We start from the raw sequence: 47,492 nt of genomic DNA, 5'->3' as shown, positions 1-47,492 counted from the left end.
TTTCAGCCCGTCCGGCGTTTGAGGACGAGGCCCGTCCAGGGCCGAAGCGGGGGTCTGGGGGCGCAGCCCCCAGAGGCGGTCACCTTTTGGCCGACCGAGTCGGGTGGTGGGTGGGCAAGGTCCGGGGGTCTGGGGGCGGAGCCCCCAGGGGCGGTCACTTCTTGGCCTACCGAGTCGGGTGGTGGGGGCGTAGCCCTCAGGGTGTCTGTTGGGACCCCGGGGGGGGGAGTCGGCAACTGTGACATCTGCGACAGGGGGCTCTCGAACATCCGCTCACCAAGAGATAGCCTCCGGCCATGGCAAACGGGCAGTGGTATCCAGCGGAGTGGCCTGACCGTATCCGCGCCCTGACCGACGGCACCCTCACGCCGGTCAGCCCCAGGCGCGCGGCCACCGTCATGCTCCTGAAGGACACCGGCGCCGGTATCGCCGTGCACATGCTGCGCAGACGCGCCTCCATGGCGTTCGCGGGAGGCGCGTACGCGTATCCGGGCGGCGGGGTGGACCCCCGTGACGACGACCGGCACGTCCGCTGGGCCGGCCCCACGCGCGCGTGGTGGGCGGAGCGGCTCGGCGTGGACGAGACCGCCGCCCAGGCGATCGTCTGTGCGGCGGTGCGGGAGACGTACGAGGAGGCGGGCGTGCTGCTCGCCGGTCCTGCGCCGGACTCCGTGGTCGGGGACACCACCGGTGCGGACTGGGAGGCCGACCGGACCGCCCTGGTCGGCCGTGAGCTGTCCTTCGCCGAGTTCCTGGACCGCCGGGGGCTGGTACTCAGGTCCGACCTGCTGGGTGCCTGGACGCGCTGGATCACGCCCGAGTTCGAGGCCCGGCGTTACGACACCTGGTTCTTCGTCGCCGCCCTCCCGGAGGGCCAGCGCACCCGTAACGCCTCCACGGAGGCCGATCGCACGGTGTGGATCCGGCCCGGGGACGCGGCGGCCTCGTACGACAAGGGCGAACTGCTGATGATGCCGCCCACGATCGCGACGCTCCGCCAACTCGGCCCGTACGACAGTGCCCGCGCGGCGCTCGCCGCGGCGCCGGAACGTGACCTGACGCCCGTCCTGGCACAGGCCCGCCTCGACGAGGACGGGCAGATCGTGCTGTCCTGGCCGGGACACGACGAGTTCACCAAACGCATCCCGACCGGTGGAGCCCCCGCATGACGGACGCAGCAGCCCTTCCCGGCCGCCCCCGCGGCGGGGTCTTCTCGGGTCCCGCCACCCCGCGTGCCCTCAACGTCCTCGCGCCGAACCCCTCGCCGATGACCCTGGACGGCACGAACACCTGGATCGTGGCGGAGCCGGACTCCGAGCTCGCCGTGGTGATCGATCCGGGACCGCTGGACGACAGCCACCTGCGGAACGTCGTCGACATGGCCGAGAAGGCCGGCAAGCGCGTCGCCCTGACCCTGCTCACCCACGGTCACCCCGACCACGCGGCCGGCGCCGCCCGTTTCGCCGAGCTGACCGGCACCAAGGTGCGTGCCCTGGACCCGGCGCTGCGGCTGGGAGAGGAAGGCCTGGGCGCCGGGCAGGTGGTCCGCGTCGGGGGCCTGGAGCTGAGGGTCGTACCGACTCCCGGCCACACCGCGGACTCGCTGTGCTTCCATCTCCCGGCCGATCAGGCGGTCCTCACCGGTGACACCGTCCTGGGGCGCGGTACGACCGTCGTGGCGCACCCGGACGGCCGCCTCGGCGACTATCTGGACTCCCTGCGGCGGCTCAGGTCCCTGACGGTCGACGACGGGGTGCACACGGTGCTTCCGGGGCACGGCCCGGTGCTGGAGGACGCGCAGGGCGTCGTCGAGTTCTATCTCGCCCACCGCGCCCATCGCCTCGCCCAGGTCGAGACGGCCGTGGAGGACGGCTATCGGACGCCCTCCGAGGTGGTCGCCCATGTGTACGCCGACGTGGAGCGTTCCCTGTGGCCGGCCGCCGAGCTGTCGGTGCGGGCTCAGATGGAGTACCTGGAGGAGCACGGCCTGATCTAGTCGGGCGACCGCTTCAGTCCGGCCGCACGGCCTTCACGCCGTGCACGCGCGCGTACTCCTCGGCCAGCCAGGGACCCAGGTCGTCGACGTACGCCCGGAGGACGGCACGGTCACCCGTCGGCTCGTAGCCGAGGACGGCCGCCGACCGCATCTGTACGGCCCGCTGTGGGTAGTACGCGCCGAAGACCTCGGCCATCTCGTGGAGGTCGCTCGTCCAGCCGTTCCACCGGGGCATGACGAGCGTGAAGCCGGTGCGGACGAGGTGGCGCGACATGAACCGGACGAGGGGGCGGCGGGCCTCCTCCGAGTCGGCGGCGGAGATCCGGGCCCGCCAGCGGGGCAGGAAGAGGGCCAGGTCCCCGTTGGTCTCGCGGGCGAGCAGCGAGTCGGGGCGGTAGCGCGGCAGGTACTCGGCGAGGTCGTCGCCGAGCAGCGGGGTGCACAGGCAGGCCACGAACCAGCCGAGGTCGTACCGCTCCACGTCGCTCAGCAGCCGTCCCCGGCCGTACAGCAGCGTCCCGGCGCCGTCGATCTGTGGGAACTCCTTGTCGAGTGCCGCGTCGAGGGCGCGGGCGCCCTCTCGGTCCGTGTCCGTGGGCTCCTCGTGCAGGGCGACCAGCAGGTCCAGGTCGCTGCGCCCCACGCGCGCGGTGCCGCGCGGAAGCGACCCGTAGAGGTAGGCGCTGTGCAGCCGGGCACCGAAGAGGTCGAGCACGCGGTCGCGGGCGGCCGCGACGACGGGGCGGAAGTCCTGCGCGACCAGCCCGAGGGAGCCCTCGCGCGCGATGCAGCCCTGGGCGTCGAGCCCCTTGGCGGGAACGGTTTCGGCCATGGGGTCACTGTGCCGTGCTGGGGGCGTCCGAGCTCATTATTTATGCCGCGCGTCCGGTACCAGGAAGCCCTTTGGGGCGTCCCGAGCGGACGAAAAGGGTCCCGCCTCCAGGAGACGGGACCCGTGACGTACGGCGGGGGACGGTGTCAGCGTGAACGCTTGGCGAGCCGCTCCACGTCCAGCAGGATCACCGCTCGCGCCTCCAGGCGCAGCCACCCGCGGCCGGCGAAGTCGGCCAGCGCCTTGTTCACGGTCTCGCGGGACGCGCCGACCAACTGGGCCAGCTCCTCCTGCGTGAGGTCGTGGACGACGTGGATGCCCTCTTCGGACTGCACGCCGAAGCGGCGGGAGAGGTCGAGCAGCGCGCGGGCCACCCGGCCGGGGACGTCCGAGAAGACCAGGTCGGACATGGCGTCGTTGGTGCGGCGCAGCCGGCGGGCGACAGCGCGCAGGAGGGCGGTGGCCACCTCGGGGCGGACGTTCAGCCAGGGCTGGAGGTCGCCGTGGCCGAGGCCGAGCAGCTTGACCTCGGTCAGCGCGGTGGCGGTCGCCGTGCGCGGGCCCGGGTCGAACAGGGACAGTTCGCCGATGAGCTCGCCGGGGCCGACGACGGCCAGCATGTTCTCGCGGCCGTCGGGGGAGGTGCGGTGGAGCTTCACCTTGCCCTCGGTGACGACGTAGAGCCGGTCGCCCGGGTCGCCCTCGTGGAACAGGGAGTCGCCGCGGGCGAGCGTCACCTCACTCATGGAGGCGCGCAGTTCCGCGGACTGCTCGTCATCGAGCGCCGCGAAGAGCGGGTTGCGCCGCAGAACGTCGTCCACGAGTTCTCTCCTTGTCGACCTGCTCAGGGGATCTTGCTTCCCCGCTTACCAGGGGTCCGTGTTCCCCATTTTGCCGGACGTTCCAAACAGTGTGATCTGTCACAAGGATGCCGCACACGTGTCCTGAGGTAAGCGGCAGGGGTCCAATTGGGGGCTGATCTTCAGGGTCCGGGGCAGATGTCAGTGCCGGGCTCTAGGCTGGCCGGGTGTCCAAATCGCCGGTGAGAGCACAGGCCTAGGGGGCTGGGCGGGTGGTTGTACGTCGAGATTCCGCTGTGGGCGAACAGGGCCCCGCTGGCGGAAAGAAAACGGCAAAAGCGACAAAGAAGGTTGCGGTGAAAGAGGTGGCTCCGGCCGGTCCGGCGAAGAAGAGCGAGTCTCGAACGGCACTGGTGCGCCGGGCTCGCCGCATCAACCGCGAGCTCGCGGAGGTCTATCCGTACGCCCATCCGGAGCTGGACTTCGAGAACCCCTTCCAACTCGTCGTCGCCACCGTCCTGTCCGCCCAGACCACCGACCTCAGGGTCAACCAGACCACCCCCGCCCTCTTCGCCAAGTACCCCACGCCGGAGGACCTGGCCGCCGCCGATCCGGAGGAGGTCGAGGAGATCCTGCGGCCCACCGGTTTCTTCCGTGCCAAGACCAAGGCGGTCATAGGGCTTTCGAAGGCCCTCGCGGAACAGTTCGGCGGCGAGGTCCCCGGGCGGCTCGAGGACCTCGTCAAGCTGCCCGGCGTCGGCCGCAAGACCGCCTTCGTCGTCCTGGGCAACGCCTTCGGGCGGCCCGGCATCACCGTGGACACGCACTTCCAGCGGCTGGTGCGGCGCTGGAAGTGGACCGAGGAGACCGAGCCCGACAAGATCGAGGCCACCGTCGGCGGGCTCTTCCCCAAGAGCGAGTGGACGATGCTCTCGCACCACGTGATCTTCCACGGCCGCCGCATCTGCCACGCCCGCAAGCCCGCCTGCGGCGCCTGCCCCATCGCCCCGCTCTGCCCGGCGTACGGCGAGGGCGAGACGGACCCGGAGAAGGCGAAGAAGCTCCTCAAGTACGAGAAGGGCGGCTTCCCGGGCCAGCGCCTGAAGCCCCCGCAGGCATACCTGGACGCGGGCGGGAAACCCGCGCCGCCGCTGGGAGCGGGATGATCCGCCCCCGGACCCATTCCTGGGTACGTTCCCAGGAACGATCTCGGGCCCGTCGGGCGTTGGATCCAGCAGAACGACGGGGGTGGCGATGACGCGCGCGAGCAACACTCAGGGCGGTTCCGTGACGCTCAGCAAGGAGGGCCTGCCCGCCTGGCTCGATCCGGTGGTGCACGCGGTGGAGACGGTCGAGCCGTTGCAGCTCAGTCGCTTCCTGCCGCCGGAGAACGGCGCGGGGCGGCAGTCCGCCGTGCTCGTCCTCTTCGGTGAGGGCGACGGCGTGCGCGGGCCCGAGCTGCTGCTGATGGAGCGGGCGAGCTCACTGCGCTCCCACGCCGGACAGCCCTCCTTCCCCGGAGGCGCGCTCGATCCGGAGGACGGCGACCCGAAGGGCGACGGCCCGCTGCGGGCGGCCCTGCGCGAGGCCGAGGAGGAGACCGGGCTCGACCCGGCCGGCGTTCAGCTCTTCGGCGTGCTGCCCAAGCTGTACATCCCGGTCAGCCACTTCGTGGTGACCCCGGTGCTGGGCTGGTGGCGCGAGCCGAGCCCGGTGGGGGTCGTCGATCCGAACGAGACCGCGCGGGTCTTCACCGTGCCCGTGGCGGATCTCACTGACCCCGACAACCGCGCCACCACCGTTCACCCCAGCGGCCACCGAGGTCCGGCATTTCTGGTCGAATCGGCCCTGGTGTGGGGGTTCACGGCCGGAATCATCGACCGACTCCTCCACTACTCGGGCTGGGAACGGCCCTGGGACCGCGAGAAGCAAGTGCCCCTCGACTGGCGTGCATGACAGGGTGGCCTTCGTGAATGTGCTGGACATCCTGTTGCTGGTCGCCGCCGTGTGGTTCGCGATCGTCGGCTATCGCCAGGGCTTCGTCGTCGGCATCCTGTCGGTGATCGGCTTCCTGGGCGGCGGCCTCGTCGCCGTATACCTCCTCCCGGTCTTCTGGGACGCGGTGACCGACAACGCCGAGGTGAGCACCACCGCCGCCGTCGTCGCCGTGGTCGTCGTCATCATCTGCGCCTCCGTCGGCCAGGCCCTGACCACCCACCTCGGCAACAAGCTGCGCCGGTACATCACCTGGTCCCCGGCCCGCGCCCTGGACGCGACGGGCGGGGCGCTCGTCAACGTCGTGGCGATGCTCCTGGTCGCCTGGCTGATCGGCTCCGCGCTCGCGCAGACGACGATGCCGACCGTGGGCAAGGAAGTGCGCGGCTCCAAGCTGCTGCTGGGCGTGCAGGAGGTGCTGCCCGCCCAGGCCGACACCTGGTTCAAGGACTTCACCTCGGTCCTCGCACAGAACGGCTTCCCGCAGGTCTTCAGCCCGTTCTCGAACGAGCCGATCAAGGAGGTCCGGCCGCCGGACCCGGCCCTCGTGGACAGTCCCGTCGCCGCCCGCGCCCAGCGCTCCATCGTCAAGGTCATGGGCACCGCCCAGAGTTGCGGCAAGGTCCTCGAAGGCACCGGCTTCGTCTTCTCCGACCGCCGGGTGATGACCAACGCGCACGTGGTGGGCGGCGTCGACGAACCCACCGTCCAGATCGGCGGCGAGGGCAAGAAGTACGACGCGACCGTCGTCCTCTACGACTGGGAGCGCGACATCGCCGTACTCGACGTACCCGATCTGAAGGCGCCCGCGCTGCGGTTCACCTCCGAGGACGCGGCCAGCGGGGACAGCGCGATCGTCGCGGGCTTCCCGGAGAACGGGGCGTACGACGTCCGGTCCGCGCGCGTGCGCGGCCGCATCACGGCCAGCGGCGCGGACATCTACCACCGTGGCACCGTCCGCCGGGACGTCTACTCGCTGTACGCGACCGTCCGTCAGGGCAACTCAGGCGGCCCGCTGCTCACCCCCGAGGGGAAGGTGTACGGCGTGGTCTTCGCGAAGTCCCTCGACGACGCCGACACCGGGTACGCGCTCACCGCGGACGAGATCCAGGAGGACATCACCAAGGGGCGTACCGCGAACCAGCAGGTGGACAGCGACAGCTGCGCCCTCTGAGTCCGGGCTCGGGTGGAGGCCCGGACTTCGGTGGAAGCCCGGGGTTGGGTGAAGGAAGGGGCGTCAGCCCTTGGGATGACGCAGGCGTACCGAGACCCAGCGGGCCCGGCGACGCAGAATGATCGGAATGCCCACCCTCGGGTCAGCACCCGCCAATTGCGGTGCACCGCCTTGCTGGTGGGTGCCCAGGCCGCCGCCCGAGCGTCGCTTGCGTGCTACGTCACTGTAGTCGTGCGTCCAGCCCATACCCGGACGTCTGCCCCCGCCCCAAGGTCGATAACCGCCCCCAGGCCCCCCAATTGGCCTATGCGCCGGGCAAGTGGCCGTTCGTAGGACGCGTGTTCCGATCCGGATACCGGGCGCTCCGGCACGGTCACCGATCGGGTTCGGGATCCTTCAGCCAGTTGATGAGTTCGGTGGAGAAGGCGACCGGGTCCTCCTCGTGCGGGAAGTGCCCCAGACCGTCGAACAGCCGCCAGCGGTAGGGCGCTTCGACGTACTCGCCGGAGCCGGCCGCGCTGCGGGTGCGCATCACCGGGTCGAGTGACCCGTGCAGGTGGAGGGTCGGCACCCGCACCGGGCGCTTCATGCGCCGGTTGAACTGGATGCCGTCGGGGCGGGCCATCGACCGCACCATCCAGCGGTAGGGCTCGATCGAACAGTGCGCGGTCGAGGGGATGCAGATCGCGCGCCGGTACGCCTCCACCGCGTCGTCGTCCGGCAGGCGCGGGCCGGACCAGTCCCGGATGAGACGGGCGACCAGCGCGCCGTCGTCGGCGGTGAGCTGCCGCTCCGGGATCCAGGGGCGCTGGAACCCCCAGATGTAGGAGCCCGCGGTCGTCTGCTTGACGTCCGAGAGCATCGCCGAGCGCCAGCGCCTGGGGTGCGGCATGGAGGCGACCGCGAGCCGTCGTACGAGCTTCGGACGCATGGCGGCCGCCGTCCACGCCAGATAGCCGCCCAGGTCGTGGCCGACCAGCGCGGCGTCGGGCTCGCCGAGGGAACGGATCACGCCCGTGATGTCCAGGGCGAGGTTGGCGGGGTCGTAGCCGCGCGGGGTGCGGTCGCTGCCGCCGACGCCGCGCAGGTCCATGGCGACGGCCCGGAAGCCGGCGTCGGCGAGTGCGGGCAGCTGGTGCCGCCAGGTCCACCAGAACTGGGGGAACCCGTGCAGCAGCAGCACCAGCGGCCCGTCGCCCATCTCCGCGATGTGGAAGCGCGCGCCGTTGGCGGCGACCTCCCGGTGGGTCCAGGGGCCGTCCGGCCGTACGACCGAGGCGGGCTGGGCCGAGGAGGGGGCGGGATCCGTCATGAGGACGAGCGTGCCACAGCCTCGATGGCCTTGGCGTCCGGGAGCCCGTCCTCCAGGGCCGGACGCGGGTGCGGCTTGGCGTTCTGCAGGACGCCCGCCGACTCCTTCACCGAGGCGGCGACCTTCTGCGGGCCCTTGCCCTTCTTCGCCTTCTTCGCGAAGACGACGCCGATCAGCGCGAGCAGCCCCGCGATGAGGACGTTGGCCGCGAAGGACAGCAGGAAGCAGACCGCGAGGTTCCAGTCGCTCCAGGTCCGGATGCCGTACGCCAGCGCGAAGTTCAGCATCGGAAGCGAGAAGACCAGGACCGCCCCGGCCACCGTGAACGCGCCGCCGCTCGTCGCGCCGCGCTTCACGTCCCGCTTCAGCTGCGCCTTCGCCAGCGCGATCTCGTCGTGCACCAGCGCCGACATCTCGGTCGTCGCCGAGGCGAACAGCTGCCCGATGCTACGTTCGGCGCCGACCGGGCTGCCGTCGGGTGCGCTCATCGCGTTCTCCCTTTTCTGCCGTGTGCCTGACCGGGGCGGTGCATGTGTACGGTCCATGTGTACGGTCCTTTTGTACCGTCCCGTCAGATCATGCCGGACGGTCGTTCTCCTCGCCTGCCCCGCCCGCCACTTCGGCAAGCCCGCGTCGCTCGGCGTCCGCCCTTTCGGCGGCCATCCGCTCGGCGATCCGGCGGTGCTCGGCGGCCTTGCGGTCGTGGATGTCGGCCATCCGCAGGTGATACGCCGGGTCGTCTTCCTCGTAGACGTCCGGCACGCCCGAGAGGTCCTCGTCGCGCTCCTCGGTCTCCCACAGTCGGCGGTACTTGGCGTTCCGCATCTTCAGCAGCACGGTCGCCAGCAGCGCCGCGATCACGGACCCCGTCAGGACGGCGGTCTTGACCTGGTCCGTCAGTGCCGCGTCGCCGTCGAAGGCCAGCTCGCCGATGAGCAGCGAGACGGTGAATCCGATGCCGGCCAGCGTGGCCACCGCGAACACGTCGGCCCACTCGAGGTCGTCGCTGAGTGAGGCCCGGGTGAAGCGTGCCGTCAGCCAGGTCCCGCCGAAGATGCCGAGCGTCTTGCCGACGACGAGCCCGAGGACCACGCCGAGCGCCTCCGGTTCGGTGAACACCTCGCCCAGTGCGCCCCCGGAGACCGAGACGCCCGCGCTGAACAAGGCGAACAGCGGGACGGCCAGCCCCGCCGACAGCGGCCGTACGAGGTGCTCGACGCGCTCACCGGGGGAGTGCTCCTCGCCCTCGTGGGTCGTGCAGCGCAGCATCAGTCCCATCGCGACGCCCGCGATGGTGGCGTGGATGCCGCTGTTGTACATCAGTGCCCAGACCACGAGCGCGAGCGGCACGTACACGTACCAGCCGCGTACGCCCTTGCGCAGCAGCAGCCAGAAGACGGCGAGACCGACGACCGCGCCGCCCAGCGCCAGGAAGTCGATGTCGGCGGTGAAGAAGACCGCGATGATCAGGATCGCGAAGAGGTCGTCGACGACGGCGAGCGTCAGCAGGAAGGCGCGCAGGGCGCTCGGCAGGGAGGTGCCGATGACCGCGAGCACGGCGAGCGCGAAGGCGATGTCGGTGGCGGTGGGGACGGCCCAGCCGCTGAGCGAGCCGCCGCCCGTGACGTTGGTGAGTGTGTAGACGAGCGCCGGTACGGCCATGCCGCACAGCGCCGCGACGACGGGCAGCGCGGCCGCCCTGGGGTCGCGGAGGTCGCCCGCGACCAGTTCGCGCTTGAGCTCGATCCCGGCCACGAAGAAGAAGATCGCGAGGAGTCCGTCGGCGGCCCAGTGCGCGACCGAGAGGTCGAGACCGAGGGCCGCGGGGCCGAGGTGGAAGTGGCTGACGCTCTCGTAGCTGTCGTGCAGGGCCGGAATGTTCGCCCAGGCCAGCGCGGCGACCGCGGCGAGGAGGAGCAGGACACCGCCGACGGTCTCGGTGCGCAGCGCGTCCGTGACGAAGTTCCGCTCGGGCAGGGACAGACGTCCGAAGACTTTGCGGGTGGTGGTGCTGGGCGCGGGCACGGCGGGGACCTCCGGTCGGTGGGCAGGACGGAACACATGCCGACCAGACTTCCCGGCGCACCTATTTTGTTGAGCTTACCTTTTACTTAGCTTACCTAAAGTGCGCGGGGAGGGATCCGGTGATCCCCACGTTAGATGCGACGGGCACCCGGCGCGCTGGCGGCCGGGTGCCCGTCACCCGCGTCCTCAGTCCTCGCTGGGTGCCGCCGGCAGCTTCGACTGGATGAGATCCATGACGGTGGAGTCCGTCAGGGTCGTCACGTCACCGAGCTGGCGGTTCTCGGCGACGTCCCGCAGCAGACGTCGCATGATCTTTCCGGAGCGGGTCTTCGGCAGCTCGGCCACCGGCAGGACCCGCTTGGGCTTGGCGATCGGGCCGAGGGTGGCGCCGACGTGGTTGCGCAGGTCGGCCACGAGGTTCTCGTCCTCGGCGTTCGCGGTGCCGCGAAGGATGACGAAGGCGACGATCGCCTGGCCGGTCGTCTCGTCCGCCGCGCCGACGACGGCCGCCTCGGCGACCGACGGGTGCGAGACGAGCGCCGACTCCACCTCGGTGGTGGAGATGTTGTGGCCGGACACGAGCATCACGTCGTCCACCCGGCCCAGCAGCCAGATGTCGCCGTCGTCGTCCTTCTTGGCGCCGTCGCCGGCGAAGTACCTGCCCTCGAAGCGCGACCAGTACGTGTCGAGGAACCGCTGGTCGTCGCCCCAGATGGTGCGCAGCATCGACGGCCACGGCTCGGTGAGGACCAGGTAGCCACCGCCGCCGTCGGGCACCTCGTTCGCCTCGTCGTCCACGACGGTCGCGGCGATGCCGGGCAGCGGGGTCTGCGCGGAGCCGGGCTTGGTCTCGGTGACGCCGGGCAGCGGCGAGATCATCATCGCGCCGGTCTCCGTCTGCCACCAGGTGTCGACGACCGGCGTCCGGTCGGCACCGATGTGCTTGCGGTACCAGATCCACGCCTCGGGGTTGATCGGCTCCCCGACCGAGCCCAGCACCCGCAGGCTGCTGAGGTCGAACTTGGCGGGGATGTCGTCGCCCCACTTCATGAACGTACGGATGGCCGTCGGAGCCGTGTAGAGGATGGTGACGCCGTACTTCTGCACGATCTCCCAGAACCGGCCCTGGTGCGGCGTGTCCGGCGTGCCCTCGTACATCACCTGCGTGGCGCCGTTCGCGAGCGGGCCGTAGACGATGTAGGAGTGCCCGGTGACCCAGCCGACGTCGGCCGTGCACCAGTAGACGTCGGTCTCCGGCTTCAGGTCGAAGACGGCGTGGTGGGTGTACGCGGTCTGGGTGAGGTAGCCGCCGGAGGTGTGCAGGATGCCCTTCGGCTTACCCGTCGTACCGGACGTGTAGAGGATGAACAGCGGGTGCTCGGCGTCGAACGCCTCGGGGGCGTGCTCGGCGGACTGCCGGTCGACGATCTCGTGCCACCAGACGTCGCGGCTGTCGTTCCAGGCGACCTCCTGGCCGGTGCGCCGGACCACCAGCACGTGCTCGACGTTTCCGGCCCGGTCGGCCGCGTCGTCGACGGCCGGCTTCAGCGCGGACGGCTTGCCTCGCCGCCAGCCGCCGTCGGAGGTGATGACGACCTTGGCGTCGGCGTCCTGGATACGGGTCGCGAGCGCGTCCGCCGAGAAGCCGCCGAAGACCACGGAGTGCGCGGCGCCGATCCGGGCGCACGCGAGCATCGCGACCGCCGTCTCGGGGATCATCGGCATGTAGACGGCGACCCGGTCGCCCTTGCGAACTCCCAGTTCCAGCAGGGCGTTCGCGGCCTTGGAGACCTCGTCCTTGAGCTCGGCGTAGGTGACGGCGCGGCTGTCGCCCGGCTCGCCCTCGAAGTGGATGGCCACCCGGTCGCCGTTCCCGGCCTCGACGTGCCGGTCGACGCAGTTGTACGCCACGTTGAGCTTGCCGTCCTGGAACCACTTGGCGAACGGCGGGTTCGACCAGTCCAGCGTCTCGGTCGGCTCGGTGGCCCAGGTCAGCCGGCGGGCCTGCTCGGCCCAGAAGCCGAGCCTGTCAGCCTTGGCCTGCTCATACGCCGCCGCGGTGACGTTGGCGTTCGCCGCCAGGTCCGCGGGGGGTGCGAACCTGCGCTCCTCGCGTAGCAGGTTGGCCAGGCTTTCGTTGCTCACGACATCTCCCGTTCTCAGGGTTGTCCGTTGTGTCCCAAGCCACAGCTCATCAGACCCGAGGGCTCGGTGACAAGGGCCGACAGAAAATTGGTTTAGACCTGTGCGTGGGTTGGTGTACGTCTCATTCGGCGGCCGGGGGTCATCCGTATCCACGGACGCCGACCAGGGAGAGTTCAGCCCTTGTCACGCCTTTCACACTTCGGCCCGAGCGCGGTGGGGCGTGGCGGCGGCGGCCGGCGAGGAGTTCGTCGGTGCCGCGCCGACGCGGTGGCGCGGGGGCTCGGCGTGGCGTGCGGGAGGCGCGTCAGGAGGCCGCGTCGCGAGGGCGCGTCACGAGGTCGCGTCACGAGGCGCGTCAGGAGGCCGCGTCGCGAGGCGCGTCATGGGCAGGCGTTGATCCGCATGCCCGTGACGCGCCCCGGCAGCACCCTTGGCCGCACCCGGCAGCACCCTTGGCCGCACCCGGCGTCACGCCGGCCTGACCCGGCGTCACGCCGGGTCAGGCCGGTACGTCCGCCGCCCGCACGTGGTCGAACACCTCGTCGTCGTCCGTCCCGGCGAGCAGGTACGCCTGGGCCTCTCCCACGTGGAAGTACATCCCCTGCAGCTCCAGCGCACCGTCCTTCAGCGCCCGGGCCACCGACTCATGGGCGTGCAGGTGCTCCAACTGCTGGACCACGTTGGTCAGGCAGAGCTGCTCCACCGCGTCGGCGGGCGCCCGCCCGGCCAGCCGGGGCCACGGGCGGCTGCCGTCGGCCATCCGCTCCAGGCTCGGCAGCCCGTGGCGCAGCCACCGCTTGAGCGGCGTCCGGGCACCCCCGGGGTCGGAGTTGAGCAGTGCCTGCATGGCTCCGCACCCGGAGTGGCCGCACACCGTGATGGAGCGCACCTTCAGCACGTCCACCGCGTACTCGATCGCGGCCGCGACCGAGTCGTCCCCGCTCTCCTGGCCAGGCGGCGGGACGAGATTGCCGACATTGCGCACCACGAAGAGGTCGCCCGGACCACTGGAGGTGATCATCGAGGTGACGAGGCGGGAGTCGGCGCAGGTGAGGAAGAGCTGGGACGGCCGCTGGCCTTCGCGTGCCAGTCGGGCCAGCTCACCCCGGACGAGCGGTGCCGTGTGCCGTTGGAACGCGCTGATGCCGCGCGCCAGTTCATGCCCACTGGGCTCGGGCCCGCCCGCCTGTCCGGATGCGCCCGGTGAACCGGATGCGCCGGGTGAACCTGGCGTGGTGCGTGTACCCGGTGCGCCGGATGCGTTGGGGGCGTCGTCCGTGGTGTCGTCGTGGGGCGGCTCGGACCGGGGGAGCTCGCACTGGTGGTTGCGCCACGGCGTCCAGGGGCGGCAGCGGCAACCGGCCAGGGCGGAGCCGCCGGTCTGACCTGTCTGGCCCGGCTGTCGTGGTTCACCTGCCAGAGCGAGGTCGAGAGTGTGCCGGGCCGTCGGCTCGGTTGCGTCGTCCTCGTCGCGGAGATCGTCGGTGAATCCGGGCTCGCCGATCCGGAGCCCGGCGCGGCGGCCGGTGAGTTCGGCTGAGCCGCCCCGCGCGGTGTGGGTGTTCTGCCAGTCCTGCAGCGCCTCGTACGCCGCGTGGTCCATGAACGACCCGTCCAACTCCACGACGGCGTGGGTGCCTTGGGGCACGAGGTGCAGGGCTCGGCTGAGCCGGGGCACCGCGAGGAACGTCAGCTGACCTCGTACGTGGACGTGATGGACTCCTTCCCTCTCTTCGTGCGTGATGCGGGTGCGGGTGAGGCGGTGCAGGGCGACGGCGACGGCGACGGCGATCCCGAGCGCCACGCCCTCCAGGACGCCCAGGAGGACCACGCCGAGTGTGGTGACGGCGTACACCAGCACTTCTCGGTGGCGGGTCACTGTGCGGATGTGGTTCAGGGACACCATCTGGATGCCGACGGCCATCACCAGGGCGGCGAGGGAGGCGAGCGGGATGAACTCCAGGATCGGGACCATCAGCAGTGCGGCGACTACTACGAGAACGCCGTGCAGCATCGTGGAGTTCCGGCTGACGGCGCCGGCTTGGACGTTCGCCGAGCTGCGCACCGCGACGCCCGCGACGGGCAGCCCGCCGAGCGATCCGGAGACGATGTTGGCGGCGCCCTGTCCGAGCAGCTCGCGGTCCAGGTCGGAGCGTCCGACGCGGGCGGGCAGGCCGGGCCGGCCGGCCACCAGCTTGTCCACGGCGACCGCGCCGAGCAGCGACTGCACGCTGCACACCAGCGTGGTGGTGAGCACGGCGGCGACCAGGCCGAGCGCCGGGCCCTCGGGAAGTCCGGCCAGGGCGTGACTGCGCCAGGACGGCAGGTCGACCTTGGGCAGGACCAGCCCCGCGAGCGAGGCGACGGCGGTGGCCCCGGCGACGGCGACGAGCGCGGCCGGGATCCTGCGCAGCAGGCGTCCGACCCGGCCGGGAACCCGCGGCCAGGCGAGCAACAGCGCCAGGGTCAGCACGCTCACCGACACGGAGGCCGGTCGCAGATCCGCCAACTGGGCGGGCAGCGCACGCAGGTTGTCGAGGACGGAGCTCTGCGGGGTGCCGCCGAGGACGATGTGCAGTTGTGCCACGGCGATGGTCACACCGATGCCGGCGAGCATGCCGTGCACGATCGCCGGGCTGACGGCGAGGGCGTTACGGGCCACGCGCAGACAGCCGAGGCCGAGTTGGGCGAGGCCGGCCAGGACGGTGATCGCGCAGGTGGTTCGCCAGCCGTAGCGCTGGATCAGGTCGGCGGTGACGACGGTGAGCCCGGCGGCCGGGCCGCTGACCTGGAGCGGGGCGCCGCCGAGCCAACCGGCGACGATGCCTCCGACGGCTGCGGCGACGAGGCCGGCCTGGAGGGGGGCGCCGGTGGCCAGGGCGATGCCCAGCGACAGGGGGAGGGCGATCAGGAAGACCGCGACGGAGGCCGACACGTCGGCGCCCGCGATGCGGAAGCGGCGGTGTGGGGGCGGCGGTGGGGTGTGGGGTTGGTCGAGGCGCTCGGTCCGAGTGGGTTCGGCGGCGCGGGTGGGGACGCAGGCTGACATGTTTCCCGTCTCCTCCGGGGCAGCGCGGTCGCGGATCTGGTGGTCCCCCGTCAGGGCGGGGGGTCGGGTCGGCGGCCGTGGGTCACGGCGTGCAGCGGCGGGATGATTCAACGCTCAGTAAATGGATCGTAATGCAGAGTAAAGGGCAAGCATAGACTTTCCGGGCAAATGGGTTAATCAGTCACCCGGAGGGGTGAAGTGGCTATTTCTTCGGCTTGTCGTACTAATTCAATTTCGGTCCCGTGTCACCTTGACGGCCACAACACGCCCTCACCGGCGTCGGCCGAGAGAAGGAAGAAGGTGGGCGGAACATGGCCGCCACCCAGAGGATCGCCGCGGGCGCCGTGGTCGCCGCGGTCTGTGCCGCATCCCTCGCCGGTTGCGCGATCGGCAGCGACGATTCCGAGGGGGGATCGTCGGGGCCGCAGAAGGCGAAACCCGCCCAGGCGCCGCCCGAGAACGTGGTCCGCCTGATCGGCGACGGCTCGACCTCGTACACCGGAGCCCAGCCCCACCTGCCCAGGCCCGAACGTCTCAAGCCGGGCCAGAAGCCCCCGCAGTTCGTGGTCTTCTCCTGGGACGGGGCCGGCGAGGACGGCCAGAAGCTGTTCTCGCACTTCCGCAAGGTCGCCAAAGCCAACAACGCGACGATGACCTACTTCCTCAGCGGCGTGTACATGCTGCCGGAGGACAAGCGGGATCTGTACAGGCCGCCGCAGCACTCGCCCGGACGCTCCGACATCGGCTTCAACGACGAGGAGGGCATCTCCGAGACCGTGAAGCAGCTGCGCGGAGCGTGGCTGGAGGGCAACGAGATCGGCACCCACTTCAACGGCCACTTCTGCGGCAGCGGCGGCGGGGTCGGCGAGTGGTCGGTGGAGGACTGGAAGGACGAGATCGCCCAGGCGAAGCACTTCGTGAAGTCCTGGAAGACCAACACCGGCATGAAGAAGGCCGCCCCGCTGCCCTTCGACTACGACAAGGAGCTCATCGGAGCCCGCACGCCCTGCCTGGAGGGGCAGAAGAACTTCATGGAGGCCGCCCGTGAGCTGGGCTTCCGCTACGACACCAGCGGCGTCAACGACCAGGTCTGGCCCAAGAAGAAGGCGGGCCTCTGGGACCTGTCGATGCAGCTCGTGCCCTTCCCGGGGCACTCCTACGAGCAGCTGACCATGGACTACAACTTCATGGTCAACCAGTCCGGCACCAGGACCCAGGGCGACCCCGCCAAGTTCGACTTCTGGGGCGACCAGATGCGCGACGGCCTCCTCGGCGGCTTCCGCCGGGCCTACGACGGCAACCGCGCGCCCCTGATCATCGGAAACCACTTCGAGTCCTGGAACGGCGGCACCTACATGCGGGCCGTCGAAGAGGTCATCGAGGGCGTCTGCAACAAGCCCGACGTGCGGTGTGTTTCCTTCCGGCAGCTCGCCGACTGGCTGGACGCCCAGGACCCGCAGACCCTGGACAAGCTGCGCTCCCTGAGAGTCGGCGAGGCCCCGAAGCAGAGCTGGGCGTCCTTCCTGTCGGGCCCTCCGGCCCCGGCCCCGAAGGGCGTGCCCGGCGCGCCGGCGGCCAAGCGGCCGTAGCCGTCAGACGGTTGCCACGACGCTCTCGCCGAGCACGAACGAGGGGTCGACCTGCGCCGCCAGGTCGGCCCCGGTGCGTTCATTCCCCCAGGACTGGGCGTTGCGCAGGTGGAAGTGAACCATCTGGCGGGTGTAGCGCTCCCAGTCGCGCAGTGGGTAGGTCGCGTCGACGGCCGACCGCAGAAGTTTCAGGGCGCGGCGGTTGGCGTCCTCGAGAAGATCGAACCGGGGCGGCCGGCCCTTCTCCAGCGCACACACCCAGTCCGAGTGCCCCACCGTCACGAGCAGGTCGTCCCCGACCTCGGCGCGGAGGAAGTCGAGGTCGTCCTGCCCCTGCACCTTGTTGCCGACGACCTTCAGGGTGACGCCGAAGTCGCGGGCGTACTCCTTGTACTGGCGATAGACGGAGACCCCCCTCCGGGTCGGTTCGGCGACGAGGAACGTGATGTCGAAGCGGGTGAACATCCCCGAGGCGAAGGAGTCCGAGCCGGCGGTCATGTCCACCACGACGTACTCGCCGGGGCCGTCGGCGAGGTGGTTCAGGCACAGCTCCACCGCTCCGGTTTTGGAGTGGTAGCAGGCAATCCCCAGGTCGGCGTCCGTGAACGCGCCGGTGACCATCAAACGGACGGCGCCACCGTCGAGTTCCACCGGCCGGGCGCAGGCGTCGTACACCGGGTTGTCCTCGCGCACTCGCAGCAGCCGGGAGCCTTCGCCGGGCGGGGTCGTCTTGATCATTGTCTCGGCGGACGCGATGCGCGGATTGGAGCCGCGCAGGTAGTCCTTGATCAGCGCCAGTCGGTCACCCATCGCTGGTAGTGCGGCCGCCTCCCGCCTCCTCCATGCCGAGGGCGGGGCCCAGATGCTGGTTGATGTCGGCGTCGACGGCGACGACCGGCGCCCCGGTGGCCGCGAGGTGGCGGATGAACAGGGAGGACAGGGTGGTCTTGCCGCTGCCGCCCTTTCCGACGAAAGCAATTTTCATGTTCACCAAGCGTAGTGGCGTGATAGCTGTATGTGGCAGGCGAGCGTGAAGAAGACCACTCCTTCGTGGGGTGCGCGCCCAGGATGCGTAGGGTCGTACTTATGAGTACGACAGGCGCGACCGCCGATCCGCTTTCGACCCTGGGCACGCTGCCCGGCGTGGCCGAGTCCGTGGAGTCCGTGCGCAAGGCCGTGGACCGGGTCTACGGGCACCGGGTCATGCGCCGCCGCAGCAACGCGATCACCTCCGAGGCCGCCCTGCGCGGGGCGCGCGGCTCGGGGGCGCTGTCCGGCGCGGACTGGGCCCTGGAGGAGGTGCGTCGGCGTACCGACTTCAGCGGCGACGACGAGGCGCGCGTCGTGGGCAGCGCGCTGCGGCTGACCGCTGAGGCGGGGCAGTTGCTCTCCATCTGGCGGCAGTCGCCCCTGCGGGTGCTGGCCCGGCTGCACATGGTCGCGGCCGCCACCTCGGGCGACGAGGTCGGGCGTCCGCGCCAGGCGGGCGAGCCGGTCGACGAGCCGCTCATCGAACTGCCGCTGCCGAGCGCGGCCGAGGTCTCCGGCCGCCTCGAAGGGCTGTCCGAGCTGATCATCGCGGGCGGATCGGCCCCCGCACTGGTCACCGCCGCCGTCGTGCACGGCGAACTCCTCGCCCTGCGCCCCTTCGCCTCCCACAACGGCCTGGTCGCGCGGGCCGCCGAACGCATCGTTCTGGTGGGCAGCGGCCTGGACCCGAAGTCCGTCTGTCCGGCAGAGGTCGGCCACGCCGACCTGGGGCGCGCGGCCTACCTTGCGGCGCTCGACGGCTACGTCTCCGGCACTCCGGCCGGCATGGCGGCCTGGATCGCCCACTGCGGCCGTGCCGTCGAACTGGGGGCGCGCGAGTCGACGGCGGTGTGCGAGGCGCTGCAGCGCGGGGCGGCGTGAGGGACTCCGGTACCTCCGAACCTTCCAGAACCTCCGGAACAGGGTTGCGGCGGTACGAGAGTTCGTACCGCCGCTGGCATGTTCACCTGGTTACCAAGCGTCCTCGAATATTGCCCATCAGGTCGGGAACTTTGCCCGTCCCTGGTGCGGCTGGCCCGTAATCGACGGGTCGACGTCGCGTGGGTGCCTGGTGTTCATGCGCGGTCCGTGGGGCCAATTTGCGTTCTTAAGGTGATCCTCTCGGATGTCCTTGGTCTCGCGGGCCGTTAACCCCTTTGTACTCCTGGACCGGAACAAGCGGAAGCCCCGACTGCGCTTCTTTACTTTGCTGCCCGAACAAACAGCAAACGGTCACCGGTATGGCGAACGTCCTCTCCAGGCCGGCGAGCGGGCAGGTCAGACCGCTGTGGCGCGGCGTCGGCTCGCGTACCAGACGAGTCCCGCGGTGGCGGCCGCGGCGCCTATCGCGGCGACCGCGACGAGTGCCGGACGGGGCGGCACGGAGAAGGCGGGGAGCCGCTGCTTGAGCCGGACCGGCCGGTGGAAATCGAGAATCGGCCACCCGCGCGCGAGTGCCTCGCGCCGCAGCGCGCGGTCGGGATTCACGGCATGGGGCTCGCCCACGCACTCCAGCATCGGCAGGTCCGTCGCCGAGTCGCTGTAGGCGTAACAGCGCGAGAGGTCATAGCCCTCGGACTCGGCAAGTTCCTTGATGGCTTCGGCCTTCGTCGGGCCGTACGCGTAGTACTCCACCTCTCCGGTGAAGCAGCCGTCGTCACCCACGACCATGCGGGTCGCCACCACCCGGTCGGCGCCGAGCATCTCGCCGATGGGTTCGACCACCTCGGCGCCCGACGTGGACACGATGACGACGTCGCGGCCGGCGGTGTGGTGCTCCTCGATGAGGGAGGCGGCCTCGTCGTAGATGAGCGGGTCGATGAGCTCGTGGAGCGTCTCGGCGACGATCTCCTTGACCTGCTGGACGTTCCAGCCCCGCACGAGTGCGGACAGGTACTCGCGGGTGCGCTCCATCTGGTCGTGGTCCATACCACCGACGAGGAAGACGAACTGGGCATATGCGGTACGCAAGGCGGCCCTGCGGTTGATCAGTCCGCCTTGGTAGAACGACTTGCTGAAGGTGAGCGTGCTCGACTTCGCAATGACCGTCTTGTCCAGGTCAAAGAAGGCCGCTGTGCGGGGCAAGGAGTGGTTTTCCACAACCATGAGCATAGGGGCAGCCCATTCGGCGTAAGGTGGGCGCGTGGGTTTGCCTGAGAGGGCTCTCGGGTACACCATGGAAGTCACGGATCGTTCGCGACCGTGCTAACGCGGTCCGACTCCTCCCCCCCCGAGTCGGCCGTGAAGACGACCCCCGCTCTCCCCCCCGGCGGGGGTCGTCGCATGTCCGGGTGGGTTTCTCTCCTTCTGTGCACGGCCTCGGAGCCGTGGCGAGGCGGCTGCGGCCGCCTCTTCCGCCTGCCCATGATCCGTCACTGTGTGTAGTCGCTGCGCTGCTCTGTGGAAGTCGCACAGGGGGTGGTACAGGGGTCACCGGTATGGGTGACGGCGATATTCACAGCCATCGAGTTGTCCACAGTTATCGACCAAGATCCACAAGATTTCCGGGATCGCTGCACCGTGATTCCCACACGCCCGGCTCGCTCCGGAGTTCATGTCTGGTTCCGGTTAGTCGGGCGGGTTTGGCCGGTTCGTATCGGCCGCTCATATGGAGGCCGGTTGCCGGCTCTTCATGCGTCTGGGAATCGCGGGGCCGTCGGGGCCGCGCGAGTGGGGTCGAACGCGGGGCCGCAGGGCCCTGTGAGAGAGGTGCATCGCGGGGTCTCCAGGGCCCCGTGCGATGCAGTGAAGGGGGATGGACACCGTGGCCGCAGCCGTCACACACGATCCGCCGCCCGCCGCCGGAGGGCGGCAGGGCCGGCCGTTGATCGTCACGGAAGACGCCGAACTGCTCGACGACCTGCTGCGCCTGTGCGCGGCCGCAGGCGCCACACCCGAGGTCCACCACGCGGTGCCGGAAGGCAGAGGCAGGTGGGAGGCCGCACCGCTCGTGCTGGTGGGCGACGACGCCGCGCGGCGGGTGCGCGGGGCCGCCCGCAGGCGCGGGGTGGTGCTGGTCGGCCGCAACCAGGACGACTCCGGTGTCTGGCAGCGAGCCGTCGAGATCGGCGCCGACCACGTCCTGATGCTGCCCGACGGCGAGCAGTGGCTGGTCGACCGCATCGCCGACGTCGCCGAGGGCGTCGGCCGGCCCGCCCTCACCGTCGGCGTCATCGGCGGAAGGGGCGGGGCAGGAGCGTCGACCCTCGCCTGTGCGCTCGCCGTCACCTCCGCGCGAGAAGGGCTGCGCACGCTCCTCGTGGACGCCGATCCGCTGGGCGGCGGACTCGACGTCCTTCTCGGCGGCGAGACGGCCGAAGGCCTGCGCTGGCCTGCCTTCGCCGCCTCACGGGGGCGGGTGGGTGGCGGAGCCCTCGAGGAGTCGCTGCCGCGGCTGCACTCGCTGCGGGTGCTGAGCTGGGACCGCGGTGACTGCGTCGCCGTCCCGCCCCAGGCCGTACGGGCAGTGCTCGCCGCGGCCCGGCGCCGGGGAGGCACCGTCGTCGTGGACCTGCCCCGTCGCATCGACGACGGGGTCGCGGAGGTCCTCGCCCAGCTCGACATGGGGCTTCTCGTGGTCCCCGCGGAGCTGCGCGCCGTGGCCGCGGCGGGCCGGGTGGCCTCTGCCGTCGGCATGGTCCTGCGTGACCTCAGGGTCGCGGTTCGCGGCCCGTACACACCGGGCCTCGACGACCGCGAGGTGGCCCGCCTGCTCGGCCTGCCCCTGGCGGGCGAGGTGCCCGTCGAGTCGGCGCTGCTCCGCCCGCACGGGAGCCCGGCGCCTCCCGGAGCGACCGTGCGGGGTCCGCTGGCTCGGTTCTGCAGGGAGTTCTGGGAGCGGGCGTTGATGGAGGCGGGGGCGGCGTGAGCGCGTTCGTCGCGGTTGAGGAGGGCGAGGGGGCTCTCGCTAGGACGAGCGTGGGCTCGGTGAGTGGGGTTGTGGGTGGGGGGACGAGCGTGGGCTCGGTGAGTGGGGTTGTGGGTGAGGGCATGAACGTGGGGTTCACGGATGGGGCTGTCGAGCGGTGGTCGGCCGGTGGGTCGGTTATGGGCCGGGCGGCTGCCCGTGGGGCGGCGCCCACGCGGAGGTTGTCCGGTGGCGGGGCCGCCGGGCGGCGGCCGACCGGTGCCGTGATGGCCACGTCGGTGAGGGCCGCGTCGGTGGGGGCGGTTGATCCGCCGTGGTTGTCGGGTGGCACGGCGGCCGGCTGGGCGACCGGGGCGGACAGGGACATGACGCCGGGGCTGCTCGACGGGGTGCGGCAGTGGCTGGTCGAGAGCGGGGCCGAACCGACTCCCGCGTGTGTGGCGCAGGCACTGCGGGAGCAGGGACGGGTGCTCGGGGACGCGGAAGTCCTCGGCGCGGCCGCGCAGTTGCGCTCCGAACTGGTCGGCAGCGGTCCGCTCGAACCGCTGCTCACCGACCCCTCGGTGACCGACGTACTGGTGTCGGCCCCCGACCGGGTCTGGGTGGACCGGGGTGGCGGCCTGGAGCTGACCACCGTCTCCTTCCCCGACGCGGCCGCCGTACGAAGGCTCGCGCAACGCCTGGCCGCGGTGGCCGGACGCCGGCTGGACGACGCGCGGCCCTGGGTCGACGCCCGGTTGCCCGACGGCACCCGCTTGCACGCGGTGCTGCCACCCGTCGCCGTCGGCTGCGCCTGTCTGTCCCTGCGGGTCGTACGGCCGCGTGCCTTCACACTCGGCGAACTGATGGCCGCGGGCACGGTGCCGCCGGGCGGGGACCGGGTGCTGCGAGCGCTGCTCCGGGCGCGACTGTCCTTCCTGATCAGCGGCGGCACGGGCAGTGGCAAGACGACGTTGCTGAGCGCCCTGCTGGGGCTCGTGGGGGCGGACGAGCGGATCGTGCTCGCGGAGGACTCGGCTGAACTCAGGCCGGACCATCCCCACGTCGTGCGGCTGGAGAGCAGACCCGCCAACCAGGAGGGTGCGGGCCTGGTCACCCTCCAGGATCTGGTGCGGCAGGCGCTGCGGATGCGGCCGGACCGGCTGGTGGTGGGCGAGGTGCGCGGACCCGAAGTGGTCCATCTGCTGGCCGCGTTGAACACCGGCCACGAAGGTGGCTGCGGGACCGTCCACGCGAACGCCGCGGCCGACGTGCCGGCCCGGCTGGAGGCGCTGGGTACGGCGGCAGGGCTCGACCGGGCCGCCCTGCACAGTCAGTTGGCCGCTGCGCTGTCGGTCGTACTGCACCTCGTGCGAGACAGGACCGGGCGGCGGCGGATCGCCGAGGTGCATGTGCTGGAACGGGATCCCTCCGGGCTGGTGCGGACCGTTCCCGCACTGCGGTGGGGCGCGGAGGCGTTCGCGTACGAGCGGGGATGGGAGCGGCTGCGGGAGCTGCTGCGGGGCGAGGACATGGGAGTAGGCGGTGGAGACGGCGTTCGAGGCGGGGTCGGGCTCCGAGAAGGAGGGGATGTGCGGTGGTGAACGGGATGGGTGAGATGTCGATGGGGGCGGCCGCGGTGTGCCTGGGGGCTGCCGTTTGGCTGCTGGGCGGGCGGCACCCCGGCGCTCGGCGGGCGCAGCTGCTGCTCGCGGGTGGCGGAGTGGTGGGCGCTGGGCCGCCGACGTGGCATCAACTGGCCGGAAGTATGCGGCGGGTTCGTGGGCGGTTGCGTGCCGAGTGGTGGGCGGTGGTCGTCGGGCTGGTGCTGGCGGTGCTGGGCTCCTCGGTGCTGCCGGCTGTCGCGGGGGCAGCGGGTGTGCCGCTGCTGCGACGGGTTCGTCTGGCGGGAGAGGCGCGGCGCCTGCGTGAGCGTCGAGGGGACGTGGTGATCGCCCTGTGCGGGGCGCTGGCCGGGGAGGTCCGGGGCGGGCGGCAGCCGGGCGAGGCGCTGACGAGGGCGGTGCGGGAGTCCGGGGGGCTTGGTGATGCGCCGGAGGTGGCGCGGGGCTTCGGGGAGCTTGGTGTTGCCGCGGGGGTGATGCGGGGTGGCGGCGGGCTCGACGCTGGGCCCTCGTTGGTGGTGCGGGGCCGTGCCGGGCTTGGTGGCGCGCGGGTTGCGGCACGGAAGAACACGGGGTTTCGCGGTGGGCCTGTGGCGGGGCGGGGTGCCGGAGGGCTTCGCGGCGCGCAGGCGGCGGTGTGGGGTGCCTGGGGGCTCGCCGGTGTACGGACACCGGGGCGGGACTCCGATGGGCTCGGCGATGCGCAGGCAGCGGTGTTGGCGGCGGCGCGGTTCGGCGGGGACGTCCCGGCAGCGCTCGCTGTCGCAGCGCGACAGCCCGGCGCCGAGGGGTTGCTGGGGCTCGCGGCGTGCTGGCGGGTGGCCGTCGACCAGGGCGCCGGTCTTGCGGCGGGACTTGAGCGCCTCGAAGCGGCGTTGCGTGCCGAGCGCGATCAACGGGCTGATCTGCGGGCTCAGTTGGCCGGCGCCCGTTCGACTGCGGTGATGCTCGCCGGTCTGCCTGCTTTGGGGCTCGCCCTCGGTACTGCCCTCGGGGCCGACCCGTTGCATGTGCTGCTGCACACCGGGGCGGGGCTGGGGTGCCTGCTGGTGGGCGGCCTGCTGGAGGGAGTGGGGATGTGGTGGGCGATGCGGATCGTGCTGGGAGCGGAGGCGGCGTGAGCGCGGAAGTTGTCCACAGGCTGGGGGTGGCCCTGGGGGCCGTGCTGATCCTCGGGTGGCTGGTGTGCTGGGTGGAGTCGGTACGGCGGGAGAGGAGGGCGAGGCGTCGGCTGGCCGAGCTGTTGGTGGCGGTGGGTGAGGCGGCTGAGGAGTCCGAGCGGGCGCGCATCGATGCACGGGACCTCGCTCGGAAGTGGCTGCCGTTGGCCGGGGTCGCAGGCGCCGGGTGGGTTCTGGTCGGTGGGTTCGCCGGTGCGGTGGTCGGACTGGCCGGTGCGGCCGGGCTGTGGCGGTGGCGGCTGAGGCAGACACCGGCCGCGCTCAAGGCGGAAGACCGGTCCCGTGAGGCGGCCCGGCAACTGCCGCTCGCTGCCGATCTCTTGGCGGCCTGTATCGCGGCGGGCGCGGGCCCGGTGGTAGCGGCGCAAGCGGTGGGCGAGGCGCTGGGCGGGCCGGTCGGGGAGGGGCTGGCGAGGGGTGCGGCGGAGGTGCGGCTCGGCGGCGAACCGGGTGAGGCCTGGCGAAGACTCGCCTCGACTCCGGGCGCAGGCACCCTGGCGCGGCTGCTGGAACGGGCCGGCGTCTCCGGGCTGCCGGCAGCCGGACCCGTCGCCCGGCTCGCCGCGGATGCCCGCGCCGAGTGGGGGCGCGAGGCGACGGCACGGGCACGGCAGGCGGCCGTCATGGTCAGCGCGCCTGTGGGGCTGTGCTTCCTGCCCGCGTTCATCGCGGTCGGTGTGCTGCCCGTGGTGCTCGGTCTGGCGGGTGGGGCGCTGGGGAGCGGAGCGGGAGGGGGTGGTGGATGAAGCGACCAGTGGTCGACGCGGAGCAGGCAGACAACGAGACGTAAGCAAGCAATCAGCTGATCAACGAAACGGTCCTACGGGGGTTGAGATGTACAAGTCGGTGCGGGCGCGGTCGCGTGCTCTGGTGTGCAAGGCGCGGTCGGCGCGGCGGGACGCGGGGATGGTCACCTCCGAGTACGCGATGGGGATCGTCGCGGCGGTGGCGTTCGCCGTCGTTCTCTACAAAGTGGTGACGAGCGGTCAGGTCAGCGCGGAGCTTCAGAGCATCGTGAAGCAGGCCCTCGATGCGCAGATGTGAGCGAGCGAAGGACAGAGGCTTCGTCACGGCGGAAGCCGCCATGGTGCTACCGGTGCTGGTGATCTTCGCGATGGCGCTGGTGTGGGGGTTGCTCGTGGTGGCGGCGCAGATCCAGTGCGTGGATGCGGCACGGGCCGGTGCTCGCTCGGCGGCCCGTCAGGACCCGGCCGACGCGGTCGCCGAGATCACCCGGCAGACGGCACCGCGCGACGCGAAGATCACGGTCAGCCGGGAGGGGGACCAGGTCCGTGTGACGGTCGTGGCCGAACCACCGGCCCTGCACGGCCTGCCCTTCGAGCTGAGGGAGGAGGCGGTGGCGCTGGTGGAGGAGACGGTGGGGGAACCGGCGGGGGCATCGGCGGGGGAGGGGAGATGAGCGGACGCTCGCAGGAGGATGGGTCCGGGACGAGGGCTGGGTCCGGGACGAGGGCTGGGTCCGGGACGAGGGCTGGGTCCGGGACGAGGGCTGGGGGCGGGGCCAGGGCTGCGAGGGGGACGGGGGCCGATGCCGCGTCCGTAGCCGGGACCCAGTCCGCAGCAGCCGGGTCCGCGTCCGCCGCCGGGACCCAGAGCGCAGCAGCCGGGTCCGCGTCCGACGCAGGGCTCCAGGCCGCGCTCGGAACCGGTGCCTGGCGGTCCGACCGTGGCTCAGCCACCGTCTGGAGCGTGGGTGCGATCGCCGTGCTGTGCGTGGTGTTCGGTGTCGTCCTCGGCATGGGGCAGGCCGTGGTGGTCCGGCATCGCGCGGCCGGAGGTGCTGACCTCGCGGCACTCGCGGCGGCGGATCACTGGGCGGACGGCGGCACGGCGGCCTGTGCCCGGGCGGGCCGGGTGGCGCGGGCCCAGGGAGCTCGACTCGTGCGATGCGCGATCGTGGGCGAGACCTCCGACGTCACGGCGGCTTCGGGACGAGGACCGTTCGTCGCGGAGGTCAGGGCACGGGCGGGGCCTGCGGGGCCGCCGGTCCCGTCGACGCCGCTGGGGCAACCGGCGTCTCCGACTCCTCTGGCGTCTCCGGCTTCTCTGACGCCCCCAGCTCCTCTCGGCTTCTCTGTGCCCCTGGCTCCTCTGACGCCTCCGAAACCGCTGGTGTTGCCGACTCCTGGGACCCTCGCGGAGCCCCCTCTCCCTCAGCCCCCGCCCCCTTCAACAGCACCGTGAGCAGCCGCACCGCGCCCCTCTTGTGCAGTGGGTCGTTGCCGTTGCCGCACTTGGGGGACTGGATGCAGGAAGGGCAGCCGGCGTCGCACTCGCAGGAGGCGATGGCCTGGCGGGTGGCGCTGAGCCACTCGCGGGCCGTGTGGAAGGCGCGCTCCGCGAACCCCGCGCCGCCGGGGTGGCCGTCGTAGACGAAGACGGTCGGCAGGAGCGTGTCGGGGTGCAGCGGGACGGACACGCCGCCGATGTCCCAGCGGTCGCAGGTCGCGAAGAGGGGCAGCATGCCGATCGACGCGTGCTCGGCGGCGTGCAGGGCGCCGCCGAGGATCTCCGGGTTGACGCGGGCGGCGTCCAGCTGGTCCTCGGTGACCGTCCACCACACGGCACGGGTGCGCAGCGTACGAGGGGGGAGGTCGAGCTTCGTCTCGCCCAGAACCTCACCGGTGATGAGTCGGCGGCGCAGGAAGGAGACCACTTGGTTGGTGACCTCGACGGAGCCGTAGCACAGGCGTCCGTCGCCCCACGGGACCTCGATGTCGGTCTCCAGGACGGAGATCGACGTGGTGTCGCGGGCGACCGTCGAATACGAAGGGCTGGCCTGTTCGACCAGGGCGACCGAGTCCTCCAGGTCCAGTGAGCGCACCAGGTACGTACGGCCCTGGTGCAGGTGCACCGCGCCCTCGTGGACGGTCGTGTGCGAGGCGCCCGCGTCGACCGTGCCGAGCAGGCGGCCGGTGCCGGTCTCGACGACCTGGACCGGCCTGCCGCCCTCCCCGCGGATGTCGGTGAGGTCGGCGGCCCGCTCCCGGCGTGTCCAGTGCCAGGCCTTCGCGCGCCGGCGCAGCAGCTTCGCGGCTTCGAGCTGGGGGAGCAGCTCGGCGCAGGCGGGGCCGAACAACTCCAGGTCGTCCTCGGTCAACGGCAGTTCCGCGGCCGCGGCGCACAGGTGCGGGGCAAGCACGTAAGGGTTGTCGGGGTCGAGGACCGTGGACTCGACGGGCTGGTCGAAGAGTGCCTCGGGATGGTGGACGAGGAAGGTGTCCAGGGGGTCGTCGCGGGCCACCAGGATGGCGAGGGCTCCTTGGCCGGACCGGCCCGCCCGGCCCGCCTGCTGCCACAGCGAGGCCCGGGTGCCCGGGTAGCCGGAGATGAGGACGGCGTCGAGGCCGGAGACGTCGATGCCGAGTTCGAGCGCGGTGGTGGCGGCGAGGCCGAGGAGCTCGCCGGAGTGGAGGGCCTGTTCGAGAGCGCGGCGTTCCTCGGGGAGGTAGCCGCCGCGGTACGCCGCGACACGCCGGGCGAGGGAGCGGTCGATCTCGGCGAGGCGTTCCTGGGCGATCACCGAGATGAGCTCGGCGCCACGCCGGGAGCGTACGAAGGCGACCGTGCGGACGCCCTGGACCGCGAGGTCGGTCAGGAGGTCGGCGGTCTCGGCGGTGGCGGTGCGGCGGACGGGGGCGCCCTTCTCCCCCTGCATCTCGGTCAGCGGGGGCTCCCAGAGGGCGAACACCAGTTCACCGCGTGGGGAGGCGTCGTCGGCCACCTCGACCACCGGGAGCCCGGTGAGGCGGCCGGCGGCCACCGAGGGCTGGGCCGCGGTCGCGGAGGCCAGCAGGAACACGGGGGAGGCGCCGTAGCGGGCACAGAGGCGGCGCAGTCGGCGCAGCACCTGGGCGACATGCGAGCCGAAGACGCCCCGGTAGGTGTGGCACTCGTCGATGACGACGTACTTCAGGGAGCGCAGGAAGGAGGACCAGCGGGGGTGGGACGGGAGTATGCCCCGGTGCAGCATGTCGGGGTTGGTCAGGACGTAGTTGGCGTACTGGCGGACCCATTCGCGTTCCTCGACCGGCGTGTCGCCGTCGTAGACCGCTGGGCGTACCGAATGGCCCAAGGGTTGTGAAAGTTCCTTCACGGAGCGGCACTGATCCGCCGCGAGGGCCTTCGTGGGGGCCAGGTAGAGGGCGGTGGCCCCGCGTCCGTTCGGGGCCTCGGAACCGTCCAGGAGGGTCGACAGGACCGGCACGAGGTAGGCCAGGGACTTGCCGGACGCCGTGCCGGTGGCCACGACGACCGACTCGCCGTCCAGGGCGTGCTCGGCCGCGCGGGCCTGGTGGGCCCAGGGGTGTTCGATGCCGCATGCCTGCACAGCGGCGATGACCTCCGAACGGATCCGGTCCGGCCAGACGGCATGGCGACCCGCGCGCGGGGGCAAGTGCTCCGTATGAGTGATGCGCGAAGCCCGGCTCGGTCCCGCGGCGAGCCGGTCCAGGACCGTGCCCGGCGAGAGGCTGGAGACGGGCTGCGCCGAGGGTCGATCGGATCGGTGATTCTTGGCCATCGGCACCGAGTGTGTCACTGGCGTGACGGACAATGGGACCAAGGCGTCGTGCACGCCTGCCGGTAAGTGATTGAATGCCATCGCGGCTGGCGAACCGTCCTGGGGGCTTCAAGCCGAGGTGTCCCGAGGGGCGACCGCTCGATAGCAAGGTGCTGGAGGATCCGTGGACCTGTCCCTGTCGACCGAAACCGTCGGCGATCGCACGATCGTCAGGGTCGGTGGCGAAATCGACGTATATACCGCGCCCAAGCTGCGCGAGCAGCTGGTCGAGCTGGTGAACGACGGCAATTTCCACCTTGTCGTCGACATGGAGGGCGTGGACTTCCTCGACTCCACCGGACTCGGCGTACTGGTCGGCGGACTGAAGCGGGTGCGTGCCCATGAGGGCTCGCTGCGCCTGGTCTGCAACCAGGAGCGCATTCTGAAGATTTTCCGTATCACCGGCCTCACCAAGGTGTTCCCGATCCACACCTCGGTCGAGGAAGCGGTGGCGGCGACCGACTGACCACCGATCGGGTGCGGGCGCAGGTCCGCACCCCGAAGCAAGCAAGGGGGTCCGGGCGTTCGGCGGCCCGGTCCCCCGACAGCACGCCCGTAGTTCCGAGGGGGATGCATGGCCACCGTTGAACTCCGCTTCAGCGCGCTGCCCGAGCACGTCCGGACCGCCCGACTGGTGGCGGCAGCGGTGGCGCGCAGGGCCGGAGTGGACGAGGCCGTCCTCGACGAAGTCAGACTCGCCGTGGGCGAGGCCTGTAGCCGAGCCGTCGGACTGCACGTGAGCGGCGGCATCATGGCGCCCGTGAAGGTGGTGCTGATCGAGGAGGAGAAGCAGTTCTCCATCGAGGTCGGCGACGAGGCGCCCCGCGTTTCCCCCGGCGACCGGGCTTCCGGTGCCGGTGAGGACGCGGATGCCGAGGCCGAGGAGGACGAGATGGGCCTCGCGGTCATCAGTGGTCTTGTGGACGACGTGGAGGTCACCGCAGGGGAGCATGGCGGGTCGATCCGTATGACCTGGCCGACCACACCGTCAGTCGCGGTGCTTCCCTGAGCCATCCGCACGTCCGGCAACACTCCGAGGGCCCTGCTGAGCAGGGCCCTCAGTGTTTTTCCAAGAACGTTTCTGAAATCGTGAAGTAATTCACGATCAATTTCCGATCATTGGATCGGCCGACAATGCTTTCGAGACGTTACCGGGGTGTGGCAGATTCCGTTTGCCGCGTACTGTTTTGATCAGGAACAGATCTCTAGAATCCGTCCACATCTTGAGCTCAGCCCAAGCGTCAAGGAGGACGAATGGCGGGGCTTTCTTCCCCAGATCAAATTGACCACTCCACTGCCCTCGCGGCAGCGGTACTGACCGACGGCAACCGTGTCATGGTGTCGGTCATCGGCGTCGTGGCCCTGGCCGCCCTGGTGGTGGCAGGCGTCCTGGTGCGCCAGGTACTCGCGGCGGGCGAGGGAACCGACAGCATGAAGAAGATCGCGGCCGCGGTCCAGGAAGGCGCCAACGCCTATCTGGCCCGGCAGCTGCGCACGCTCGGCGTATTCGCCGTGGTCGTGTTCTTCCTGCTCATGCTGCTGCCCGCGGACGACTGGAATCAGCGTGCCGGACGGTCGGTGTTCTTCCTGATCGGCGCGGGCTTCTCGGCGGCCACCGGCTATATCGGCATGTGGCTCGCCGTTCGGAGTAATGTGCGTGTCGCCGCGGCGGCCCGTGAAGCGACTCCGGCGGAGGGCGAACCGGAAAAAGATCTCACCGAGGTCTCGCACAAAGCCATGAAGATCGCTTTTCGTACGGGCGGCGTGGTCGGCATGTTCACGGTGGGGCTCGGTCTGCTGGGCGCCTCCTGTGTGGTGCTGGTGTACGCGGCCGACGCGCCGAAGGTCCTGGAGGGATTCGGACTGGGCGCGGCTCTCATCGCGATGTTCATGAGGGTCGGCGGCGGCATCTTCACCAAGGCCGCCGACGTCGGCGCCGACCTGGTCGGCAAGGTCGAACAGGGCATTCCGGAGGACGACCCCCGCAACGCCGCGACCATCGCCGACAACGTGGGCGACAACGTCGGTGACTGCGCCGGCATGGCGGCCGACCTGTTCGAGTCGTACGCCGTGACCCTGGTGGCCGCGCTGATCCTCGGCAAGGCGGCCTTCGGCGACGCCGGACTCGCCTTCCCGCTGCTCGTCCCCGCGATCGGTGTGATCACCGCGATGATCGGCATCTTCGCCGTGGCCCCGCGCCGCACCGACCGCAGCGGCATGTCCGCGATCAACCGCGGTTTCTTCATCTCCGCGGTGATCTCGCTGGTGCTGGTGGCGGTGGCCGTCTTCGTCTACCTGCCCGGCAAGTACGCCGACCTCGAAGGCGTCACCGACACGGCGATCACGGGCAAGGGCGGCGACCCGCGGATCCTCGCGCTCGTCGCCGTGGCGATCGGCATCCTGCTCGCCGCCGTGATCCAGCAGCTGACCGGCTACTTCACCGAGACCAGCCGACGACCCGTCAGGGACATCGGAAAGACCTCGCTCACCGGCCCGGCCACCGTCGTCCTGGCCGGAATCTCGGTCGGCCTCGAATCCGCCGTCTACACCGCCCTGTTGATCGGCCTCGGCGTCTACGGGGCGTTCCTGCTCGGCGGTACGTCCATCATGCTGGCGCTGTTCGCGGTGGCGCTGGCCGGCACCGGGCTGCTCACCACGGTCGGCGTGATCGTCGCGATGGACACCTTCGGGCCGGTCTCCGACAACGCGCAGGGCATCGCCGAGATGTCCGGCGACGTCGAGGGTGCGGGCGCGCAGGTGCTCACCAACCTGGACGCCGTCGGCAACACCACCAAGGCCATCACCAAGGGCATCGCCATCGCCACCGCCGTCCTCGCGGCGTCGGCGCTCTTCGGGTCGTACCGTGACGCCATCATCACGGGCGCCCAGGACGTGGGCGAGAAACTGTCCGGGGACGGCGCCCCGATGACCTTGATGATGGACATCTCCCAGCCCAACAACCTCGTCGGCCTGATCGCGGGCGCGGCGGTCGTCTTCCTGTTCTCGGGGCTCGCGATCAACGCCGTGTCGAGGTCGGCGGGTGCCGTGGTGTACGAGGTGCGGCGGCAGTTCCGGGAGCGGCCCGGGATCATGGACTACAGCGAGCAGCCGGAGTACGGCAAGGTCGTCGACATCTGCACCAGAGACGCCCTGCGGGAGCTCGCCACGCCCGGACTGCTCGCCGTGATGGCGCCCATCTTCATCGGGTTCACGCTCGGCGTCGGCCCTCTCGGCGCGTTCCTCGCGGGCGCGATCGGCGCGGGCACGCTGATGGCGGTGTTCCTGGCCAACTCCGGAGGTGCGTGGGACAACGCCAAGAAGCTCGTCGAGGACGGCCACCACGGCGGCAAGGGCAGCGACGCCCACGCCGCGACGGTGATCGGCGACACGATCGGCGACCCCTTCAAGGACACCGCCGGTCCCGCGATCAACCCCCTGCTGAAGGTGATGAACCTGGTGGCGCTGCTCATCGCGCCCGCGGTCATCAAGTTCAGCTACGGCGACGACGAGAACCTCGGCGTGCGGATCGCCATCGCGGTCCTGTCGTTCCTGGTGATCGCGGGCGCGGTCTATGTCTCCAAGCGGCGCGGAATCGTCGTGGGTGACGAAGACAACGCCGAAGGGTCGCCCAAGTCGCCGGATGCGGCGGTGGTTTCGTAGGCGCGGCTCACCGAAGCCCAGCTCAGGGGCGGGCGGACGGCGCGCACTGCCGCGTCGGCCGCCCGCCCTGTGCGTGCTCGCGCCCCGCCCCGTGAGCCTTCTCTCTCCAGGTGTAAATAACACTTAGTAGACCTATTCAGGTTATTTACGACACTGCCGTCACGTCTCCTCCGTGTAAGGTCCGTGGGCCGAAAGCCGTGGAAGGGACCAATCCGGTGAACAAGAAGCTCGCGGCCGCACTGTCCGGCGGTGCGGTACTGGTACTGGCGCTGACGGGATGCAGCAGCGACGAGGGAAACAAGGAGCTGGACGCGTGGGCCAAGAAGGTCTGTGACACCGTCCCGGCCCAGAACACGAAGATCACAGCGGCCTACGACGCGATAACCAAGGCTGCCAAGGACACCACCAGCACCCCGAAGGAACTCCAGAAGGCGGATTCCCAGGCCTTCCAGGACCTGTCGGACGGCTACAAGGCGCGTGCGAGCGTCCTCGACAACGCCGGAGCGCCCCCCGGCGTCGACGGCGGCGCGAAGAAGCAGCAGGACGCCGTCACCAAGCTCACCGCCCTCTCCTCGGCCTACGCCGACCTGAAGAAGCAGGTCGACGGGCTCGACACGAAGGACCAGGGGAAGTTCGCCACCGGGCTGAAGGAGGTGTCGGCCGAGATGCGCAAGATGGAGAGCCAGCGCCAGAGCGCGCTCGGCGCGCTGAAGAGCCTGGAGGAGGGCGACACCAAGCAGGCGCTGAACGACCAGGCGGGCTGCAAGAAGGCGTCCGCCTCCGCGTCCGCCGCGGCCACCGACAGCTGAGTCGCTCCCCGCGGGCGGCCGCGGGTCACAATGGGGGGCGTGAGTAACGCCACCCTGTCCCCCCTGCCCGAATCCGACCGTCCCGACGCCGCCGCCCGGCTCCGGGACGCCCTGCTCGCGGCCTCCTTCACGGCCGACGGGCTGCTCGAGCTGCTCGGCGCGCCGGCGTACGCGGCGCTCGCCCGGAGCGAGACCGTGCCCGCGCTCCGGGCGACCCGCGGAGACACGCCGCTGGAGATGCTCGTACGGCTGTTCCTGTTGCAGCAGCCCGTGCCGCACGCGCGCGTGGAGGGTGTGCTGCCCGTCGCAGAATGCCTGGAGAGCGGGTGGCTGGTCCGGGCCGGAGGTGCTGCCGGGGACGACCTCGCCGCGACCGTGGACGTACGGCCGTACGGCGGACCCGCCGGCGAAGACTGGTTCATCGTGTCCGACCTGGGGTGCGCGGTGGGCGGTGCCGGTGGCATCGGAAGCCGGGACGAGGGCGTCGTGCTCGGCGTCGGCGGCGCCTCGACGACCCTCGCCGGCATCACCGTCCGTACGCCCGTCTCCGCCGCCCTCGACCTCGGTACCGGCTCCGGCATCCAGGCGCTGCACGCCGCCCAGCACGCCACGCGGGTGACGGCGACCGACCTCAACCCGCGCGCCCTGCACATCACCGCGCTCACCCTGGCGCTGTCCGGCGCGCCAGCCGCCGACCTGCGCGAGGGCTCGCTGTTCGACCCGGTCCGGGACGACGAGACGTACGACCTGATCGTGTCCAACCCGCCCTTCGTGATCTCGCCGGGCGCACGGCTGACGTACCGCGACGGCGGGATGGGCGGGGACGATCTGTGCCGCACGCTCGTTCAGCAGTCGGGGGCACGGCTGCGTGAGGGCGGGTTCGCGCAGTTCCTCGCCAACTGGCAGCACGTGGAGGGGGAGGACTGGCAGGACAGGCTCAGGTCGTGGGTGCCGCGCGGGTGCGACGCGTGGATCGTGCAGCGCGAGGTGCAGGACGTCACGCAGTACGCCGAGCTGTGGCTGCGCGACGCCGGCGATCACCGCGGTGACGTGGCCGAGTACCAGGAGCGGTACGACGCGTGGCTGGACGAGTTCGAGGCGCGCAAGGTCAGGAGCGTGGGCTTCGGCTGGATCACCCTGCGCCGGACGGGCTCCGCGGTGCCCTCGGTGACCGTGGAGGAGTGGCCGCATCCCGTCGAGCAGCCGCTCGGTGACGCCGTCAGGGCACACTTCGAGCGCCTCGACTACCTGCGCGCGCACGACGACGCGGCCCTGCTCACGGGGCACTTCAAGCTCGCCGCCGAGATCGTCCAGGAGCAGGTCGGGCTGCCCGGCGCCGAGGACCCGGAACACGTGGTGCTGCGTCAGCACCGCGGGATGCGCCGTGCCACCAAGGTGGACACGGTCGGCGCGGGCTTCGCGGGCGTCTGCGACGGCTCGCTGAGTGCGGGCCGCATCCTGGACGCGATCGCGCAACTGGTGGGCGAGGATCCGGTGTTGCTGCGCGACCGTACGCCGGCACAGATTCGGCTGCTGGTGGAACAGGGGTTCCTCGACCCGGCCGAGTGACGGTCGGGTGATGACGAGTGGCGCCCGACCGGGGGGCGGGCGGCGCCCCGCGCGTCACGTGTGGGGCGGGTGCGCGGCTCTGAGAGGCATGTGTCCCATCTGGCGGGATTGATCCTGAAAAGGTCTCCTGTCAGTGGTGCGTGCGAAGCTACCTTTCTAGGGACGAACTCCGCGCGTTCTCGGGGGAGGCGCGCCGTTCCGGGGGAGGCGTGATGGCGGGGGAGACGCCGGATCAGGGCGAAGGCAGGATCATCAACAGCCGGTACCGGCTGCTGCGCACACTCGGCGCGGGCGGCATGGGCCGGGTCTGGCTCGCGTACGACGAGGAGTTGGCCTGTGAAGTCGCGCTGAAGGAGATCGCGCTGGCGGACACGCCCAGGGACGCGGCGGAGTCCGGGCAGCGCATCGCGCGGGCTCGCAGCGAGGCCCGGCACGCGGCACGCCTGCGCGGGCACCCGCACGTGGCGACCGTGCACGACGTGCTGGTGCACGAGGGGCTGCCGTGGATCGTCATGGAGCACGTACCGGACGCGATCGACCTCCAGGCGGTCGTCAGGCGTTCGGGACCGCTGGAGCCCGCGCAGGCTGCGCGCATCGGCCTCGCGGTCCTGGACGCGCTCACCGCGGGGCACCGCATCGGCATCCTCCACCGGGACGTCAAACCGGCCAACATCCTTCTGGCACCGGACTCTTCGGGCGACCCGTACGCACGCGTGCTGCTCACCGACTACGGCATCGCCCTCCAGCCCGAGTCCCAGGAACCCCGGCTCACCGCCACGGCCGGCATTCTCGGGACGCCCGGCTACCTCGCCCCCGAGCGGGCCCGCGGTGAACCACCCACGCCTGCCGCCGACATGTTCTCTCTGGGCGCCACGCTGTACGCCACCGTGGAGGGCCGCGGCCCCTTCGACCGGCACGGCGACTACGCGACCCTGACGGCCCTGCTCGGCGAGGACCCGACCCCACCGGCGAGGGCGGGTGAACTGACTCCGGTACTGATGGGCTTGCTGGTCAAGGACCCGGTGCGCAGGTTCTCGCCGGAGGCGGTTTCGCGAGGGCTGGAGCGGCTGGCGCAGAAGGGTGCGGGGGCGGGGTTCGCCGCCACGCCGGGTGGCTTCGGCCCGGGTGGCCCCGGCTCGGAGGGCTTCGGCCCGCCGCCTGAGGGGTTCGGTGGGCAGTCGTCGGGGGCCGGGAGGTCACCCGAGGGGCACGGCGGGCCCGTGGGAAACCATGACGCCCAGGTGCGGGGGCATGACGCCGCTGCGCGAGGCCTTGGCGGGGTGCCGGGATACCGAGGCGCTTCCCCGGATGAGGGGGCGGTCGACGGCCCGCCGCCCGGGTACGTGGCGAGTCCACCGCCCGGGTACGTCGCGAGTCCACCGCCCGGGTACGTGGCGAGTGCGCCACCGGGGTATGTCGCCGGCGACCCGCCGGGGTACGTCGGCGGCCCGCCCGGCGCGTGGGGTGGTGCCCCGGCGCAGGGTGGGCCACAGACGCCAGGTGTACCGGGAACGCCGGGTGGGCCACCCACCCCGAACACTCCACAGACCCCGCACCCCCGGGCGGGCGAGCCCGGCGACCTCTCGGCGGGCGGTCCTCCACCGGACGGCCGCGACTCCGGCGGGGCTGGGCCCGGCACTCCGGAACACGGCGGCCCCGCGACGCCTGGTGGGACGCCCGGCCTGCCGCCGTACGACCCGTGGCGACAGCCCGCGGCCCAGTCACCGGACGTCCGCAACCCCTATGCGCAGGGGCCCGGTTCGACGTACGCGAGCGGCGGTGCTCGAACGCCGTACGGCAGCGGTGGCGCCTCGCCGCCGTATGGCAATGGCAGCGCGTCACCGCCTTACGGCAGCGGTGCTCAAGCGCCCTACGGCGGCACGCCCCATCCGCCGTACGCAGGCGCAGGCACGCACGCGGCGTACCCCGGTGGCACCCCCTCGCAACCCGGGTACGGCGGCTACGGGGGCCCGGGTGGTCCCGTCACCCCAGGCGGACAGGCGCCGCCCCCGCAGTCCCCCGGGAAGAGGCGCGTCGCGCTCGTCGCTCTGGTGGTGGCCGCCGTACTCGTCATCGCCGGAGGCGTATGGGGCGTCGTCGCGTTGACCGGCGACGACGGAGGCAGGAAGCGGGACGTGACGAAGGACTCGGCCTCGCCGAGCGTGAGTGAATCGCAGGGTTCGGCGTCGCCCGCCGGGCCCGTGTTGCCGTACGGCGACGTGGTCGGGCTCGGAGCCCCTCTGGAGCCCGGGGACTGCGTGCAGGCGGTGTGGTCGGGCAGGCCGTTCAAGTCGGAGCCGAACCTCGGGGTGGTGGACTGCGCCGAGGACTGGCCGGACGGGCAGGTCGTGGCCGTCGACACCGCCACCGACCACTCCGACGCCCGCGAGCAGGGCGCGAAACGCTGCGAGAACCAGACCCGGACGCTGGTCGCCGCGCTGCCGGACGCGGCCGGCTACGCCGTCGTACCGACGGAGCAGGGCTTCACCGCGGCCGGCGGCGGTACGGCGTGTCTCGTACTGGGCCGCCATGCCGCGATAGGCGGTGAGGTCGGCCGTTTCCGCGACGCGGGCACGGATTTGTGGGTCGGTCAGATGAGCGTCGGTGACTGCTGGGTCTACGAGGAACAGGAGGACAGTTACAACGCCCCGCTGACCGACTGCGGCAAACCCCACACCGACCAGGTGATAGGGACCGTCCAGGCCCCGAGCGGAATGACGTACAAGAAGGGCACGGACAACGCGACCAAGCTGTGCGGCAACAAATTCGAGTCGGTCTGGGCGCCGGGGCAGGAGCGGACCGTGTTCGGCTGGGTGGCCGACGAGGACGACTGGTCCGAGGGCTTCAACAAGGTCGTGTGCACGGTGGGCCGGGCCGACAACCAGAAGACGACCGGAAAGATACCCGCGCCCGGCGCCGTCTGAGGCCGGCCGGCAGCAGGGGACGGAAGGAGTCCGCAGCCGCGGCGATCCCGCGTTCACCCGGGGTTCGCCTGTCCGCCGCCCCCGCGTGCCAGTCTCCACGGGCTGAGCACGCTAGACGGGAGAAAAGGGGCGGGGCAGGCCATGGAGAGCGGACCGGCGATCTTCTCGGGGGCGGTGTTCGCCCTGTTCGGAGGCGGGCTGCTGGCGTGGACCGCGGCGCGGGTGCGGCACCGGGAACCGGTCGCCCACGGTGTGAGCCCTGTCGCATCGGCGACCGTCGCGAGCGCCGCCGCGCTGATCGCGCTGGCACTGGGTGCGTGGTGCTTCACCCGGCTGTGAGAATCGGCGCGGGAGCTGCGGCTCCGGTAATTGGGAGATCACCCTCCGGATGGGCTCGAAAAGGCCGGTGGGCACTCCGGGCGGCAGGAATGGCGGTAGTCGGGTTACCGTTCGAGTGGCCGTTGCGGGCTTTTCCCGTTTGACACGGGGGCGGGATGTACCGTCACACTCCGCAGCGTCAGCACGACCCGACCCCGGGAACAAGGCCGGGGGAGAGCCCCCCAGCGCCGACCGGAGAGAAGAGCGAAGTTGTCCCCGACCAGCGAGACCGCACAGGGCGGCCGCCGACTCGTCATCGTCGAGTCGCCTGCCAAGGCGAAGACGATCAAGGGCTATCTCGGCCCCGGCTACGTCGTCGAAGCGAGCGTCGGGCACATCCGCGACCTCCCCAACGGCGCCGCGGAGGTGCCTGAGAAGTACACCGGAGAGGTCCGGCGCCTCGGCGTGGACGTCGATCACGACTTCCAGCCCATCTACGTGGTCAACGCCGACAAGAGGGCCCAGGTAAAGAAGCTCAAGGACCTGCTGAAGGACTCCGACGAGCTCTTCCTCGCCACCGATGAGGACCGCGAGGGCGAGGCGATCGCCTGGCACCTCCAGGAGGTGCTCAAGCCCAAGGTCCCGGTCAAGCGGATGGTCTTCCACGAGATCACCAAGGCCGCGATCCAGGCCGCCGTCGCCAACCCGCGCGAGCTGAACCAGAAGCTGGTCGACGCCCAGGAGACCCGCCGCATCCTCGACCGTCTCTACGGCTACGAGGTCTCGCCGGTCCTGTGGAAGAAGGTCATGCCCCGGCTGTCGGCCGGCCGCGTCCAGTCCGTCGCGACCCGGCTCGTGGTGGAGCGGGAGCGCGAGCGCATCGCGTTCCGTTCCGCCGAGTACTGGGACCTGACGGGCACCTTCTCGACCGGCCGGGCAGGCGACGCGAGCGACCCGTCGTCCCTGGTCGCCCGCCTCCAGACCGTCGACGGCAGGCGGGTCGCGCAGGGCCGCGACTTCGACTCGCTGGGACAGATCAAGAGCGCGAACACCCTCCATCTCGACGAGGCCGCCGCACGGGCGCTGGCCGCCGCCCTGGAGAACACGCAGTTCGCGGTGCGCTCCGTCGAGTCGAAGCCGTACCGCCGCTCGCCGTACGCCCCGTTCCGTACGACGACGCTCCAGCAGGAGGCCTCGCGCAAGCTCGGCTTCGGCGCGAAGGCGACCATGCAGGTGGCCCAGAAGCTGTACGAGAACGGCTTCATCACCTACATGCGTACGGACTCCACGACCCTGTCGGACACGGCCGTCACCGCCGCCCGCGCCCAGGTCACACAGCTGTACGGCGCCGACTACCTGCCGGCGCAGCCGCGGACGTACGCCGGGAAGGTCAAGAACGCTCAGGAGGCGCACGAGGCGATCCGCCCCTCGGGTGATCGTTTCCGCACGCCTGCCGAGACCGGCCTGACCGGTGACCAGTTCAAGCTGTACGAGCTGATCTGGAAGCGCACCGTCGCCTCCCAGATGAAGGACGCGACCGGCAACTCCGTCACGGTCAAGATCGGCGGCACCGCCACCGACGGCCGGGACGTCGAGTTCAGCGCCTCCGGCAAGACGATCACCTTCCACGGCTTCCTGAAGGCCTACGTCGAGGGCGCGGACGACCCGAACGCCGAGCTGGACGACCGCGAGCGCCGTCTGCCACAGGTCGCCGAGGGCGACCGGCTGAGCGCCGAGGAGATCACGGTCGACGGGCACGCCACCAAGCCCCCGGCCCGCTACACCGAGGCCAGCCTGGTCAAGGAGCTCGAAGAGCGCGAGATCGGCCGTCCGTCGACCTACGCGTCGATCATCGGCACGATCCTCGACCGCGGCTACGTCTTCAAGAAGGGCACGGCCCTGGTGCCGTCGTTCCTGTCCTTCGCCGTCGTCAACCTGCTGGAGAAGCACTTCGGGCGGCTCGTCGACTACGACTTCACCGCCAAGATGGAGGACGACCTCGACCGCATCGCCCGCGGTGAGGCCCAGGCCGTGCCGTGGCTCAGGCGCTTCTACTTCGGCGAGACGGTGCCCGACAGCGGCTTCGCCGCGGGGAGCCCGGGCGGTGCCGCTGACGCCGGCAACGGCGACGGGGACCACCTCGGTGGCCTCAAGGAGCTCGTCACCGACCTGGGCGCGATCGACGCGCGGGAGGTGTCGTCGTTCCCGGTGGGCAACGACATCGTGCTGCGGGTCGGGCGCTACGGCCCGTACATCGAGCGCGGTGAGAAGGACTCCGAGAACCACCAGCGCGCTGACGTCCCCGAGGACCTGGCGCCCGACGAGCTCTCCGTCGAGCTCGCGGAGGAACTGCTCGCCAAGCCGAGCGGCGACTTCGAGCTCGGCGCCGACCCGGCGACGGGCCACCAGATCATCGCCCGGGACGGCCGCTACGGCCCGTACGTCACCGAGGTGCTCCCCGAGGGCACCCCGAAGACCGGCAAGAACGCCGTGAAGCCGCGTACGGCCTCGCTGTTCAAGTCGATGTCCCTCGACACGGTGACCCTCGCGGACGCCCTCAAGCTGATGTCGCTGCCGCGTGTGGTGGGCAAGGACGCCGAGGGCGTGGAGATCACCGCGCAGAACGGCCGTTACGGCCCGTACCTGAAGAAGGGCACGGACTCGCGGTCGTTGCAGGCCGAGGACCAGCTCTTCACGATCACTCTCGAAGAGGCGCTGGAGATCTACTCCCAGCCCAAGCAGCGCGGCCGGGCCGCCGCCAAGCCGCCGCTGAAGGAACTGGGCGCGGACCCGGTCAGCGGGAAGCCGGTCGTCGTCAAGGACGGCCGCTTCGGGCCGTACGTCACCGACGGGGAGACCAACGCGACCCTGCGCTCCGGCGACAGCGTCGAGGAGATCACCCCCGAGCGCGGCTTCGAACTGCTCGCCGAGAAGCGCGCCAAGGCGCCCGCCAAGAAGACGGCGAAGAAGGCGCCCGCCAAGAAGGCTCCGGCCAAGAAGGCGACGACCGCGAAGAAGACCGCCGCCAAGAAGACGACCACGGCGGCGAAGAAGACGACCGCCAAGAAGACCACCGCGAAGAAGGCGGCGGCATCGAAGACGGCGGCCGAGGACTGAGCGACGCCTGATTTCCCCGCCGTTTCTCCACCGCGGGTTCGCAAAACGAACGCCCCGGCATCACTTTGGTGTCGGGGCGTGCACACGTTCGGACGGGCACCCCGGCCTGTCGGTGCGTCCCGATAGGCTGAATGCATGACCCCAGCCGATCAGCCAACGGCCCCTCACCCGGCCCCCGACGACGCCCTGGTCGCGGACTCCCGCGAGCGCGCCGTCCGCGCCCTGCTGCGCCGACCGCAGCTGAAACGGCTGTGGAGCGCCCAACTCGTCGGCGGTGTCGGTGACACCCTCGCGCTTCTGGTGCTGGTCGTCCTCGCCCTCCAGGCGGCGATCGCCGAGGGCTCGTTCGGCGGCGGCTACCGGGGCGTGGCGTTCGCAGTGGCGACCGTTTTCGGGGTGCGCATCCTCGCGACGCTGCTCTTCGGAGCAGTCCTCCTCGGCCCGCTGACCTCGCTCACCGCCCAGGACGGCCCTCTGGACCGCCGCTGGACCATGGTCGGCGCGGACGGACTGCGGGCCGCGGTGCTCATCGTGGCGCCCCTGTGGATCGACTGGACGCCCCAGGACGCGCTGGCCGTCCTGCTGGTCACCGCGTTCGTGACCGGTGTCGCCGAGCGCTTCTGGACGGTGTGCCGCGAGAGCGCGGCCCCCGCACTGCTGCCGGCCCCGCCCCCCGAGGGCGCGACGGTACGACCGCTGCCTGACCACATGGACGCGCTGCGCCGCCTGTCGCTGCGCACGACTTTCGTGGCGATCCCGCTCGCGGCCGCCGTCCTGGTCGTCGCGGGTCTGCTCAACAACCTGCTGGGCTCGGGCATCTCCTGGTTCGCCCAGCACCAGGCGGCCCTGCCCTCGTATGTCGCGGCCGGACTGTTCGCCGCGTCCCTGTCCGTGCTGACCTTCCTGGAGCTGCCCGACACGCGCACCCCGCGCGCGCGTTCGCCGCTGGAGGGGCTGCGCCGCCCCAAGACGGGCACCGGCACCGACAAGGGCCGTACCGGTGCGATCCCGCTGCTGGTGTTCGCCTGCGCGGCGGTCGCCGGGGCGGTGGCGGCCGTGGTCGGCGTGTCGGTGCTGCACGCCAAGGACCTGGGAGGCGGCCCGGTGCTGTACGGGCTGCTGGTCGGGGCGCTGACCGGCGGTGTGGTCGTCGGTATCCGTACGGCGCCCTCCCTGCTGCCGACGCTGTCACGCCGCCGCCTGCTGTCGCTGGCGGTGGCCTTCACCGGCGTCGCGCTGCTGGCCGCCGGGCTCGTCCCGGACGTCACCAGCGTGGTGCTGATCGTCGCGCTGGCCGGCGTCGGCGCGGGCGTGGCCGCCAACACCGGGCACACCCTGCTCGACCTGGAGGCCGAGGAGTACCGGCGGGGGCGGACGACCGAGCACCTGCACGCGGTCGTGCGGGTCTCCGTGGCGCTGGGCGCGCTGGTGGCGCCCCTGGTGGCGGCGGCGATCGGCCCGCACCGCCTGGAGAACGGCAAGTTCGTGTTCGCGCACGGCGGCGCGGCGTTCACCCTGATGCTGGTCGGCGCGCTGCTGCTGCCGGTGGCCGCGCTGGTGCTGGCCAAGGTCGACGACCGCTCCGGCGTGCCGCTGCGCCACGACCTGCGGGACGCGCTGCTCGGCGGTGACGACCCTGTGACGGTGCCCGCCGACACCGGTTTTTTCATCGCCCTGGAAGGTGGCGACGGCGCCGGGAAGTCCACCCAGGCCGAGGCGCTCGCCGAGTGGATCAGGGCCAAGGGCCACGAGGTCGTGGTGACACGCGAGCCGGGGGCCACCCCGGTGGGCAAGCGGCTGCGGTCGATCCTGCTGGACGTGTCGTCGGCGGGGCTCTCCCACCGGGCGGAGGCGCTGCTGTACGCGGCGGACCGCGCGGAGCACGTGGACACCGTGGTGCGGCCCGCACTGGAGCGCGGTGCGGTGGTCGTCTCCGACCGCTACATCGACTCGTCGGTGGCCTACCAGGGGGCCGGCCGTGATCTGTCCCCGACCGAGATCGCGCGTATCAACCGCTGGGCGACCAACGGGCTGGTGCCCCATCTGACCGTGCTTCTCGACGTCTCGCCGGAGATCGCGCGCGAGCGGTTCACCGAGGCGCCTGACCGGCTGGAGTCGGAGCCGGCCGAGTTCCACGCGCGCGTGCGGTCCGGCTTCCTGACGCTGGCCGCCGCCGACCCGGGGCGGTACCTGGTCGTGGACGCCGGCCAGGAGCCCGAGGCCGTCACGACCGTCGTACGCCACCGGCTCGACCAGATGCTTCCGCTGTCCGAGGCCGAGATCCAGGCCCAGGAGGAGGCTCGCCGCAAGGCCGAGGAAGAAGCCCGGCGCAAGGCGGAGGAAGAGGCCGCCCGCAAGGCCGAGGAGGAGCGCCTGGAGCGCGAGCGCCAGGAGCAGCTCGAGCGGCTGCGCGCCGAGGAGGAGGAGCGCAAGCGGCGCGAGCTGGAGGAGGCGCAGCGGCGCGAGGCCGAACGGCAGGCGGAGGAGGCCCGGGTACGGGCCGAGGAAGCGCGTCGCCGTGCCGAGGAGGATCGCAAGCGGCTCCTCGCGGAGGAGAAGGCGCGCGCCGAGGAGGAGGCACGGCGGAAGGCTGAGGCGGACCGGCTGCGCAAGCAGGCCGAGGAGGAGGCGCGACTGCGCGCCGAGGCCGAGACGCGGCGCCTGGAGAAGCAGCGGAAGGCCGAAGAGGCACTGATCCGGGCCGAGGAGGCCCGGCGGCTGGCCGAGCAGGCGGCGGCCGCGGCGGAGGCCGGGCCCAAGTCGACGGCGCCCAGGACCACGCGTTCCGGTGCGGGTGCGGGTGCGGGTGCGGGTGCGGCTTCGGACGCGGCGACCGTGGCGACGCCCTTCGTGACGCCGACGAACGCGACCGGCGGGCCGGCGGACGAGACCGCGGTGCTGCCGCCCGTGCCTTCGAGGGCCACGGACGAGACCACAGTGCTGCGTCCCGTACGGGACGGGCGTGCGGGCGGACGGACATCCGGGAGCGAGGCCGCTGCCGGTGGTCCGGACGCCGAGGTGACGGCCGAGCTGCCGCAGCCGCCGGTTCCGCCGGGTGCGGCGGATGAGACCGCGGTGCTGCCGCCGGTGCCTTCGGGTGCGGCGGACGAGACCGCGGTGCTGCCGCCGGTTTCTCCGGGTGGTGACGCTTCGGCGGAGCCGGCTGGTGCCGCGGACGAGACGGCCGTACTGCCTCCCGTGAGGGGCGAGGCTCCCTCCGACCGGGTTCCGCGGGGCTTCTTCCGTGAGGACGAGGGCCAGACCGGGGTTCGGCCCGACGGGACCGAGGACCGCACGCGTGAGCTGCCGCAGGTCGACGAGACCGGGGCACCTCGGCGACGGGCGCGGTCGGACTGGGCCGAGGAGACGCCGCTCGACGATCTGCCGACGCTGGCGGACGAACTGCTCGGTCCGCGCGGCGATGACGATCCCGACGAGGGACGAGGTCGGCGCGGGCGGGGTCGGCGGGGCTGACCCTGTCGGTGGGGGCGGGGCCTGATGTGCAGGCCTGGGCTCGGCGGCCGGGCGGGCTTGACCGGTGGTGCCGGGCTGGGCTGGGCCTCACGGTCGGGCCTGGGCTCGGTGGCGCCGTGCCGGGCTGGGCTTGACGGTCGGGGCTGGGCCTCGTGGGTGACGATGCGTCTCTCGGGTGGGACGGCCGGGAAGGCGCGAGGCGGTGGATTCGCTCGCCCGCGCTTGCGGGGTGTCGGCCGCGCTTGCGGGGTGTCGGCCGCACGTGCGGGGTGCCGCCCGCGCCGACGGGGTTCCCGCTGCGCGTGCGGGGGTGCCGGCTGAGCGGGCGGCCCGGTCCACCCCGTCCCGTTGTCAGTCCCACCCCGCACAATGGAACCCGCGACGCGGAACGTGACGAAAGAGCGGGGTGAGGGATGGCCGTCTGGGACGACCTGGTCGGGCAGGAGAGGGTGAGCGAGCAGCTCGGTGCCGCTGCTAGGGACGCCGACGCCCTGGTCACCGCGGCCGCCACCGCCGCGCCGCCGCCCGAGGCGTCGAAGATGACCCACGCCTGGCTGTTCACGGGGCCGCCCGGCGCGGGGCGCAACCAGGCGGCGCGGGCCTTCGCCGCCGCGCTGCAGTGTGTCAGCCCGGACCGCGCCCTCGGCGGCATCCCCGGCTGCGGCTTCTGCGACGGCTGCCACACGGCCCTCATCGGCACCCACGCCGACGTCAGCACGGTCGCGGCGGTCGGCTCGCAGATCCTCGCCGACGACATGCGGGACACCGTCCGCAAGTCGTTCACCTCGCCTGCGAACGGCCGTTGGCAGGTCATCCTCGTGGAGGACGCCGAGCGGCTGAACGAGAAGTCGGCCAACGCCGTCCTCAAGGCCGTGGAGGAGCCCGCCCCCCGCACGGTCTGGCTGCTGTGCGCCCCCTCCATCGAGGACGTCCTGCCCACCATCCGCTCCCGCTGCCGGCACCTGAACCTGTCGACGCCGTCGGTCGACGCCGTCGCCGACATGCTCGTACGCCGGGAGGGGGTCGAACCGGCCGCCGCCATGGCAGCGGCGCGCGCCACACAGGGGCACGTCGACCGGGCCCGTCGCCTCGCCACCGACCCGGCCGCCCGTGAGCGCAGGGCAGCCGTCCTGAAGCTGCCACTGCGCGTCGAGGACGTCGGCGGTTGTCTCCGAGCCGCGCAGGAACTGGTCGACGCGGCCAGCGAGGACGCCAAGGTGCTGGCCGAGGAGATGGACGGCAAGGAGACGGAGGAGCTGAAGGCCGCGATGGGCGCGGTCCAGGGCGGCCGGATGCCGCGAGGCACGGCGGGTGTCATGAAGGACCTGGAGGACAAGCAGAAGCGACGCCGGACGCGTACGCAGCGCGACAGCCTCGACCTCGCCCTGACCGACCTCACCGGGTTCTACCGCGACGTCCTCGCCCTGCAGCTCGGCTCCCGGGTGGCGATCTCCAACGCCGACGCGGAGGACGCCCTGGAGCGGCTCGCCCGCGCCGGCTCCCCGGAGTCCACGCTCCGCCGCATCGAGGCGATCGCCGCGTGCCGCGACGCCCTCGACCGCAACGTGGCACCGCTGCTCGCGGTGGAGGCGATGACGATGGCGCTGAGAGCGGGCTGACGGAGCTCACCCCCAGGAAGTTGACCATGTCACTCGTACGAGCCATGGCATGCACTCAGAGCATTCAAGCCGCTGCGCAGAGTTACGCTCGGTTGATGCACATCAGGCGCAGCTCCCGCCCCCTCCTCATGCCAGACCAGACCGAACCGCCCGCCGCGCACCGCCGCACCCGCCGATCCCGTACCGGCGGGGCCCTCCTCGCCGCCGCGGCGCTGCTCGTCTCCGCGTGCTCCTCGGGGAGTGCGACGAGTTCCGGCGGCGCGGCGGCCCACGCGGCGCTGGCCGCACTGCCCCAGGCCACGCCGGCCGCCCTCGCTTCGTACTACGGGCAGCGGGTGCACTGGCGTAGCTGCGGCGTCCCCGGCTTCCAGTGCGCCACCCTGAAGGCGCCGCTCGACTACGCGAAGCCGACGGACGGCGACATCCGGCTCGCGGTCGCCCGCAAGAAGGCCACAGGGCCGGGCAAGCGACTCGGATCGCTGCTGGTGAACCCGGGCGGGCCGGGCGGTTCGGCGATCGGCTACCTCCAGGCGTACGCGGGGATCGGCTACCCGGCCGAGGTCCGCGCCCGCTACGACATGGTGGCCGTCGACCCGCGCGGAGTAGCCCGCAGCGAGCCCGTCGAATGCCTCGGTGGGCGGGCCATGGACGCGTACACGCAGACGGACTCCACGCCCGACGACGAGCGGGAGACCACCGCACTGGTCGACGCGTACAAGGGGTTCGCGGAGGGCTGCGGCGCCCAGTCGCCCCGGCTGCTGCGCCATGTGTCCACGGTCGAGGCGGCCCGCGACATGGACCTGGTGCGGGCGGCGCTGCGC

General features: G+C 71.5%; 34 protein-coding genes and 2 pseudogenes (1 of these 36 cut by a window edge). 25 read left to right on the top strand and 11 right to left on the bottom strand.

Features of this window, described 5'->3' with window-relative positions; translation table 11 throughout:
* The first annotated feature begins 296 nt into the window (after positions 1 to 296).
* Both AQJ84_RS15230 and AQJ84_RS15225 read left to right on the top strand, forming a co-directional pair.
* Positions 297 to 1,169 (top strand): NUDIX hydrolase, encoded by an 873-nt coding sequence (locus AQJ84_RS15230; protein WP_030043262.1) that lies wholly within the window; start codon positions 297 to 299, stop codon positions 1,167 to 1,169.
* On the top strand, positions 1,166 to 1,996 hold the full coding sequence (locus AQJ84_RS15225) for an MBL fold metallo-hydrolase (protein WP_030043263.1): 831 nt from the start codon (positions 1,166 to 1,168) through the stop codon (positions 1,994 to 1,996). Before AQJ84_RS15230 ends, AQJ84_RS15225 begins: the two co-directional genes overlap by 4 nt.
* 13 nt (positions 1,997 to 2,009) lie before the next feature.
* Here the strand turns inward: AQJ84_RS15225 and AQJ84_RS15220 are convergent, their stop codons facing one another.
* Positions 2,010 to 2,828 carry a nucleotidyltransferase domain-containing protein gene (locus AQJ84_RS15220; protein WP_030043264.1) on the bottom strand — a complete coding sequence of 273 codons (819 nt, stop codon included), beginning with the start codon at positions 2,826 to 2,828 and terminating at the stop codon, positions 2,010 to 2,012.
* Positions 2,829 to 2,974: 146 nt separating this feature from the next.
* Positions 2,975 to 3,649 carry a Crp/Fnr family transcriptional regulator gene (locus tag AQJ84_RS15215; protein ID WP_030043265.1) on the bottom strand — a complete coding sequence of 225 codons (675 nt, stop codon included), beginning with the start codon at positions 3,647 to 3,649 and terminating at the stop codon, positions 2,975 to 2,977.
* Between the two features lie 251 nt (positions 3,650 to 3,900).
* On the opposite strand from AQJ84_RS15215, the gene nth reads away from it, so the two are divergent.
* The 3 genes from nth to AQJ84_RS15200 all read left to right on the top strand — a co-directional run bounded on the left by nth (position 3,901) and on the right by AQJ84_RS15200 (position 6,797).
* Positions 3,901 to 4,794 carry an endonuclease III gene (gene nth / locus AQJ84_RS15210; protein WP_078632268.1) on the top strand — a complete coding sequence of 298 codons (894 nt, stop codon included), beginning with the start codon at positions 3,901 to 3,903 and terminating at the stop codon, positions 4,792 to 4,794.
* 88 nt (positions 4,795 to 4,882) lie between these two features.
* Complete coding sequence (locus AQJ84_RS15205; RefSeq protein ID WP_030043267.1) at positions 4,883 to 5,584, top strand: NUDIX hydrolase; 702 nt, start codon at positions 4,883 to 4,885, stop codon at positions 5,582 to 5,584.
* A 13-nt stretch (positions 5,585 to 5,597) separates the two neighbouring features.
* Positions 5,598 to 6,797 carry a MarP family serine protease gene (locus AQJ84_RS15200; RefSeq protein WP_030043268.1) on the top strand — a complete coding sequence of 400 codons (1,200 nt, stop codon included), beginning with the start codon at positions 5,598 to 5,600 and terminating at the stop codon, positions 6,795 to 6,797.
* A gap of 63 nt (positions 6,798 to 6,860) precedes the next feature.
* On the opposite strand, the gene AQJ84_RS44130 is transcribed toward AQJ84_RS15200, so the two are convergent.
* The 6 genes from AQJ84_RS44130 to AQJ84_RS15175 all read right to left on the bottom strand — a co-directional run bounded on the left by AQJ84_RS44130 (position 6,861) and on the right by AQJ84_RS15175 (position 15,328).
* The gene (locus AQJ84_RS44130; protein ID WP_078632269.1) at positions 6,861 to 7,043 is read right to left on the bottom strand and encodes a hypothetical protein; all 183 of its coding nucleotides are present in this window, start codon (positions 7,041 to 7,043) and stop codon (positions 6,861 to 6,863) included.
* 127 nt (positions 7,044 to 7,170) lie between these two features.
* Positions 7,171 to 8,109, bottom strand: coding sequence for an alpha/beta fold hydrolase (locus AQJ84_RS15195; RefSeq protein ID WP_053193789.1), 939 nt, complete (start codon positions 8,107 to 8,109; stop codon positions 7,171 to 7,173).
* Positions 8,106 to 8,597, bottom strand: a complete 492-nt coding sequence (locus AQJ84_RS15190; protein WP_030043271.1) for a phage holin family protein — start codon at positions 8,595 to 8,597, stop codon at positions 8,106 to 8,108. Before AQJ84_RS15190 ends, AQJ84_RS15195 begins: the two co-directional genes overlap by 4 nt.
* Positions 8,598 to 8,685: 88 nt before the next feature.
* A complete protein-coding gene (gene nhaA / locus AQJ84_RS15185; RefSeq protein ID WP_030043272.1) occupies positions 8,686 to 10,134 on the bottom strand; it encodes a Na+/H+ antiporter NhaA in 1,449 nt (482 codons plus the stop codon).
* Between the two features lie 186 nt (positions 10,135 to 10,320).
* Positions 10,321 to 12,279 carry an acetate--CoA ligase gene (acs, locus tag AQJ84_RS15180; protein ID WP_053193786.1) on the bottom strand — a complete coding sequence of 653 codons (1,959 nt, stop codon included), beginning with the start codon at positions 12,277 to 12,279 and terminating at the stop codon, positions 10,321 to 10,323.
* Between the two features lie 499 nt (positions 12,280 to 12,778).
* The gene (locus tag AQJ84_RS15175) at positions 12,779 to 15,328 is read right to left on the bottom strand and encodes a SulP family inorganic anion transporter (RefSeq protein WP_053193785.1); all 2,550 of its coding nucleotides are present in this window, start codon (positions 15,326 to 15,328) and stop codon (positions 12,779 to 12,781) included.
* A 311-nt stretch (positions 15,329 to 15,639) separates the two neighbouring features.
* Here AQJ84_RS15175 and AQJ84_RS15170 point away from each other — a divergent pair, with 311 nt between their 5' ends.
* Positions 15,640 to 16,917: a polysaccharide deacetylase family protein gene (locus tag AQJ84_RS15170; RefSeq protein WP_053193782.1), complete on the top strand. Its 1,278-nt coding sequence runs from the start codon at positions 15,640 to 15,642 to the stop codon at positions 16,915 to 16,917.
* A gap of 3 nt (positions 16,918 to 16,920) precedes the next feature.
* On the opposite strand, the pseudogene AQJ84_RS15165 reads toward AQJ84_RS15170, so the two are convergent.
* Positions 16,921 to 17,902: pseudogene (locus tag AQJ84_RS15165) on the bottom strand (ATP-binding protein).
* 101 nt (positions 17,903 to 18,003) lie between these two features.
* Here AQJ84_RS15165 and AQJ84_RS15160 point away from each other — a divergent pair.
* A complete protein-coding gene (locus AQJ84_RS15160; RefSeq protein WP_030043277.1) occupies positions 18,004 to 18,828 on the top strand; it encodes a Fic family protein in 825 nt (274 codons plus the stop codon).
* A 396-nt stretch (positions 18,829 to 19,224) separates the two neighbouring features.
* On the opposite strand, the gene AQJ84_RS15155 is transcribed toward AQJ84_RS15160, so the two are convergent.
* Positions 19,225 to 20,058 (bottom strand): HAD family hydrolase, encoded by an 834-nt coding sequence (locus AQJ84_RS15155; RefSeq protein WP_030043278.1) that lies wholly within the window; start codon positions 20,056 to 20,058, stop codon positions 19,225 to 19,227.
* Between the two features lie 643 nt (positions 20,059 to 20,701).
* Here AQJ84_RS15155 and ssd point away from each other — a divergent pair.
* The 7 genes and pseudogenes from ssd to AQJ84_RS42200 all read left to right on the top strand — a co-directional run.
* Positions 20,702 to 21,814, top strand: a complete 1,113-nt coding sequence (gene ssd / locus AQJ84_RS15150; protein WP_053193779.1) for a septum site-determining protein Ssd — start codon at positions 20,702 to 20,704, stop codon at positions 21,812 to 21,814.
* A gap of 365 nt (positions 21,815 to 22,179) precedes the next feature.
* Complete coding sequence (locus AQJ84_RS15145; protein ID WP_051870154.1) at positions 22,180 to 23,397, top strand: TadA family conjugal transfer-associated ATPase; 1,218 nt, start codon at positions 22,180 to 22,182, stop codon at positions 23,395 to 23,397.
* A gap of 185 nt (positions 23,398 to 23,582) precedes the next feature.
* Positions 23,583 to 24,539: a type II secretion system F family protein gene (locus tag AQJ84_RS40900; protein WP_450370771.1), complete on the top strand. Its 957-nt coding sequence runs from the start codon at positions 23,583 to 23,585 to the stop codon at positions 24,537 to 24,539.
* Positions 24,536 to 25,345 carry a type II secretion system F family protein gene (locus AQJ84_RS15135; protein WP_030043281.1) on the top strand — a complete coding sequence of 270 codons (810 nt, stop codon included), beginning with the start codon at positions 24,536 to 24,538 and terminating at the stop codon, positions 25,343 to 25,345. Before AQJ84_RS40900 ends, AQJ84_RS15135 begins: the two co-directional genes overlap by 4 nt.
* An 88-nt stretch (positions 25,346 to 25,433) precedes the next feature.
* Positions 25,434 to 25,643, top strand: coding sequence for a DUF4244 domain-containing protein (locus tag AQJ84_RS15130; RefSeq protein ID WP_030043282.1), 210 nt, complete (start codon positions 25,434 to 25,436; stop codon positions 25,641 to 25,643).
* Positions 25,630 to 26,019 (top strand): TadE family type IV pilus minor pilin, encoded by a 390-nt coding sequence (locus AQJ84_RS15125; RefSeq protein ID WP_030043283.1) that lies wholly within the window; start codon positions 25,630 to 25,632, stop codon positions 26,017 to 26,019. The genes AQJ84_RS15130 and AQJ84_RS15125 overlap by 14 nt, the downstream gene beginning before the upstream one ends.
* A 260-nt stretch (positions 26,020 to 26,279) precedes the next feature.
* A pseudogene (locus tag AQJ84_RS42200) lies at positions 26,280 to 26,648 on the top strand (Rv3654c family TadE-like protein); the annotation flags it as partial.
* Here AQJ84_RS42200 and AQJ84_RS15120 read toward each other — a convergent pair.
* Positions 26,575 to 29,223 (bottom strand): DEAD/DEAH box helicase, encoded by a 2,649-nt coding sequence (locus tag AQJ84_RS15120; RefSeq protein WP_164873162.1) that lies wholly within the window; start codon positions 29,221 to 29,223, stop codon positions 26,575 to 26,577. The pseudogene AQJ84_RS42200 and the gene AQJ84_RS15120 overlap by 74 nt on opposite strands.
* 82 nt (positions 29,224 to 29,305) lie before the next feature.
* Here AQJ84_RS15120 and bldG point away from each other — a divergent pair, with 82 nt between their 5' ends.
* From bldG to AQJ84_RS15065, 11 genes are all read left to right on the top strand, one after another.
* Positions 29,306 to 29,647, top strand: coding sequence for an anti-sigma factor antagonist BldG (bldG, locus tag AQJ84_RS15115; RefSeq protein WP_019527076.1), 342 nt, complete (start codon positions 29,306 to 29,308; stop codon positions 29,645 to 29,647).
* Between the two features lie 108 nt (positions 29,648 to 29,755).
* Positions 29,756 to 30,190: an ATP-binding protein gene (locus AQJ84_RS15110; protein WP_030043286.1), complete on the top strand. Its 435-nt coding sequence runs from the start codon at positions 29,756 to 29,758 to the stop codon at positions 30,188 to 30,190.
* Positions 30,191 to 30,435: 245 nt separating this feature from the next.
* Complete coding sequence (locus AQJ84_RS15105; protein ID WP_037803922.1) at positions 30,436 to 32,841, top strand: sodium-translocating pyrophosphatase; 2,406 nt, start codon at positions 30,436 to 30,438, stop codon at positions 32,839 to 32,841.
* Between the two features lie 197 nt (positions 32,842 to 33,038).
* Positions 33,039 to 33,650, top strand: a complete 612-nt coding sequence (locus AQJ84_RS15100; RefSeq protein ID WP_078632271.1) for a small secreted protein — start codon at positions 33,039 to 33,041, stop codon at positions 33,648 to 33,650.
* 30 nt (positions 33,651 to 33,680) lie between these two features.
* Positions 33,681 to 35,219 carry a N5-glutamine methyltransferase family protein gene (locus AQJ84_RS15095; RefSeq protein ID WP_030043289.1) on the top strand — a complete coding sequence of 513 codons (1,539 nt, stop codon included), beginning with the start codon at positions 33,681 to 33,683 and terminating at the stop codon, positions 35,217 to 35,219.
* A 212-nt stretch (positions 35,220 to 35,431) separates the two neighbouring features.
* The gene (locus tag AQJ84_RS15090) at positions 35,432 to 38,143 is read left to right on the top strand and encodes a serine/threonine-protein kinase (RefSeq protein WP_053191285.1); all 2,712 of its coding nucleotides are present in this window, start codon (positions 35,432 to 35,434) and stop codon (positions 38,141 to 38,143) included.
* Positions 38,144 to 38,284: 141 nt separating this feature from the next.
* Positions 38,285 to 38,482: a hypothetical protein gene (locus AQJ84_RS15085; RefSeq protein WP_030043292.1), complete on the top strand. Its 198-nt coding sequence runs from the start codon at positions 38,285 to 38,287 to the stop codon at positions 38,480 to 38,482.
* 249 nt (positions 38,483 to 38,731) lie between these two features.
* The gene (gene topA / locus AQJ84_RS15080; protein WP_053191287.1) at positions 38,732 to 41,578 is read left to right on the top strand and encodes a type I DNA topoisomerase; all 2,847 of its coding nucleotides are present in this window, start codon (positions 38,732 to 38,734) and stop codon (positions 41,576 to 41,578) included.
* Between the two features lie 135 nt (positions 41,579 to 41,713).
* Entirely contained in the window at positions 41,714 to 45,052 is a 3,339-nt protein-coding gene (tmk, locus tag AQJ84_RS15075) for a dTMP kinase (RefSeq protein ID WP_053191289.1), read from the top strand.
* A 413-nt stretch (positions 45,053 to 45,465) separates the two neighbouring features.
* Positions 45,466 to 46,671 (top strand): DNA polymerase III subunit delta', encoded by a 1,206-nt coding sequence (locus tag AQJ84_RS15070; RefSeq protein ID WP_053191291.1) that lies wholly within the window; start codon positions 45,466 to 45,468, stop codon positions 46,669 to 46,671.
* A gap of 95 nt (positions 46,672 to 46,766) precedes the next feature.
* Positions 46,767 to 47,492: the 5' portion of an alpha/beta hydrolase gene (locus AQJ84_RS15065; protein ID WP_079076134.1), read on the top strand. 906 nt of this gene lie beyond the right edge of the window; only the first 726 of its 1,632 coding nucleotides appear in the window; it begins with the start codon at positions 46,767 to 46,769; the stop codon falls past the right edge of the window.

It is taken from the genome of Streptomyces resistomycificus, assembly GCF_001514265.1.
In the GTDB taxonomy this organism is placed as follows: Bacteria; Actinomycetota; Actinomycetes; order Streptomycetales; family Streptomycetaceae; genus Streptomyces; species Streptomyces resistomycificus.
This window is presented reverse-complemented; position numbering and strand designations above follow the sequence as displayed.

What these genes read in the sequence shown, in the direction of transcription:
- AQJ84_RS15230 (WP_030043262.1), top strand. Translation starts at nt 297, where the DNA reads ATGGCAAACGGGCAGTGGTATCCAGCGGAGTGGCCTGACCGTATCCGC.
- AQJ84_RS15225 (WP_030043263.1), top strand. Translation starts at nt 1,166, where the DNA reads ATGACGGACGCAGCAGCCCTTCCCGGCCGCCCCCGCGGCGGGGTCTTC.
- AQJ84_RS15220 (WP_030043264.1), bottom strand. Translation starts at nt 2,828, where the DNA reads ATGGCCGAAACCGTTCCCGCCAAGGGGCTCGACGCCCAGGGCTGCATC.
- AQJ84_RS15205 (WP_030043267.1), top strand. Translation starts at nt 4,883, where the DNA reads ATGACGCGCGCGAGCAACACTCAGGGCGGTTCCGTGACGCTCAGCAAG.
- AQJ84_RS44130 (WP_078632269.1), bottom strand. Translation starts at nt 7,043, where the DNA reads ATGGGCTGGACGCACGACTACAGTGACGTAGCACGCAAGCGACGCTCG.
- AQJ84_RS15195 (WP_053193789.1), bottom strand. Translation starts at nt 8,109, where the DNA reads ATGACGGATCCCGCCCCCTCCTCGGCCCAGCCCGCCTCGGTCGTACGG.
- AQJ84_RS15190 (WP_030043271.1), bottom strand. Translation starts at nt 8,597, where the DNA reads ATGAGCGCACCCGACGGCAGCCCGGTCGGCGCCGAACGTAGCATCGGG.
- AQJ84_RS15175 (WP_053193785.1), bottom strand. Translation starts at nt 15,328, where the DNA reads ATGTCAGCCTGCGTCCCCACCCGCGCCGCCGAACCCACTCGGACCGAG.
- AQJ84_RS15170 (WP_053193782.1), top strand. Translation starts at nt 15,640, where the DNA reads ATGGCCGCCACCCAGAGGATCGCCGCGGGCGCCGTGGTCGCCGCGGTC.
- AQJ84_RS15160 (WP_030043277.1), top strand. Translation starts at nt 18,004, where the DNA reads ATGAGTACGACAGGCGCGACCGCCGATCCGCTTTCGACCCTGGGCACG.
- AQJ84_RS15155 (WP_030043278.1), bottom strand. Translation starts at nt 20,058, where the DNA reads ATGCTCATGGTTGTGGAAAACCACTCCTTGCCCCGCACAGCGGCCTTC.
- ssd (WP_053193779.1), top strand. Translation starts at nt 20,702, where the DNA reads ATGGACACCGTGGCCGCAGCCGTCACACACGATCCGCCGCCCGCCGCC.
- AQJ84_RS15145 (WP_051870154.1), top strand. Translation starts at nt 22,180, where the DNA reads ATGACGCCGGGGCTGCTCGACGGGGTGCGGCAGTGGCTGGTCGAGAGC.
- AQJ84_RS15130 (WP_030043282.1), top strand. Translation starts at nt 25,434, where the DNA reads ATGTACAAGTCGGTGCGGGCGCGGTCGCGTGCTCTGGTGTGCAAGGCG.
- AQJ84_RS15125 (WP_030043283.1), top strand. Translation starts at nt 25,630, where the DNA reads ATGCGCAGATGTGAGCGAGCGAAGGACAGAGGCTTCGTCACGGCGGAA.
- AQJ84_RS15120 (WP_164873162.1), bottom strand. Translation starts at nt 29,223, where the DNA reads ATGGCATTCAATCACTTACCGGCAGGCGTGCACGACGCCTTGGTCCCA.
- AQJ84_RS15110 (WP_030043286.1), top strand. Translation starts at nt 29,756, where the DNA reads ATGGCCACCGTTGAACTCCGCTTCAGCGCGCTGCCCGAGCACGTCCGG.
- AQJ84_RS15105 (WP_037803922.1), top strand. Translation starts at nt 30,436, where the DNA reads ATGGCGGGGCTTTCTTCCCCAGATCAAATTGACCACTCCACTGCCCTC.
- AQJ84_RS15095 (WP_030043289.1), top strand. Translation starts at nt 33,681, where the DNA reads ATGGGGGGCGTGAGTAACGCCACCCTGTCCCCCCTGCCCGAATCCGAC.
- AQJ84_RS15090 (WP_053191285.1), top strand. Translation starts at nt 35,432, where the DNA reads ATGGCGGGGGAGACGCCGGATCAGGGCGAAGGCAGGATCATCAACAGC.
- AQJ84_RS15085 (WP_030043292.1), top strand. Translation starts at nt 38,285, where the DNA reads ATGGAGAGCGGACCGGCGATCTTCTCGGGGGCGGTGTTCGCCCTGTTC.
- tmk (WP_053191289.1), top strand. Translation starts at nt 41,714, where the DNA reads ATGACCCCAGCCGATCAGCCAACGGCCCCTCACCCGGCCCCCGACGAC.
- AQJ84_RS15070 (WP_053191291.1), top strand. Translation starts at nt 45,466, where the DNA reads ATGGCCGTCTGGGACGACCTGGTCGGGCAGGAGAGGGTGAGCGAGCAG.